This window comes from Sphaerisporangium sp. NPDC051017 (genome assembly GCF_040683095.1).
In the GTDB taxonomy this organism is placed as follows: domain Bacteria; phylum Actinomycetota; class Actinomycetes; order Streptosporangiales; family Streptosporangiaceae; genus Sphaerisporangium.
In genome coordinates this window covers 1-57,220 of record NZ_JBFBCI010000020.1, presented here as the reverse complement: position 1 = coordinate 57,220, position 57,220 = coordinate 1, and the positions used below count along the sequence as shown (strand labels likewise).

Sequence of the window (57,220 nt, the reverse complement as noted above, 5' to 3'; positions counted from 1 at the left end):
TGGGGTTCCTGCCACAGCGTCGCCTGGGACGCCGGCGCTCCGCCCGGCGGCGGCGACCGGGAGCTGACCAACCAGTACACCCGGCAGAGCTATCCCATCGGGATCGTGGTCAACCGCGAGGGCAGGCGCTTCGTGGACGAGGGCGCCGACTTCCGCAACTACACCTACGCCCGGTACGGCGCGGAGATCCTGCGCCAGCCCGGCGGCGTGGCCTTCCAGATCTTCGACGCGGCCACTAGGCCGCTGCTGCGCACCGAGGAGTACGACAGCCGGCCCATCACCGGCGCGGAGGCGGCGAGCCTGCCGGAGCTGGCGCGGGCGCTCGGGGTGGACCCCGAGGGCCTGGTGACCACCGTGAGCGAGTTCAACGCGGCCATCGACACCGTTCGCCCGTTCGATCCGGCGGTCAAGGACGGCCGCGCCTCCCGCACCGACCCGCCGAAGTCCAACTGGGCGGTGGCGCTGGAGACCCCGCCCTACTACGGGTACGCGGTCTCGTGCGGCATCACCTTCACCTTCGGCGGGCTGCGCATCGACGACTCCGGCCGCGCTCTGGACAGGGCCGGAGGCCCGGTGCCCGGCCTGTACGCGGCGGGCGAGTTGGTCGGCGGCCTGTTCTCCGGCAACTACCCCGGCGGCACCGGTCTGACCGCGGGCGCGGTCTTCGGCCGCGCGGCCGGCGCCACGGCCGCGAAGGAGGCATGAGCGACTACGAGGTCTACGCCATCCGGTACGCCCGCCGCGAGGCTTCACCGGGGGCCTTCCGACGTGATGGCGGCTTTCGCCGTGACATGTGGTCGCGCCGCCTCCAGCCAATCAGCCGGAACCCGCCGCGAACAGCCCCATTCGCGTTACCGGATCGGCCCCCGCGTCCCGCTACCTACCGTCGTCGGCGCGACCCCGCCCGCTGCGGCAGGAAGGGGCGGCACCGGGTGGACCTCAGCCGCTCTGGCAGACCGAGCAGTGGGTGAGGCCCTTCGCCTTCGCGTCGGCCTCCGACAGCGTTTCCAGGCCGTCGGACTCGAAGCCCTTGACCAAGGCGCAGGCGGAGCTGTGGTAGCGGCGGGTGCCGGGGATCACCTTGACGGTGCGGGAGCGGACCGCGCCGGCGGGAGATCCGCTCTTCTCCCCGTCCGGCTTCTTGTCCGGCTTCTCGGCGTCGCCGGTCCGGGCGGCGGGGTCCTTGTCGGCCGCGCCACCATCCGATGCCTTGGCACCGCCCGCCTCGCCTGCGGAAGCTCCGGCGCCGGACGCCTTCGGCTCACCGCTCTTCTTGCCGTCGCCGGACCGCCCGGTGGCGGACTCGGCGTCCGCGGGCTTCCCGGCGGATTCCCCGGTCTCGCCGGGCGCCGGACGGGTCGCGCTCTTCGCCCCGCTATCGCCGCCGCCGACCGGACCGCCGGGCTTGCGCGATGTGCCGGACGGGGACGCGGCGACCACGACCACCGGGTCGTCGTCCTCGTCGTCCTGCGCGGGCTTCTTGGGCGCCTCGTCGCGCACGGGCGGCTTCGGGGAATCGGACGAACGCTTGGACTCACCCGCAGGGCGAGACGCCGAGGTGGACGGTTCCGGGCGCTTGAACGCCTCGAACGGCGTGGACGCCTCCGGGACCTCGGGCGCCTTGAAAGAGATCAGTGGCGGCTCGGCCGGCTTGGACGCGGCGGTGGCCGAGCCACCGGGACGGGCGGACGCGGCGGCGTCCTTGCCGGAGCCAGAGCCGGTGCTGGTGCCGGTGCGCAGGGGGGAGGCCGGGAGGGGCTGCACGGGGCGGGTCTCGTCGGAGCGGTAGCCGCTGGATCCGGGCTTCGCCGTGGTGTCCGGCCTGTCGGCACCCGCGGACCGGTCCTCGGGCCGCGGCTTGTCCGTAGGGGCGGACCGATCATCGGGGCGCGGTGTGTCCGTGCCCGCCGGCCCGTCCTGGGACCGCGGCTTCTCCGCCGGAGCATCGGCCGGAGACGGGCGGTCGGCGCGCGGGGAGGCACCCGGAGACGCCGGCCTGCCGGTGGTGGACGGGCTCGCGCCGGCGGGGCGAGGCTCGGCCGCGGACCGGGAGCCGGTGACGGAGGTCCGGGAGTCGGCGGCCCGGGAATCAGTCGCGGAGGACCGGGAGTCGGAGGCGGTGGTCCGGGAGTCGGAGGCGGAGGACGCGCGGCCGGCGGCCACTTCGGGGTGCGGCGTCCGCTCGGGCGTGGTGCCGAGCGTCTGGCCGGGTAGGACCGGCGGGGCTTGGCCGAGGGCCGGTTGGGGGCTCTGGCCGGGCACGGAGCGCGGGATCGGGCCGGTGGTGCGCGGAGCCTGGCCGAGCGCCGGATGGGCCGCGGTCTCGGCGGAGCCGGATGCGGAGGTGGGCTTGACGCCCTCGGGGAAGCAGGTGGTGCAGGCGGAGAAGCCCTCGTCCCGGGCCTCTTCATAGGTGAGTTCGTCGGTCTCGCGCCCGGCGAGCTGGCGGCAGCCGGGCAGGTGGAACCGCTTGCGTCCGGGGACGACCAGGACGATCGCGTCGGGGGCGAGCCCGCCTCCCGCGCCCGCGACGGCCGGGACGCCCGCCGGCACGGTCGCGGGGAACGTACGCGACGAGGGCGACGCTGACCCCGGGTGGGCCACGTGCGTGGCCGCCGGGTGCGTCAGGTGCGGCGCCGCCATCGGGCGCGCGACGGGGGTAGCGGCCCCTCGCGGCGGGGCCATGGGGGAGGCCACCGCCCCGGGATGGGCCATCATGCCACCGGCGACTCCGGCTCCGACCGGGGACATCGGCGGGGTAGCCGCCGGTACGCCACCGGAGGGGAAGAGCTCATGGCGTCGCAGCAGGGCCCCGATCATCAGGAAGACCGCGGACAGCACGCTGACCACGATCGACCACATGACCAGGACCGCTGTTCCGGTCACAACGCCCGCGACCAGGAGGCCGAAGGCGAGGACGACCAGAATGGCGCTGAGGTAGATCAAAGGTGCTCCCAGTCACGGGCCGGCGAACGCTGACCCGCTACTTTAACGGCGATCGTTGTGAGGGCCGTCCACGCCCTGGAAGGCGCCGGAGTGCTGTGCGGGCTCGGGGCCGAACGGGTTGTTCTGGCCGCCGGGGATCTGCGGCTGGCCGCCAGGGGCGACGGCGTGGGACATCGGGGGGGACATCGGGGGGGACATGGCGGGGGCGCCGCCCACCTGCGCGCCGACGATGGGGAACGCGCCGCTGGCCTCGGCCGAGACGTTGAGCTCGGCGAGCTGGTTCTCCAGGTAGAGCTTCAGCCTGCTGCGGTACTCGCGCTCGAAGCTGCGCAGCTCGTCGACCTTGCGCTCGAGCTCGTCGCGGGTCTGCACCAGCGAGCCCATGGCCTGGCGGTGGCGCTCCTGGGCGTCGCGCTCCAGCGTCTCGGCGCGGGCGCGCGCGTCGCCGATGATCTGCTCGGCCTGGCGGCGGGCCTTGCCGAGGATCTCGTCGGCCTCGCGGCGGGCGCGGGTGACGGTCTCGTCCGCCTCGCGGCGGGCGTCGGCGATGGCCTGGTCGGCGGTCTGCTGCGCGAGGGCGAGCACGCGGGCCGCGGTGTCCATGTTGTCCTCGGCGGGGGGCATCCCCATGCCGACGGGCACCGGCTCGGGCCTGATCGGCTCGGGCGCCTTCATGGGCTCCGGCTGCGGCGGCATCATCATCTCGGGCTTCGGCTCGGCCACGGGGGCCGGCGCCATGCTCATGCCCATGCCCCCCGGCACCTTGCCCCGCAGGCACTCGGTGAGCTTCGCGCGAAGCTCCTCGTTCTCCTGGATGAGGCGGTCGAGCTCGGCCTCGACCTCGTCGAGGAAGGCGTCGACTTCCTCCTCGTCGTACCCGGGCCTGAGCCGGGTCGTACTGAACTGCTTGTTCCGCACATCAGCGGGCGTCAGCGGCATTTCGGTCTCCTTGGCGCGCTCGGAGTCTGTCCGGAGGACGGTACCCGATCAAAGCGCGGACACGATTTGGATCATGACCAAGACCACAATGAACAGCACTGTGAAGCTTAGGTCAAAGGCCACCGTACCCAACCGGAGGGGCGGAATGAAACGGCGGAGGAACTTGAGAGGCGGATCGGTGGCCGTGTAGATGGCCTCCGCGAGCACCAGGACGACACCGCGCGGGTGCCAGGAACGGGCGAACGCCTGAACCGTCTCGAAGATCATTCTGCCGATGAGCAGCACGAGATAGATCGACAGGACCGCGACCACGATCTCTTTAACGACTCCCACGGTCGCGCCCTGCCTCCGTTCCGCACTGCCCGCCTCGGTCGGGGTGGGCCTCTTGGGCCAAGCCGGTCGTGCTGGCCGCGTACGGCCGTGAACTGTCCATGGTGGAACTCTAGCTCTGGTTGAAGAACCCGCGTTCCGCGATTCGGGCCTTGTCCTCGGCGGTCACCTCGACATTGGCTGGGGACAACAGGAACACCTTGTTGGTAACACGTTCAATGCTTCCATGTAGGCCAAAGACCAGACCTGCCGCGAAATCAACAAGCCGCTTCGCGTCGCTGTCGACCATTTCGGTCAAGTTCATGATGACGGGAGTGCCCTCGCGGAAGTGCTCGCCGATCGTGCGCGCCTCGTTGTACGTACGCGGGTGAAGGGTGGTGATCCGCGCCAGATCGGTCGTACGCCTCTCGGCGACCGCGGCCCCCGCCCTGGGTGCCGGGACCGGCGCCTCGACCTCCTCCGGGCCGTCTTGGGGCGTTCCAAGGCCGCGCTCGTCGCCCCGCCGCCGGTCGACGTAGTCGTCGGGATAATCGTCGTCCTCGGCGTAGTTACCATAATCCGGGTAGCGGTCGTCCTCCACGAGACCGAGGTAGACCGCCATCTTGCGCATCGCGCCGGCCATCGCTACGTCGTCCTCCTGCTCATGGTCGCCGTACCCAGCAACCTAAGGCACCGCTGTCGACCTCTGCTCGGATAGATGGACATCAAGGTCCACTCGGGGGGACATTACCTGACGAAGGGCTTCCGGCGACCGAGCAACGCCGTACCGACACGCACGTGTGTCGCTCCGTGTGCGATCGCCTCCGCCAGGTCGGCGCTCATGCCGGCCGAAATGACCGCGGCGCCCGGATGGTCGCCTCTCAGGGCGGACGAAAGCTCCCGCAGCCGCGCGAAGGCGGGGCCCGGCTCGGCGCCGAGCGGGGCGACGGCCATGACCCCACCGAGGACGAGCCCGGGCGCCTCCGCGATCGCCTCCGCCAGCGCCGGAAGGCCCGCCGAGACGACCCCTCCCCTGGCCGGGTCGTCGTCGAGCGCGACCTGGACCAGGCAGACCACCTCGCGCCCGGCCCTGACGGCCTCCCGGGAGAGCGCCTCGGCCAGGCGCGGCCGGTCCACCGAGTGGACCACGTCGGCGTAGGAGACCACGGACCTGGCCTTGTTGGTCTGAAGCTGGCCGACGAAGTGCCAGGTCAGCGGCAGCCCGGAGCATTCGGCCGCCTTGGGCGCGGCCTCCTGGTCGCGGTTCTCGCCGACGTCGCGCACGCCGAGCTCGGTGAGAATGGTCACATCGGAGGCGGGGTAGGTCTTGGTGACCGCCACGAGCGTGATCTCGCGGCGAGCGCGGCCGGCCGCCTCGCAGGCGGCGGTGATCCGGCGCTCGACCTCGGCGAGGCCCGCCGCGATCTCGTCGCGTCGCGTCTTCAGGGTGTCGTTCACGTGGGGGTCCGCGTCACTTCGGGCCTTCGGCGGCGTACAGGTGGTCGGGATCAGCGTACGGGCCCGGCACGCGGCGCTCCCAGGCGCCCTCGGACGGCCCCGCGACCGCCGCCCGCGCGGCCGGCACGCGCCGGCGCCCCCGTACGGGGCGGGCGCGTGCCGCCGTTCACTTGAGGAAGTCGGGAACGTCCAGCTCTTCCTCCTGCTCCTCGAAGACCACCGGACGGCGCCGGCCGGGCTCGGAGACGCGGGAGGTGATGGGCGTGGGCAACTCGGGCGCCGGCCTCGGGATCGACACCGGCCCCTGCTGCTCGGCCTGCGGCTGCGCCTCGGCCACGGTCTCCCGGACGAACGGGGTCACCAGAGAGGGCGCGGGCTCGGGGGCCGGAGCGGGCTCGGGCACGGGCGCGACCGGCACCGGGGCGGGCTGGTGCTGCTGGTGCGCCGGGTGGGCGACCGGCGCGGGCTGGACGTGCGACGTGGGCGCGGGGTGCGCGGCCGGCAGGGGACGGATCGGCGCGGGACGCTCGGCCCGGGGCTGCTCGGCCCGCTGCGCCGGCGGAGGCGGTGTGGCGGCGCGCCCGGCCGGGGCCGGGGCGGGCGACACGGGCGCGGCCGGGCGCGAGGGCGTCTGGGTGCGGGCCATGGGCTGGGCGGCCGGCTTCTCCGGGACCGGTTCGTCGAACCCGGCGGCGATCACCGTCACGCGGACCTCGTCGCCGAGCGCGTCGTCGATCACCGTGCCGAAGATGATGTTGGCGTCCATCGCCGCGGCGTTGGACACGAGCTGGGCCGCCTCGTTGATCTCGAACAGGCCGAGGTCGGACCCGCCGGCGATCGAGAGCAGCACGCCGTGCGCGCCGTCGATGCTGGCCTCCAGCAGGGGGCTGGAGACGGCCATCTCGGCCGCGGCCACCGACCGGTCGTCGCCGCGGGCGTGGCCGATGCCCATGAGCGCCGAACCGGCGCCGGACATGACCGACTTCACGTCCGCGAAGTCCAGGTTGATCAGGCCGGGGGTGGTGATCAGGTCGGTGATGCCCTGGACACCGGACAGCAGGACCTGGTCGGCCGCCTTGAACGCGTCCAGCACGCTGACCTGGCGGTCGGAGATCGACAGCAGGCGGTCGTTAGGGATGACGATCAGGGTGTCGACCTCGTCGCGCAGGGTCTCGATGCCGGCCTCGGCCTGCATCGCCCGGCGCCGTCCCTCGAAGCTGAAGGGACGGGTCACCACGCCGATGGTGAGGGCCCCGAGGGAGCGGGCGATGTTCGCCACCACGGGCGCGCCGCCGGTGCCGGTGCCGCCGCCCTCGCCCGCCGTGACGAAGACCATGTCGGCCCCCTTGAGGACCTCCTCGATCTCCTCACGGTGGTCCTCGGCGGCCTTGCGGCCGACCTCGGGGTTGGCCCCCGCGCCGAGGCCGCGGGTGAGCTCGCGCCCCACGTCCAGCTTGACGTCGGCGTCACTCATCAGCAGCGCCTGGGCGTCGGTGTTGATGGCGATGAACTCGACGCCCTTGAGACCCTCCTCGATCATCCGGTTCACGGCGTTCACTCCGCCGCCGCCGATGCCGACGACCTTGATGACCGCGAGGTAGTTCTGCGGTGCTGCCACGACGAGGGGCCTTTCCGCTCGTTTACTTGCATTACGTGAGGCCCGAATCGGTGCCGGACCTTCTTGTTAACTCTCACCCTCAAGTTGAGATTTAGAGTTATGTCAACCTGAGGAATGATACGGACAGTAGGGTTGCCCGTCCCCCAGGGTCAACTCACCGCGCCGCAAGCTCGCCCGGCGTGTTGCCGCCTGTCCCTTTCGCTCCTGCCGGTCCCCACCCGGCGGCAGGACATTTCACTTCACCGTCACGACGTCCGGAGAACTCACGTCATAACGGTCGGCGGGGCGTCGCAGCAGCGTGAGCGCGATGCGCGCCTTGTCGCGGGTGCGCTCCGCCCCACCCCACATGATCGTACGGCCGTCGGACAACCGGAGCGAAACATCGTCGGCGGATGTCGCGCGGACCGTCTGGACCATGCGCCCCAGATCGCCCGGAAGACCGGCGACGATCTTGAGCCCCGCCATGGTGGCCGGGTCGTCCGCGGCGAAGCGGTCGACGCTCAGCGTGGGCAGCCCGAGCGGTGCGATCCGCCCGGTCTCGATGACCACCCCGTGCCGGTCGACCACCGCCGACGCGCCGCCCTGGAGGACGACCGCCACCGGCCTGCGCTCGGCCACCCGGACCACCAGCGTGTCCGGCCAGTTGCGCTCGACGCTCACCGATTCGACCCACCGCAGCGCGGCGATCCGGCCCCGGACCGCGTCCAGGTCGACCGTGGCCATCGGCAGGCGGTCGGGCACCGCGGCGGCCCGGCGAACCTCCTCGTCGGAGACCGCCGTGTTGCCGGAGACCGCGATGTGGCGCACACCGAGGACGGGCGAGAAGAACACCAGCCACGCCGCCGCCCCCACCACCCCGCACGCGAGCAGGACGGCGAAGGCCGTGCGCCAGGCCCGGCGGCTCACCGCGCGGCGAGCTCTGCGACGATGTGGGGGCCGAGCTCGGTGACGTCGCCGGCGCCCATGGTGAGCACGACGTCGCCCGGGCGCGCGCGGTCGGCGACCAGCCCTGGCACCGCGGCGCGGTCGGGCGCGTAGACCACCCGCTCGGCCGGCAGCCGCACCTTGCCCGCCACCAGCGCGCCGGACACCCCCGGCTCCGGATCCTCGCGGGCGCCGTATACGTCCAGGACGACGGCCTCGTCGGCCAACCCGAGCGCCGCGCCGAACTCGTCGGCGAAGAAGCGCGTGCGCGAGTAGAGGTGCGGCTGGAACACCGCGATGACCCGCCCGGAGGGCCCGGAGAACGACGCGACGACGTCGCGCGCGGCGCGAAGGTCGGCGGCGAGCTCGGTCGGGTGGTGGGCGTAGCTGTCGAAGACCGCGACCCCGGCCGCCTCGCCCTTGGCCTCGAAGCGGCGCTTGGCGCCGGTGAACGCGGCGAGCCCCTCGCGGAACTCGTCGAACGGCACGCCGAGCTCCTCGGCCACGGCCAGGGCGGCCGTGGCGTTCAGGGCGTTGTGGCGGCCAGGCACCGACAGCCTGACCTCGCCCTTGCCCTCGACGCGGAATGCGACGCCGAAACCGTCGGGGACGATGCCCTCGACGCGCAGGTCTGCGCCCTCGGACTCGCCGTAGGTGCGCACCCGAAGGCCCCGGGCGCGGGCGTGCGGCACGAGCGCCGCGGCCCCCGGGTCGTCGGCGCAGAGCACCAGGGTGGAGTCGATGCGCTCGACGAAGCGTGCGAAGCCGTCGTACACGGCCTGCGGGTCACCGTAATTGTCCAGATGGTCGGGCTCGACGTTGGTCACCACCGCGACCTCCGGCGCCAGCATCAGGAACGAGCCGTCGCTCTCGTCGGCCTCGGCCACGAACACGTCCCCCGCGCCCTCGTCGGCGCCGAGGCCGGTGGTCACGAGCTGGCCGCCCACGCAGTACGACGGGTCGCGGCCGCACTTCTGCAGGGCGACGGTGAGCATCGAGGTGGTGGTGGTCTTGCCGTGGGTGCCGGCGACCGCGATGCCGGTGCGCCCGACCATCACCGCCGCCAGGGCCGCGGCCCTCGGGATGACCCGCAGCCCCTGGCGCAGCGCCTCGCCGAGCTCGGGGTTGGAGTCGCGGATCGCGGTGGACACCACGACGGTGTCGACGTTCTTGATGTAGGACGCGGCGTGGCCGACGTGGACGGTGGCGCCGAGGTCGCGCAGCTCGGTGATCATCGCGGAGCTGCGCGCGTCGCTGCCGGAGACCTTCACGCCCCGCTTGAGCAGGATGCGCGCGATGCCCGACATGCCCGCGCCGCCGATGCCGATGAAGTGGACGCGGCCCAGCTCCTCGGCGGCGACCGGAGGAACCGGCTTGATCAGGCTCATCGGCGGCCTCCCGCGGCCGCGACGGCGAGGACCTTCTGGGCGAGCACGGTGTCGGCGTCCTTACGGCCCATGCGGGACGCCGCGGCCGACATGGCGACGACCCGCTCGGGGTCGCGCAGGATGGGCAGCACGTTGCGGATGATCCACTCGGTGGTCAGGTCGGCGTTGTCGACCATGATGCCTCCCCCGGCCTCGACGATCGGCGCGGCGTTGAGCTTCTGCTCGCCGTTGCCGTGCGGCAGCGGGACGAACGCGGCGGGCAGGCCCACGGCCGTCAGCTCGGCGCAGGTCATCGCGCCGCTGCGGCACAGCACGAAGTCGGCGGCGGCGTAGGCGAGGTCCATGCGGTCGATGTAGGGCAGCACGACGTACTGCGGGTCGCCGGGCGGGGGCTGCTCGATGATCTCGTTCTTGGGGCCCACCACGTGGACGACCTGGACGCCCGCCTGGCGCAAGGCCGGGGCGGCGGCGAGGGCGGCCTCGTTGAGCGCCTGGGCGCCCTGCGAGCCGCCGAACACCAGCAGGGTCGGCCGGTCGCTCTCGAGCCCGAAGTAGGACCGCGCCTTGTCGCCCATGGACAGCCGGTCGAGCGCGACGATGTCGCGGCGCAGCGGGATGCCGACGTACTCGGCGTGCGGCAGCGAGGCGTCGGGATGGCCCGTGAAGACGTGGTCGGTGAGCCGGGCGCCGAGCCGGTTGGCGAGCCCGGGGCGCGGGTTGGCCTCGTGCACGACGATCGGCACGCCGCGACGCCGGGCGCCAAGATAGGCGGGCGTGGCGACGTACCCCCCGAAACCGACCAGGACGTCGGCCTGGACGCGGTCCAGGATGCCGGCGGCGGCGTTGATCGCCCCGGCCAGCCTTCCCGGCACCGTCAGCAGCTGCGGCGTGATGGCGCGCGGCAGCGGGACCGCGGGCACCAGCGCCAGCTCGTACCCCCGCGCGGGGACCAGCCTCGTCTCCAGCCCGCGCTCGGTGCCGAGGCAGGTGACCCCGATGGAGGGGTCGTACCTGCGCAACGCGTCGGCGAGCGCCAGAGCGGGTTCGATGTGTCCGGCGGTACCGCCGCCCGCGAGGACCACCCTCATGTCGGTCCTTTCACTCCACGTGCCTCGATGTCGGCCGGAGACGCCCCGGACGGCGTCCCCCCGCCGCCGGGCGACCCAGGCCAAGCCAGCTTAGAGCCCGCGCCGCCGGGCCGGGGCCACGCGCCGCGAGTGCGGCAGCCGCGCCCGGTTCTCGTTTGGCGAACGACAACAACATGCCAAGCGCGGCAAGCGTGGGCAACAGTGCCGAACCACCGTACGACACCAGGGGCAGCGGAATGCCCGTGATGGGCAAAGCGCCGATCACCGCGCCGATGTTGACGATCGCCTGCCCGGCGATCCAGGCGACGGCGGCGGAGGCCGCCAAGCGGATGAACGGGTCCTTCACCCGGGAGGCCACGCGCAGGCCCGCGTACCCGAGCAGCCCGAACAGGGCCACCACGACCAGCGTGCCCATGAGGCCGAGCTCCTCGCCGATGATGGAGAAGATGAAGTCGCTCTCGGCGTGCGGCACCCACATCCACTTCTGGCGGCCGCTGCCGAGGCCGAGGCCGAACCAGCCGCCCGACCCCAGGGCGATCTGCCCCTGGGCGGCCTGGTAGCCCGAGGTCTGGGCGTTGCCCCAGACGTCCAGCCAGCCCTTGATGCGCGCGGACCGGTAACCCTCTACACTGATCATGATCACGGTGGCCAGCGTGGCGACGGTCATGATGCCGCCGAACAGCCGCAGCGGCGCGCCCACCACCCACAGCAGCGCCAGGAAGACCAGCATGAGCACCAGCGTGGTGCCGAGGTCGCTTCCCATGAGGACCAGCACGGCGAGGATCGCGGTGCCGGGCATGAGCGGGATCAGTAGCTGGCGCCACTCGATCAGCCCGCCCTTGGCCTTGCGGGCCAGCAGGTCGGCGCCCCACAGCACCAGGCCGAGCTTGGCGGGCTCGGAGGGCTGGAGGGTCAGCCCGCCGATGTAGATCCACCGCTGGCCGCCCAGCTCGGACTCGCCGATGAAGATCACCATGATGAGCCCGATGATCGAGATCGCCATGAGAGGGTAGGCGGCGAGGCGGAAGAACCGGTGGGGCAGCCGCGAGCAGACCCACATCACCGGCAGGCCGATCGCGACCGACAGCGACTGCTTGAGGAACCAGTAGAACGGGTTGCCGGTCTTCTGCAGCGCCTCGACGCTGGAGGCCGACAGCACCATCATCAGGCCGAGCGCCAGCAGCAGCCCGGTGCAGGCGAGCACCAGATAGTAGGACGTCAGGGGGCGGTTCAGCAGCTCCCCCAGCGCCGCCAACCGGCCGTGCGCCCGCGCGACCCGCGCGCGCGGACCCGCCGCCGCGGTGGTCCCGGCGGTGGTCTCGGAGGTCGTCCCGGAGGCGGTTCCCGTCGTCTCGGTGGTCACGAGCCGGCCATGCGGCGTACGGCCCGCGCGAACGCCTCCCCACGGGCGCCGTAGTCGGCGAACATGTCCAGGGACGCCCCGGCGGGCGCCAGCAGCACGGTGTCCCCGGGGGAGGCCAGCCGGGCGGCCTCGGTCACGACACGGTCCATGACCCCAGTGTCTTGCCCCTCGACCTCGGCGACCGGAACATTCGCCGCGTGTCGCGCCAGAGCCTCGCGAATTATCCCTCGGTCGGTTCCGAGGAGGACGGCCCCGCGCAGACGTCCCGCCGCGCGCCGCACCAGGTCGTCGACGTCTGCGCCCTTCAGCAGGCCGCCCGCGACCCAGACGATCGAGGGGTAGGCGGCCAGGGACGCGGCTGCGGCGTGCGGGTTGGTGGCCTTGGAGTCGTCCACGTAGTCGACCTCGGCCACGCGCGCGACGTGCGCGACGCGGTGCGGGTCCGGAACATGGTCGAGCAGGCCCTGGCGAACGGCTCCGGCCGGCACCCCGTGGGCGCGGGCCAGGGCCGCCGCGGCCAGGGCGTTGGCGACGTTGTGCGGGGCGAACGGGCGCACGTCCGCCAGCGTCGCGAGCTCCTCGGCCGTGCCGGCGGGGTCGCCGACGAAGGCGCGGTCCACCAGCAGGTCCTCCACGACGCCGAGACACCCGCGCGGGGGGACGTCGAGGGTGAACCCGACGGCCCCTTCGTACGGCGCCGCCAGGCGGGCCGTCAGCGGGTCGTCGGCGTTGTAGACGACCACCCCGGCGCGCTCGAATACGCGGCCCTTGGCGCGGGCGTACTCCTCCATCGACCCGTGCCAGTCGAGGTGGTCCTCGGCGACGTTCAGGACGGCCGCGGCGGCGGGGGCCAGGGTCGAGGACCAGTGGAGCTGGAAGCTGGACAGCTCGACGGCCAGCACGTCGTGGGGCTTCTCGACGGCCTCGACGATGGGCGTGCCGACGTTGCCCACGGCCACGGCGTCGTGCCCGGCCGCGACCAGCATCGCGGTGAGCATGCGCACGGCGGTGGTCTTGCCGTTGGTGCCGGTCAGGGCCAGCCACGGGGCGGCGCCCGGGGGCCGCCGCCGCCAGGCCAGCTCGACCTCGCCGATCACCTCGACGCCCCTGGCCGCCGCCTCCACCAGGAGCGGGTGGTCGGGGCGCCAGCCCGGGGAGGTCACGACCAGCGACGTCTCCGGTGGCAGCCCGCCGCCGAACCGCACCTCCACGCCGAGGGGGGCCAGTTCGGCCGCCGCGGCGCGCTGCCGCTCTCCGTCCCGTCCCTCGGCCACGACGACCCTGTGACCGTCCCGGGCGAGACGCCGCGCCGCGGCGACCCCGGACACGCCCAGGCCGGCGACGAGAACGTTCCCGACGTCCATGGCCATCAGCTCCCCTCCGTCCCCCCGGCTCGCGCGAACGACGTCAGCGCGGCGAACGCGGCGAACGCGGCGAACGCGGCGAACGCGGCGAACACCGTCATGCCTTCGGCATCCATTCGACGTAGAAGAGGCCGAGGCCGGCGGCGGCGCAGAGGACGGCGATCAGCCAGAAGCGGACGACGATGGTGGTCTCGGCCCAGCCCGCCAGCTCGAAGTGGTGCTGGAGGGGGGCCATGCGGAAGACGCGTTTGCCGGTCATCTTGAAGAAGCCCACCTGGATGATCACCGAGGCGGTGATGATGCAGCACAGGCCTGCGAGGATGAACAGCAGGATCTGCGTGCGCGTGGTGATCGCCAGCCCGGCGAGGACGCCGCCGAGCGCGAGCGAGCCGGTGTCGCCCATGAAGATCTTCGCCGGCGGGGCGTTCCACCACAGGAAGCCGACCAGCGCGCCGAGGACGGCCGCGGCGACGACCGCCAGGTCCAGCGGGTCGCGGACCCAGTAGCAGTTCGGGCCGAGCTGGTTGAGGCAGCTGTTGCGCAGCTGCCAGTTGCCGATCAGCACGTACGCGGCCAGCACCACCCCGGTCGCGCCGCTGGCGAGGCCGTCGAGGCCGTCGGTGAGGTTCACCGCGTTCGAGAAGCCCACGATCATGATGAGGACCCAGATCGTGAACAGCACGATGCCGATCGACGGCCCGAAGTCGCGCAGGAAGGACACGCGGGTCTCGGCGGGGGTGATCGAGTACGCGTTGGGGAACCGGACGACCAGCACGGCGAAGACCGCGCCGACGATGAGCTGGCCGAGGGCCTTGGCGCCGCTGCGCAGGCCGAGGCTGCGCTGCTTGTAGATCTTGATGAAGTCGTCGAGGAAGCCGACCGTCGCCAGGCCCGTCATGAGGAAGAGCACGAGCACCGCGGACGCCGTCGGCGGCGTCAAGGTGGCGAGGTGGGAGCAGGCGAAGCCGATCAGCGCGGCGATCACGAAGACGGTGCCGCCCATGGTGGGGGTGCCGCGCTTCTCCTGGTGGCCGGACGGGCCCTCCTCGCGGATGTTCTGGCCGTAGCCCCTGCGGCTGAAGAGCCTGATCGCCAGGGGGGTGCCGAGCATGGACAGGATCAGCGCCACGCCCGCGGCGACGAGAATCTCCCTCATCGGGCCTCACCCCCCGCGGCCTCGTCCTTGGGGGCCTCGGAGGCCCGTAGCAGCGTCTCGGCGACCCGCTCAAGGCCGACGGCGCGCGGCCCCTTGACCAGGACGACGTCCCCGGGCCGAAGCAGTGCGGAGAGCTCGGCTGCGGCCTCGGCCGGGCCGGGGACGTGAACGGCGGGCGCCCCCTTGGCGCCCGCCAGCACGGGCCAGGGATGCTCCCCCACCACCCACAGCCCGGTGAGCCCGGCCCCGGCGGCGACGCGGCCGACCTCCTCGTTGAGCGCGTCGGCGTCCTCGCCGAGCTCGCGCAGGGAGGCGACCACGGCGAATCGGCGGCGGTTCTCGCCGAGCCTGCCGAGGGCGTCGAAGGCGGCGCGCATGGACTCGGGGTTGGCGTTGTAGGCGTCGTTGATCACGGTCACGCCGTCGGGGCGCTCGGTGACCTCCATGCGCCAGCGGCTGCGCGGCTCGGCGCCCGAGAGGTGCTCGGCGATGGTGGCCACGGGCAGGCCGAGCTCGTAGGCCGCCGCGGCGGCGGCCAGGGCGTTCTCGACCGCGTGGGCGCCGTACAGGCGCAGGCGGACGGCGGCGCCGCCGGAGGGGGTGACGAGTGTGAAGCCCGCCCTGCCGCGCTCGTCCAGGGTCTCGTCCACGGCCCGGACCTCGGCCTCGGCCGAGCGGCCGAACCAGCGGACCCGCGCCTCGGTGCGCCCGGCCATGGCGGCGACGTTGGGGTCGTCGGCGTTGAGCACGGCGACGCCGCCGCGGGGCAGCGCCTCGACGAGCTCTCCCTTGGCCTTGGCGATCTGCTCGCGCCCGCCGAACACGCCGAGGTGGGCGCTGCCGACGTTCAGCACGACGCCGATCTTCGGCGGGGCGACGCCGGCCAGGTAGGCGATGTGGCCCATCTCGCGGGCGCTCAGCTCCAGCACGAGGAAGCGGGTGTCCTCGTCGGCGCGCAGGACGGTGAGCGGGTGGCCGATCTCGTTGTTGTAGGACCCGATGGGGGCGACCGTGGGGCCGATCAGCGCGGTGAGCCCGCCCAGAAGGTCCTTGGTGGTGGTCTTACCCGCCGACCCGGTGACCCCGATGACGGTCACGCGCGGCAGCTCGGCGACCACCCCGGCCGCGAGCCGCGCCAGCGCGGCGACGACGTCGGCGACGATCACCGAGGGCGCGTCCACGGGCCTGCTCGCCAGCACGGCCACCGCGCCGGACCGGTGGGCCTGGGCGGCGTAGTCGTGCCCGTCCGCCCTCGTGCCCTTGACTGCGGCGAACAGCGAGCCGGGCCCGGCGCCGCGCGAGTCGATCACAACCGGCCCGCGGACCACGGCGCGGGGATCGGCCATGCCCGTGAGGGCACCCGAGGTCATCTCGGCGATCCTTGCCAGCGGCAACGGGATCATTCGTTATCCCTACTCTCCATACAAGCTTGTTCGTGCCTACGCGGGGGGCCGGCGTCGCGCCCCGGCCGGCGGGCCCGGGACGCCTCGCGCCTCAGCCTCGCACAACACCGCCGGTCACGTTCGCTCACGTCTGCCGATCGCCTCCGCGACCACTTGCCTGTCGTCGAACGGCAGCACCTCGCCGGCGACGTACTGACCCTGCTCGTGGCCCTTGCCCGCCACGACCACCACGTCGCCCGGCCGCGCGCGGCCGATGGCGAGGTCGATCGCGCGGGCGCGGTCCGGCTCCATGATCACATGAGCGCGGTCCCGCTCGGGCACGGTCAGGACGCCTTGCAGCATCTCGCCGAGAATGCGCAGCGGATCCTCCGAGCGAGGGTTGTCGCTCGTCAGGATCGCCACGTCGGCCAGCCGGGCCGCGGCCTCGCCCATCATCGGGCGTTTGCCGCGGTCGCGGTCGCCGCCGCAGCCGAGGACGATGATCAGGCTGCCCGAGGTGACCTCGCGCAGCGCCCCGAGCACCGACTCGACGGCGCCCGGCTTGTGCGAGTAGTCGACGATCGCCTGGAAGCCCTGCGCGCCCGGCACGCGCTCCATGCGGCCGGGGACCCCGGTGACCGTCCCGGCGCCGTGCACGGCCACCTGGAGGGGCACTCCGGCCTCCACGAGGGTGACCAGCGCGCCGAGGGTGTTGGCGACGTTGAACGGGCCCGGCAGGGCCACCGACACGTCGGCCTCGACGCCGCCCGGGCCGATCACGCGGAAGGTGCTGCCGTCGGCGCCCAGGCGGACGTCGCGGGCCACCCAGTCGGCCTCGGGGGCGCCCTGGGCCGAGAACGTCGTGACCGGGATCTTGGACAGCCCCACCAGCTCGCGGCCGTGCGGGTCGTCGATGTTGACGACTCCGGCGCGCGCCAGCTCGGGCGTGAACAGCCGGACCTTGGTCATGAAGTAGTCGTCGAGGTCACGGTGGAAGTCCAGGTGGTCCTGGGAGAGGTTCGTGAACAGCGCGACGTCGTAGTGCGCGCCGTCGACCCGCCCGAGGGCCAGGGCGTGGCTGGACACCTCCATGGCCGCCGCGGTGACGCCCTGCTCGCGCATGAGCGCGAACAGGCCCTGCAGGTCGCTGGCCTCGGGGGTCGTCAGCGTGGGCGTGAAGCACAGGTCGCCGACGTGGATCTCGACGCCGCCGACCAGGCCGGTGCGGTGCCCGGCGGCCCGGAGCCCGCCCTCCAGCAGGAAGGTGGTGGTGGACTTGCCGCTGGTGCCGGTCACACCGAGCAGCAGCAGCTTCTCGGAGGGGCGCTCGTACACCCACGCGGCGACCCTGCCGAGCACCGCCCGCGGGTCGGGGACCACGAGCACGGGCAGGCCGGACGCGACGGCGTCGCGCTCCCCCGCCGGGTCGGTGAGGACGGCGGCGCCTCCGGCCTCGGCGGCGGCGCGGGCGAAGGCGGCGCCGTGCACGCTGGCGCCGGGCATCGCGACGTACAGGTCGCCCTGCCGCACCTGGCGGGAGTCGATGGTGATGCCGGTGACGGCGGCGAGCGGCGCTCGGGGGCCTGCCGCGGGCGCGCCGAGCATGGCCGCCAGCCCGGAGAGGGGGCGGACCTGGCCGGCCGCGGGTCGCATGGACGGGGGACGCACGGGCGTGAGCGTACCTTCCCCGTCACCCGTCGGTGCTCAAGCGCACCGACGGGGCGGTCGTACCGGTAGGCGGGATCTTGCGGGTCTTCAACGCGAACGTCATGACTTCCTTGAACACGGGCGCGGCGATTTCCCCGCCGAAGTGGCCGTTCTTGGGCGCCTGTACGACGGCCAGGGCCACCAGACGCGGCGCGTCGGCGGGAGTGAACCCCACAAAGGTAGCGGTATAACCGCAATACCCTCGGCAGTTCTCGTCGTATCGCATCGCGGTGCCGGTTTTACCCGCCACGCGGTATCCCTTGATGGCCGCCAGCGACCCGGTGCTGCCGTCGGCGTTCACGGCGGCCTCCAGCATGCGCGAGATGTCCGTGGCCGTGCGCGCGCTGATGACGCGGGTCCGCTTGCCGGGAGGCGCCGGCACGAGCCGGCCGTGGCCGTCGACGGTGCCCGCGACGATCTGCGGGGTGATCCGCACCCCGCCGTTGGCGATCGTCTGGTAGACGCTGGCCATCTGCAGGGCCGTCACCGACACGCCCTGGCCGAAGGCGATCGTGCAGCGCTGGCTGCCCGACCACGTCTCGCGCTTGGGCAGCAGCCCGGCCTCCTCGCCGTAGAACCCGCCGCCGGTCCTGGCGCCGAAGCCGAAGCTCTTCAGCATGTTGTACAGCGCCTGGTCGCCGACCTTCTCGGCGGCCATCAGGGTGCCCACGTTGCTGGACTCGGCCATGATGCCGGTGAACGTCAGATGCTCGGGGCCGTGCGGGTGGGCGTCGCTGAGCAGGCGGTCGGCGCACTGGTACTTGTCCTTGACCTCGAACACCGTCTCGGGCCGCACCGCGCCGGCCTCCAGGGCGGCGGCGGCCGTGATGACCTTGTTGGTGCTGCCCGGCTCGAAGATCTCCGACACCGCGCGGTTGCCGAGGTCGGCGGGCGGGAGGGACTCCCACTTGTTCAGGTTCACCTCGGGGGCGTTGGCCATGGCGACCACCTGGCCCGTGGGCACGTCCATGACGATGACGCTGCCGCTGCGGGCCCCGGACTCCTTGACCTGCCGGGCGATGGCCTGCTGCGCGGCCCACTGGACGTCGCGGTCGATGGTCAGCCGCACGCCTTTCCCGGCGACCGGCTCCTCCCGCGTGGTGCGGGTCATGGGGATGCGCTGGCCGGCGGCGCCCTTCTCGATGGTCTGGCTGCCGTCCTTGCCGCCGAGCAGCTTGTCGTAGGTCTGCTCGATGCCGGCCAGGCCGCCGCCCTCGTCGCCGACGAAGCCCACCACGCCGCCGGCCAGGTCGTTCCCGGGGTAGAGCCGCTGGTACTGCGGCTTCGCGAACAGCCCGGGGATCTTCTTGCCGCCGATCTTCAGTTCCAGGACGGTCTTGGCGACGCCGATCGACACGTCGCGGGCGAGCAGCGCGTACTGCGTCTTGGCCAGGGCGAGCTTGGCGGCGATGTCCTCCTTGGGGACGCCGAGGTAGGGCGCGAGGAGGGCGGCGACCTGCTCGCGCTGCCCGGCCGGCACCATGCTCGGGTCCGCCACGATCTCGCGGGCCTCGACGGTGACGGCGAGCTCGTCGCCGTTGATGTCGGTGATCGACCCGCGGCGGGCGGGCAGCGGCTCCTCGCGCACTCTGTTCGAGGCGGCCTTGGCCTGGAACACCTTGGAGTCGAGCCCCTGGAGCTGGAGGAGCCGCCCGGCGAACAGCGACAGCACGACCGCTATGCCCATCAGGCCGACGTTGATGCGCCGGACCGGGTTGCCGAGGCGCAGCGGCGCGACGGGGCGCGGCGCCCACGAACGCCAGGGCGCAGGTCTCGGCGGACCGTACGAGCCCTCGCCGAGACCTCTGGCCGGGCCCCCGGGACCGCGAGCGCCTGGCGGGACGCGCCTCGGCGCGTCGCCGCCGGGTCCCCTGCGGCGCGGTTCGCCGTCCGGCCCGCGGCGGCGGGGGTCGCCGTCCTGGCCGTGCGGAGGCTCGCCCGGGGGGCGGCGCGGGCCCTGGCCCTTGCCGACCACGCGGCGCGGCGCGGGGACGGTGGTCTCGGCGCGCCTGTCGCCCGGGACGTCCGGCCGCGCTGGACGCCCGCCCTCACCGGGCCGTCCCTGGCGCCCGTCGCCCGGCCGTTCCTTACGGGTGGCGTCCTCCCCGGGACGGCCGGAGGCCCCGGAACGTCCCTGACCGCCCGGGCGTCCGTCGCCGTCGGGCCGCCCTGGACGTCCGTCGCCCTCGGGACGCCCCGAGTCGTCGGGGCGTCCGGGACCGCCCGGCGAGCCGCGCCGCGGGCCGCCGGGACCGCCCCGGCCGCTCCCGGAACCACCACGACCGCCGCGTCCGGCTCCGGACCCGCCGGGACCTCCGCGGCCGGGCCCCGGGGGACGGCCGCCGCCTTCTCTCACTGACCCGCGACCCCCGCCTGCGACGGCGCGCCCTGACCGTCGGTGACGGTCAGGGTCTCGGGCGCGGAATTGTCCGGCTTGAGGCCAAGCTCACGGGCCTTGCGGGCGATCTCACCGGACTGCGAGCCGCTCAGGAGCTGCTTCTTCTTGTCCTGCGCCTGCTGGTGCAGCTCGCGGGTGCTGTCGCGCAGGTCGCTCACGCGGAAGGAGTCCTGTGCGAGGACGGTGTTGAGCAGCAGCAGCGACACCAGGCCGCCGCACAGCAGCCCGACGATGAGCAACACGAACGGAGCGCGCGGCGCGTGGCGCGCGGGACGGCGCGCGGGTGCCTGCGCGGTACCCGCGGCCGGCGCGGGACCGGTGGCGGGGCGCGGGCGCGCCGGAGCGGGCCGGCGCGGGACGCGGGCGGGACGCGGCGGCGCGGCCACACCCCGGGCGGCGCGCTGCGCGCGCACGGGCCTGTCGCCGACCGCGGTCGCCGTGGTGCCGCCGCCGGTGTACTCCTCGTTGTCCATGCTCATTCCGGCTCCCGGATTCTCTCTGCGGCCCGCAATCTGGCCGAGGCCGCGCGGGGGTTGCGCGCGGTCTCGGCCTCGTCTGGAACCTCCGCCCCTCTGGTGACCGGGCGGAATCTCGGCTGGTGGGCCGGCAGGGGGACGGGCAGCCCCGGAGGGCTGGTGTCCTTGGCCCGCTCGGCGATGATGTGCTTGCTCAGGCGGTCCTCGAGCGAGTGGTACGACAGCACGACCACCCGGCCTCCGACCACCAGCGCGTCGAGGGCCTGCGGGAGCGCCCGCTCGAAGGCGGTCAGCTCCCCGTTCACCTCGATGCGCAGTGCCTGGAACGTTCTTTTCGCGGGGTTGCCGCCGGTGCGGCGGGTCGCGGCGGGGATCGCCTCGCGGACGATCTCGGCCAGCCGCTTGGTGGAGGCGATGGGCTCGGCGGCGCGCTCCCTGGCGATGAACCGCGCGACGCGGGACGCGAAGCGCTCCTCGCCGTAGTCCCGCAGGATGCGGGTCAGCTCCCCCTCGGAGTAGGTGTTCACCACGATGTGCGCCGTGAGCTCCTGATCGGTGTCCATGCGCATGTCGAGCGGGGCGTCGTAGGAGTACGCGAACCCGCGCCCGGCCTCGTCGAGTTGCGGGGAGGAGACGCCGAGGTCGAACAGCACCCCGTTCACCCGCGGGCGGCCCTCGCGCGCGAGCACCTCGGCGAGCTCGTCGGAGACGGCCCGTACCAGCGTGGTGCGGGCGGCGTAGGGCGCGAGGCGCTCGGTGGACCGCTCGATGGCGACCGGATCGCGGTCGATGCCGATCAGGTGCAGGCCCGGGTGCGCGGCGAGAAGGGCCTCGGCGTGCCCGCCCAGGCCCAGGTTGGCGTCGACCAGCACGGCGCCGGGCGCGTCCAGCGCCGGAGCCAGCAGTTCGAGCACGCGGCGGAGCATCACCGGTACGTGTCCGCCCGGCTCGCCGTGATTCTCGAGATGCATGATCAAACCCCCTCTGCCGCCATGGGCGTGTCCGAGATCCCCGTGGACGTGCCCCTGCTCGCGGATGTGCGGCCTTGTGCCGTCGTCTCGCCGATGGACTCACCCACCCCGGTGACGGCTCGTCCGGCCAGGTCCCCATCCGCGTCCCCTGTCGACGCGCCGCCACCTGACACCGGGGAAGGTGCATCAGCTGACGGCCGCGCCGTGGCGCCCGGGACCGGCCCGGCGCCTCGGGAGCGGGTGGAGACCTCGCCGAACGACGTCTTTCACCGACGAGTCGACCTTTGTCAAAGGACCCCTGGCAGCACCTCCTCCGACAGCTCGGAGAACGCCTGCTCTTGGGCGGCCAGGTAGGTCTCCCAGGCCGCGGCGTCCCAGATCTCCAGCCGGGTGTTGGCGCCGATGACGGTGCAGTCCCGGTGAAGGCCCGCGTACTCGCGCAGGCTCTGGGGAATGGTGATCCGCCCCTGTTTGTCGGGCGTCTCGTCGGAAGCACCGGCGAAGAAGACGCGACTGTAATCGCGGACGGCCTTGGCTGTCACGGGCGCGGTGCGCAGCGCCTCGGTGATGCGCTGGAACTCCTCCACGGGAAACACGTAGAGGCACCGCTCCTGGCCCTTGGTGATCACAAGACCCTCCGCCAGCTCCTCACGGTACTTCGCCGGCAGGAACAGTCGTCCTTTCTCATCCAGACGCGGGTGATGAGTGCCGAGGAACACCGGCCCCACCTCCCGTGCCACATGGAACGACTGACGCCATGGCCCCAGCCCTTCCACTGCGCACCACCATACTCCACTTCTCCCCACCGTCAACTGATCGAAACAAGTTCCAGACGTCGATTCGCCGACGTTTTCCCAGGTCAGCGAGGGTGGAGCGAAGTGGAGCGCCCTGAGCCCGCGCCCGCGCGCACGGCGTGTCGGAATCGTCCCCTTGACACCGCTCCGGAACGGCCGGCGCCGTCGCTGTCAGGGATCCGGGCGCGGGCCGGTCACGGGTGGGGGAAAGTGGGGGGCCGGGCGGCCTCCGCCCTCGCGATTGTCACGGGATCAGCACGCCGGCGGGACGGCAACGCGACCCTTGGCCAGAACACTTGGGGCAGTTCACCCGGGAGTCCGGGAAGAGTCCGGGAATATGGCGGAAAGTCGCCCGGGAACCCGCAGCATCATAGTGTCGGTACACAGAATGAAGAAGGATTCGCAAAGCCCCCGCAATACCATCCCGCGTGGGCTGCCGCACCCTCATGGAGGCCCGGTGGGAATAACCCACGATGTCGGACAGGAGCTGGGAGGTCTGGTCGCGGCCGCGCACCGGATCGGCGAGGCGATCGAGTCGGTGATCGAGGGCAAGCGCGACGTCGTCCGCCTCACCCTCACCGTACTGCTGGCGGAGGGGCACCTGCTGATCGAGGACGTGCCCGGCGTGGGAAAGACGATGCTGGCCAAGGCCCTCGCCCGGTCGATCGACTGCCCGGTGCGCCGCGTCCAGTTCACCCCCGACCTGCTTCCCAGCGACATCACGGGCGTGAGCGCCTTCAACCAGCAGACCCGGGAGTTCGAGTTCAAGCCCGGACCCGTCTTCGCCAACATCGTCGTCGGCGACGAGATCAACCGCGCGTCCCCCAAAACGCAGTCGGCCCTCCTGGAGTGCATGGAGGAGCACCAGGTCACCGTCGACGGCACGACCTACCGCCTCGACACCCCGTTCATGGTCATCGCGACGCAGAACCCGATCGAGATGGAGGGCACCTATCCCCTCCCCGAGGCGCAGCGCGACCGCTTCACGGCGCGGATCGCCATGGGCTACCCCGAGCCCGCCGCCGAACTGGAGATGCTGGACGTCCACGGCGCGTCCTCCCCGCTCGACAAGCTGGAGCCCGTGGCCACGACCGCCGAGGTGCGGGCGCTGATCGACGCGGTGCGGGCCGTGTACGTCTCCCAGCCCATCAAGAAGTACGCCATCGACATGGTGGCCGCCACCCGCCAGTCCCCCGACCTGCGGCTCGGCGCCTCCCCGCGCGCCACGCTCCACCTGGTACGCGCGGCCCGGGCGCACGCCGCCCTGTCGGGCCGCGACTACGTCATCCCCGACGACCTGCAGGATCTCGCCGTCCCCGTGCTCGCCCACCGCCTCCTGCCGAGCCTGGAGGCCCAGGGCCAGCGCCGGCGTCCCGAGCAGGTCATGGCCGACCTCGTACGCCGCCTCCCCGTGCCCGAGAGCCGGGAAAGGGGGGTCGACGGCGCGGGGTCGCCGCGGTGATCGCCGGCCTCAGGGCGCTCACCTCGCGCGGCCGCTCGTTCCTCGCCTCCGGCGTGGCGGCGCTGCTGTGCGCCGTCGCGCTCGGGGAGCACGACCTGCTGCGGGTGAGCATCCTCATCATCGCCCTGCCCCTGCTCGCGGCGATGGTGGTGGCGCGCACCCGCTACCGGCTGAGCTGCGCGAGAAGGCTGTACCCGGCGAGGGTCGCTGTGGGCACCGACAGCACCGTGACGCTGCGGCTGGAGAACGTCACCCGGCTGCCCACCGGGTTGCTGCTGATCGAGGACACCGTCCCCTACGCGGTCGGCACCCGCCCCCGGTTCGTGCTGGACCGCGTGGAGTCGCACGGCATCCGGGAGATCGACTACAAGGTGCGCTCGGACCTGCGGGGCCGGTTCCCGATCGGGCCGCTGTCGGTGCGCATCACCGACCCGTTCGGCCTGGTCGAGCTCACCCGCGCGTTCGCGGCCACCGACACCCTGATGGTGGTGCCGGAGGTCGTGCCGCTCCCCCAGGTGCGCCTGTCGGGCGAGTGGACCGGCGGCGGCGACAGCCGTACGGCGAGCGTGGCCGCGGCCGGGGACGACGACGTCGGGCCGCGCGAGTACCGCCGGGGCGACGACCTGCGGCGGGTCCACTGGCGCTCCACGGCGCGCTACGGCGAGCTGATGGTGCGCCGTGAGGAGCAGCAGTGGCAGAGCAGGGGCGCCCTGCTGCTGGACACCCGCAGGCACGCCCACCGCGGTGAGGGCCCGAGGTCGTCGTTCGAGGTCGCGGTCTCGGCGGCGGCGTCGATCGGGGTGCACCTCGCCCGCGACGGACTCGGCCTTCGGCTGGTCACCGACCAGGGCGCCCAGCTCCTCGGCGACGCCGGCGCGGGCCAGGGCCTGCTGGACGCGCTCGCCGTCGTGCGCCAGAGCACCGCGCGCTCGCTGGAGTCGGGCGTCGCGGCGCTGCGCCAGGGCGGCGGCGACGGGCTCATCGTCGCCGTGCTCGGGGAGCTGGACGCCGAGGAGGCGCGCGCGCTGGCCCGGCTGCGGCACGGCGGCGTCACCGGCGTCGCCGTGATGCTGGACGTGCGCACCTGGCAGCAGACCCCGGCCCACCACACCGGCGAGGACGACGCGCAGAAACCGGCGCGGAACGTGCTCATCGGCTCGGGATGGCGGGTCGTGCGGCTGCCCGCGGGCACCTCCCTGGCCGCCGTCTGGCAGGAGGCCGCCCAGAACAGCCGGTTCGCCGGGGCGGACGGCAGGATCACGTCAGGAGACGCGGCATGAGACTCCCGATCATGGCGGGCCTGGCCACGGCCGCGGTGGCGCTCACCCTCTACCCGCTGTTCCGCGAGGGCGCGTGGTTCTGGACGGGGATGGGGGCGGTCCTCGTGGTCACCGTCGTCTCCGTCCTCACGACGCGCCCCGGGGTACCGCGCCGGCTCGGCCCGCCGTTCCAACTGCTCGCGCTGAGCCTGTACCTCGGCGTGGTGTTCGCCTCCGCGCAGGCCTGGGCGTGGGTGGTCCCGACCACCGACTCGCTCGTCACGCTGGCGGCACTGGCCGGCGAGGGCTTCGCCGACATCCAGCGGTACGCCGCACCGGTGCCGTCCAACCCTGGCATCACCCTGCTCACCGCGGGCGGAGTCGGCCTGATCGCCGTGCTGGTGGACCTGCTGGCCGTCCGCCTGCGCCGCGCCGCGCTGGCGGGGCTGCCGCTGCTGGCCCTGTTCACCGTGCCGGCGGCGGTGATGACCGACCCCCTCGGGTGGCCGGCGTTCATCCTGGGCGCCTTCGGGTACGTCGGGCTGCTGGCGGCCGACGGGCGCGAACGTCTCAGCACCTGGGGGCGCGCGGTCCTCGTGCGCCGGACGCGCGGCGTGGGCGCGGCGGGCGTCTCCGCGCCCGGCAGGAGCACGCCGATCTCGCTGTCGGGCAAGCGCATCGGCGTCGCGGCGATCGCCCTGGCCGTCGGGCTGCCCGCGCTGGTCCCCACCCTCGCCCCCAACCCCCTGTTCGGGTTCGGTGTGGGCTCGGGCAACGGCGGGGGCGGCAACACGATCACGATCCCCGACCCGATCGCGAGCCTGCGCGGCCAGCTCACGCGCAACGGCAACGACACCGTCCTGACCTACACCAACAGCGACAACGTCCCCCGCTACCTGCGCATGTACTCGCTGGACACCTTCGACGGCGACCGGTGGACGATGTCGCAGCCGAAGGGCCGCCCGCAGAACAGCGTGGCGGACGGCCCGCTGCCGCCGCCGCCCGGCCTGTCCTCCGATGTCCCGGTGAAGGAGGTCACCACGCGACTGCGGGTCAGCGACGCGGTGGAGAACCTCAGCTTCCTCCCGCTGCCCTACCCGGCGAACACGGTGCGGGTGGACGGCGACTGGCGCGCGGACGAGACCACGCTCATGGTCTTCTCCACGCACGACACCGCGGGCGGCCAGGCCTACGAGGTCGGGCAGCGCGAGCCCGCGCCGACCCCCGAACTGCTGGGCAGGGTGCCCCCCAATGCCGTGGCGGAGGTGGGAGAGCGCTACCTGGCGCTGCCCCCCGACCTGCCGCCGCAGGTCCGGTTCATGGGCCTGCGGCTCGTCTCGGACACCGACACCCCCTACGAGGCGGCGGTCAAGCTCCAGAACTGGTTCACCTCGTCGGGCCAGTTCACCTACAGCCTGCAGACGCAGGGCAACGGCAGCCAGGCGCTGCTGGACTTCCTGACCAACAAGACGGGCTACTGCGAGCAGTTCGCCGCCGCCATGGCGGTGATGGCGCGCACGCTCGGCATCCCCGCCCGGGTGGCGATCGGCTACACCGGCGGCACGTTCCTGGACGGGGCCTGGCGGGTCCGCACGCACGACCTGCACGCCTGGCCCGAGCTGTACTTCCACGGCGTGGGGTGGCTGCGCTTCGAACCCACGCCGTCGGGCGGCCTCGGCCAGGCCACGGCGCAGGTGCCGGACTACTCGCGCCCGCCCGTGGAGGCCCCCGGCACGCAGGGCCCGAGCGCGGGGCCGACGCCGGACCCCACCTCGACCGACGCGTCCGACCCTCTCAACCCCTCCAGGCGGGGCCTGCGCGACCCCGACGCGAACATCCTGGACACCCCGGCCGTCGTCGACACCGGGTTGCCCGTCGCGGCCAAGACAGGCAGCGGCCTGCTGATCCTGCTGCTCATCGTGCTGATCCCCGCCGGCTGGCGCCTCGTGGCGCGCCACCGGCGCGGCCGCCTCTGGGCCGGCGCGCCGCTGCCCGTCGGCGCGCCGCTGCCCGCCGGCGCGCCTCCCGTCGCGGACGCGCGCGCGGGCCAGTCGGAGACGGTCCGCCTCGGGCGGGCGGTGCGCGGCACGTGGCGCGAGCTGATCGACACGCTGCACGACCTCGGGCTCGGCCACGAGCTCAGCGAGACGCCGCGCGCGCTGGCGCGGCGGCTGGTCGAACGGCACGAGCTGGACGCCGAGGCCGCGGCGGCGGTCACCAGGATCGCCTCGGCCGAGGAACGGCTACGGTACGCGCGCACGCCGGGCGAGATCCCGTCCCTCAGGGGCGACCTGCGGGTCGTGCGCCGGGCGCTGCGGGCCGTGGTGCCCAGGGGGAGGCGGCTGCGGGCCACGCTGCTGCCGGCCTCGACGCTGCTGAGGCTGCGGCGGGCGGGCGGGAGCATGCTCGACGGGTTCGACCGGCTGGAGAACATCCGGCTGTGGCCGCGCCGCGACCGGCCCGAGGGCCCCGCGGAGCCGGCCGAAGAGCACCGCGTGCTCACCGGGTCGCGCCGCTGAGGCCGGCGTCCCGGGCGTGACGAGGCCCGGACCGTGATCTCTCGAGGTCACGGTCCGGGGCTTTTCACACGCGGCCGCAGGGTATGGCGGGCCGCGCGCGTGAGGTCCTGCCGAGAGGTCGTGCCGCCGGGGCCGTCCGTTGTCCCGGGACGTGCGTCAGGGGGCGTACCAGAGGCGGACGTGAGGGCGTGGTCCCCGATGGTGCCGGTGAGGCCGCCGTCTCGCCCGCCGCGTGGAGATCAGCGCTCGTCGCTCCTGCGGCGCCAGCGTTCCTCCATGCGCTCCATGAACCCGGGGCGGGCCGCGCGGCGCCGGTCGGGCTGGCCTGGGGCTCCCTGCTGCCGTGCGTCACCGCCGAACCCGTTCATGCGTTTCCAGCTCGAAAGACCCCAAAGACACGCGGCGAGCATCACCACGAAGCCGCCCACACCGAGGGGGATGATCGGTGCCACGACGCCGACCATCAACAGCACGACACCCAGGACGAAGCCGATGGAGGCTTTCACGAGGCGGCGTTTGTAGTGGTTGCGTGGATCACTGATCCGAACGGTGTTGGCCCACTTCGGGTCCTCGCTGTAGAGGGCCTGCTCGATCTGGTCGAGCAGGCGCTGCTCGTGCTCAGACAGCGGCACGGCGCCTCCCAAGGACGGCCCCTTGACGGGGAAGACGGCAACGGGCACCACAGGGTGTCCGGACCTCGCGGTCGGTTATCCCCAGAATACGAGGCTGTAGACGTAGGCGAAAGAAAACGTCCAACGTAGACCAAACCGGAGGTGACGTCATAGATCCATTCCATCGAACGGAGGGCGTACGAGAGAGGCGGGGCGGACGGCCTCCGGGCCGAACCTGCGGACCGCCTTGTCCATGGCCATTTCGGCCTCCCGCCAGCCTGTTTCGCGTTCTCCGAGGCCGAGCTGGCGTGTCGCCGCGGCCGCCGGGCGGAGATTCTCGACCCGGACGCCGACCAGACGGAGCCGCACGCGCTCCAGTCCGGCCGCCGCGTACAACTCGCAAGCAGTGGCATATATCTCTTTCGCCACATCTGTCGGCTCACGGAGCGTGCGCGATCGTGTGATCGTCGTGAAGTCGGCGCGGCGCAGCTTGACACTCACCGTGCGCCCGATGTGACCGCCCGCACGCAACCGCGCGGCGACCCGCTCCGACAGCCGCAGCAGCTCACGGCGGATCATCTCCGGATCGTCCACGTCGTGAGAGAAGGTCTCTTCGGCGCCGATGCTCTTGTCGGGGACGTGCGGGGTGACGCGGCGCTCGTCGCGGCCCCAGGCGAGGGCGGCGAGGTGCTCGCCCACGGCCCCGAACTCGCGCCGCAGCGTCGCCGTGGGCACGTGCGCGAGGTCACCGACCGTCCGGATGCCGAGCCGCACCAGAGCCTGCTCCGTACGCTCCCCCACGCCCCACAGGGCCGCGACGGGCAGCGGGTGGAGGAACTCCACCACACCGTCGGCGGGGACGACCAGGAGGCCGTCGGGCTTGCAGTGGCGGGAGGCGAGCTTGGCCACGAACTTGCTGCTCGCCACGCCGACCGAGCAGGTGATGCCGTGGCGCTCGGCGACCTGCGCGCGGATCATCGCGGCGATCTCGGCGGGCCGCCCCAGCCGGCGCAGCGCGCCGCTCACGTCCAGGAACGCCTCGTCCGAGGCGATCGGCTCGACCTCGGGCGTGATCGCGTGGAAGATCTCCATCACGCTCCGGGAGACCTCGGAGTACTTGCCGTGACTCGGCGGGATGATCACGGCCTGGGGGCAGAGACGGCGGGCGCGCGTCATGGGCATCGCCGAGTGGACGCCGAACCGCCGGGCCTCGTAGGTGGCGCTGAGCACGACCCCCCGGGCGCCCGCCGCGCCGACGATCACCGGGGTGCCCCTGAGCTCGGGACGCTCCAGCAGCTCGACGCTGGCGAAGAACGCGTCCATGTCGACGTGCAGGATCGGGCACCCGGTGTCGTCGGCCGGCGGCGCCGTCGCCGGGTCGCGGGCCGGCGTGTGCCCCCGCCCCGGCTCGGGCCGCAGAACCTGCTTGCGCGACACAGGTCGATTCTAACCGAACAGGCGTTCTACCAGCGAGCCCGGCACGCCGGGCGGCGGGTCACCGGTGGCCGAAGAGGTGGAGCTGAGTGGCGATGTCACGCAGGACGGGATGCGCCGCGGCGGCCTGCTCCAGCGCGACCAGCGCCCGCGCCGCCCCCGGCTCCCCGTCCAGCAGGCGGCCCGGCACCAGGTCGGCGAAGACGCGCACGCCCCTGGCCTCGCCCGGCGTGAACCCGGCCGCCGACAGCAGTCCGGCGAGCGCCTCGCCGCTGAACCGGCGCGGAGTCGGGTCGTGCTCGCCCCAGCGGCCCGAGGGGTCCGCCAGGGCCTGGCGGGCCTCGTCGAAGTGGCCGGTGAGCGAGCGGTGGATCGCCGTCGCCACCGGGTTGGCCGCCAGCACGCTGATCACGCCGCCCGGCCGCAGCAGGCCCGCGACGGCCGCCAGCGCGCCCGCGGGGTCCTCGACGTACTCCAGCACGCTGTGGCACAGCACCAGGTCGGCGCTTCCCGCCGGCAGCAGCTCGCGAAGGTCGGCGGCGTCGCCCTGGATGCCCGTGACGGTCACGCCCGCCTCGGCGGCCCGCCGCTCCAGGGCCGCCAGCGAGTCGGGGCTGGGATCGACCACCGTGACGGCGTGGCCGAGACCGGCCAGCGGGACGGCGAAGCCTCCGGTGCCGCCGCCGGCGTCGATGATGTCGAGCCGCTCGCGCCCGGCCGCGCCCGCCCGCTCGGCCAGGGCGGCCCGCAGCGCGTCCCAGACCACGGCGGTGCGCACCGCCGGAGTGGTGGCCGTCTGGCGTGTGGCGCCTTCGGTGCGCACGTTCAGCTCGCCTCCTCGCGAGGATGTCGGAGACGCCGGTCGGCTCCAGCCGCCGGGACGTCGGTCGGGCCCAGCCTACGCGGTCCGGGCGCCCGTGCCGGGCCGTCCCGCGTCCCCGCCGCCCTCCAGGGCGTGGCGCCCCCCGGCGCGGAGGGCCCGGGACGCCCTACAGGGCGAGGGAGGGCTTGAGCTGCTTGAACCGGGCCAGCAGGCCGTTGACGAACTGCGGCGACTCGTCGGTCGACAGCTCGGAGGCGAGGTGCACCCACTCGCTGATGACCACGGCCTCCGGTACGTCCGGCACCCACAGCAGCTCGTAGGTGCCGGCGCGCAGGAGGTTGCGGTCGACGGCGGGCATGCGGTCGAGGGTCCAGCCCTCGGAGTAGGTCGAGATCAGCTCGTCGATGCGGGGCCGGTGCCGGTCGACGCCCTCGACCAGGGCCGAGGTGTACTCGTTGACCGGCGGCTCGGCCCGCTCGACCCGTTCGGCGAGGACCTTGGCGGCGGGCTCGTCCCGCAGCTCGGCCTCGAACAGGATGTCCAGTGCGCGTCTGCGCGCCTTTCCCCGAGCGGACACCTCAGGCCCGGCCGAGGTACTCGCCGGTGCGCGTGTCGACCTTGACCTTCTCGCCCGTGGTGATGAACAGGGGGACCTTGATCTCGGCGCCGGTCTCCAGGGTGGCGGGCTTGGTGCCGCCGGTGGAGCGGTCGCCCTGCAGGCCCGGCTCGGTCTGGGCGATCGTCAGCTCGACGGCCGCGGGAAGGTCGATGTAGAGGACGTTGCCCTCGTTGATCGCCACGGTGGCGAGGGTGTTCTCCAGGAGGTAGTTGGCGGCGTCGCCGACCGTCGCCCGCGGCACGTTGAGCATGTCGTAGGTCTCGGTGTCCATGAAGACGAACTCGTCGCCGTCGAGGTAGGAGAACTGCATCTCGCGCTTGTCGACGTTGGCCACCTCGACCTTCACGCCGGCGTTGAAGGTCTTGTCGACGACCTTGCCCGAGAGCACGTTCTTCAGCTTGGTGCGGACGAAGGCGCCGCCCTTACCGGGCTTGACGTGCTGGAACTCCACCACGCTCCACAGCTCGCCACCATCGAGCTTGAGCACCAGTCCGGTCTTGAGGTCGTTGGTCGTCGCCACTCGTAATCTCCTGCGTCGTCATGGTCACGCTGAGCTCGGCCACGATCCTGCCCTTTACAGGACCAGCAGCTCCTTGGTCGTGCGGGTGAGGAGTTCCGGGCCGCCGGCACGCGTGACGAGGGTGTCCTCGATCCGGACGCCGCCCCTGCCCTGCAGATAGACCCCGGGCTCGACGGTGATCGGAACTCGATCCTCAAGTCTACCGGCACCAGCGGAACGCAGGAACGGGTCCTCGTGGATCTCCAGGCCGACTCCGTGCCCCAGGCCGTGGCCGAAGTGCTCGCCGTGCCCGGCGTCCTCGATGAGCGTGCGCGCGGCGGCGTCGACCTCGCCGGTGCCGGCCCCGGGGGCGAGCGCGTGCCGCCCGGCCCGCTGGGCGGCCAGGACCAGATCGTACAGCTCGCGCTGCCAGCCGCTCGGGGCGCCGACGGCGACGGTGCGGGTCATGTCGGCGTGGTAGCCGTCGTACAGCGCGCCGAAGTCCATCGTGACCAGGTCGCCGCGCTCGATGGGACGCTCGCCCGGCGAGTGGTGCGGGACCGCTCCGTTCGGCCCGCTCGCCACGATGGTGTCGAAGGCGGGCCCGTCCGCGCCGAGCTCGGCCATGCGCGTGTCCAGGGCGCGGGCGACCTGCCGTTCGGTCATGCCGGGCGCGATCGTGGCCGCGACGTCGGCGAACGCCCGGTCGGTCAGCTCGCAGGCCGTGCGCAGCGACGCGATCTCCGACTCGTCCTTGACCACCCGCAGCAGCTCGACGAGCCGTCCGAGCAGGGGCAGGCCGCCGCCGAGGCGCTGGTACTCGGCGACGGACATGTCGTGCGCCTCGATGCCGGGCCGGTCGGCGAGCTCCACCAGCGCGGCGGTCACGTCCCGACTCTCGAGGACCTCGACGCCGTCGCACACGCGGCGCGCCGTCTCGGTTTGACGCGCTCTCCGGCATGAATGCCGGAGATTCAGCCTATGCCGCACGTGCGGCACTTCTGCGGCTTCCTGCTTCACCGACCTGCGCCACCGAAGCGGTCTTACCGGGTCTCCACAGGCTTTCGAACCCGAAGGCTCCGTTCCCACCCGTCCGGCGGTACCTGACACGAGCAGGCTAACAGACGCCGATCCGCCTTGACGACGGATCGGCTGACGCCCCGAGGCCGTCGTCCCCGGGGCGTCAGCCGTTCGCCAGTTCCTTGACCTTCTCGACCAGCTTCAGGCGCTCGGCGTGGCTCGGGGCGATCGGGGCGACGTTGAGCGTGGTGACACCCGACTCCTTCAGCGCCGCGATGCGGTCCCGGACGAACCCCTCCGGGCCCACCAGGGACATCTTCTCCAGGAGCTCCCGCGGGACGTGCGCGGCGGCCTCGTCCTTCTTGCCCTCCAGGTACAGGTCCTGGATGAGCTCGGCCTCCTTCTCGTACCCGTAGCGCCGGGCCAGGTCGTTGTAGAAGTTCTTGCCCTTGGCGCCCATGCCGCCGATGTACAGCGCGGCCATCGAACGGCCGAGATCCAGCAGGTCCCCGGTGTCGTCGCCGATGGCGAGGAAGGCCTGGGCGATGATGTCCAGCTCGCCGAGCTCGGCGTCCCGCTTGGCCCTGCCCGCCGCCAGCGAGGGGCCCCAGACGTCGGCGGCCTTCTCGGGCACGTAGAAGATCGGCTCCCAGCCTTCGGCCAGCTCGGCGGTCATCTCGACGTTCTTCGGGCCGATGGCGGCGATCACGATGGGGATGCGCGGGCGGACGGGGTGGTTGATCAACTTGAGCGGCTTGCCGAGGCCGGTGCCGCTGCCGGGGGGAAGCGGCAGGGTGTAGTGCGCGCCCTCGTAGGTCAGCCGCTCGCGCCGCCACACCTTGCGGCAGATCTCGATCACCTCGCGGGTGCGGCCGAGCGGCGCGGTGTACGGCACGCCATGGAAGCCCTCGATGACCTGCGGGCCCGAGGCGCCGAGGCCGAGCACGAAACGGCCGTCGGAGACGTAGTCCATGCCGGCGGCGGTCATGGCGAGCAGGGAAGGGGTGCGGGAGTAGATCGGCAGGATGCCCGAGGCGATCTGCAGCCGCTCGGTGCGGGCGGCGATGTAGCCCATCTGACTCACGGCGTCGAAGGTGTACGCCTCGGCGACGAAGATGATGTCCAGCCCGGCGCTCTCGTAGTCGCCCAGCTCGGCCACGGTCTCCTTGAAGCCTCCGGCGTAGTTGAGTGCCATGCCGACGCGCATGCTCGCCCCTTTCACAAGAAAACCGAATGATGTTCTGGTCAGGACAGCGTATCGAGTCGCCCCGTCCCTTCCAACCCGCCCCGTGGCGGCGCCAGGGCCAGGAGCCTGCGGAGGTCCTCGGGGGTGTCGATGTCGGCGGGGTCGCCCGCGTCGTCGCAGGGGACGAGCGTGATCAGGTCCAGGTGGGCGCGCAGGAAGGGGCGGGCGCCGGCGTCCCCGGTGGCCAGCCGCCGTACCTCGGCGAAGTGCTCCGCGCCGATCATCACGGGGTTGCGCCGCGCGCCGCCGTAGGTGGCCACCGCCACCGCCGCACCCGCCGCCCGCGCCTCGGCCAGCCGGCGCACGGCCTCGGCGCGGACGAGCGGCTGGTCGGCCAGCGCCACCACGACGGCCCCGGCCGACGGGGGCACCGCGTCCAGTCCCGCGCGCAGCGACGACCCCATGCCGGTCGCCCAGTCCGGGTTGCGGACGACGATCACACCCTGGTCATCGAGGCCGCCGATCCGGCCGGCCGCCGCGCCGAGGACCACGATCACCGGACGGCAGCCGCCGTCGCGCAGCAGGCGCGCCCCGCGGTCGGCCAGCCGCTCCCCCTGGAACTCCAGCAGCGCCTTGGGCGTGCCCAGCCGGGTGCCCGCCCCGGCCGCGAGCAGCAGCCCGGCGCACGGCGCGCCCGCGCTCACCCGGCGTCCCGCCCGGCGGGAGCCTCGCCGTGGATACGGCCGGTCGTGTCGGTGAGCGCGCGGCCCGAGCCGCCCCAGCGGAGCCGGATCAGCTCGGCGGCGATCGAGACGGCGGTCTCCTCGGGGGTGCGCGCGCCGAGGTCGAGGCCGATCGGGGAGCGCAGCCGGGCCCGTTCGTCCTCGGTCAGGCCCGCCTCGCGCAGGCGCGCCATGCGGTCGTCGTGGGTGCGCCGCGACCCCATCGCGCCGACGTACCCGGCGCGGGTGCGCAGGGCGACCTCCAGCAGCGGCACGTCGAACTTGGGGTCGTGGGTGAGCACGCAGATGACCGTGCGCTCGTCCACGTACGTGGCCGACAGGTAGTCGTGCGGCCACTTGACGATCACCTCGTCGGCCTCGGGGAAGCGCTTGGCCGTCGCGAACACCGGCCGGGCGTCGCACACGACGACGTGGTAGCCGAGGAACTTGCCGATCCTGGCGACGGCGGCGGCGAAGTCGATGGCCCCGAAGACCAGCATGCGCGGCGGCGGGGCGAAGGAGTGGACGAACACCGCGAGGTCGTCCAGCCGCCGCTCGCCCTGCGGCCCGTACCTGCGCACGCCGGTCAGGCCCTGGGCGAGCATGCCGCGCGCGTCGTCGTCCACGGCGGCGTCGAGCCTGGCCGGGCCGAGCGACCCGGACGCGCGGCCCGGCCACACCACCCTGCGCGCCCCGGCGCGCCCGGGCCCGGACACGATCGTCGCCACCGCGACCGCCTCCCGGCGGCGGACGGACGCGGCGATCTCGCCGAGCTCGGGGAAGTCCTTCGCCGACACCGGCTCGACGAGGACGTCGATGATCCCGCCGCAGGTCAGGCCGACGGAGAAGGCGTCGTCGTCGCTCACGCCGTAGCGGCGCAGCACGGGCCTGCCGTCGGCCACGACCTCCTGGGCGAGTTCGTACACCGCGCCCTCGACGCAGCCGCCGGACACGCTGCCGACCGCCTCCTCGCCGAGGACGGCCATGGACGCGCCGGGCGGCCTCGGCGCGCTGCGGAAGGTCTCCACCACGGTGGCCAGGCCGAACCGCTCGCCGGCCTCCCACCACCGCACGATCTGCGTCAGCACGTCACGCATGGGACAGCCTTTCCGCGAGCTCCTCGAAGGCGGCCAGGCTGTGCCCGGCGACGAACGCCCCGATGTGCGGCAGGGCGGCGCGCATGCCGCCGGTCAGCGGCTGGTAGCCCTCTTGGCCCTTGTGCGGGTTCACCCACACCACGCGGTGGGCGAGCCGCGACAGCCTGGCCATCTGCAGCCCGAGCAGGGACGGGTCGCCGCGCTCCCAGCCGTCGGAGGCGATCACGACGATGGCCCCCCTGGCGCCCGAGCCCCGGTCCAGGAACCGCTTCAGCTCGTCGCCGAGCCGGGTGCCGCCGCTCCAGTCGGGGATGGCGGCCGACACCTCGCGCATGGCCGTGGCCGGGTCGCGGTGGCGCAGCTCGGCGGTGACGCGCGTGAGGCGGGTGCCGACGCTGAAGACCTCGGTGGCGCGCGGCTCGCGGCGCACCAGGGCGTGGGCGAGGCGCAGCAGCGTGTCGGCGTACGGGGCCATGGACCCGCTGACGTCGACCAGCAGCACCACGCGGCGTGGCCGCACCCGGCGGGACCTGCGGCTGAGGCGGGCGACCTCGCCGCCCCTGCGCAGGGTCTCACGCATGGTGCGCCGGGGGTCGAGCCTGCCCCGGTGGGACGGCGTGAGGCGGCGCGTGCGGCGCGGCTCCCGGGGCGCGCGCAACAGCGCGAGCATGCGGTGGATCTCGGCGAGCTCGGCGGCGGTCATGCGGGCGACGTCGCGGTGGCGGAGCACCTCGACCGCGCTGGCGGTGGCGGCCGGCGCCTCGTCCCCGCCGGCGTCGCCGTCGCCGTTCGCGTCCGAGGCGAGGGTGTGGCGCACGACGGTGATCGTGGGCGGGGCGGGACGGCCGGGGCGGGCGCGCTCGCCGCCGAAGTAGGCGGCGAAGCAGCGGTCGTAGCGGGGCAGGTCGTCGGGGCCCGCGCACATGGTGAGACGGCCGGCCCAGTAGACGGCCCGGCGGTCGGTGACGTCCAGGTGCGCGGCGGCGCGGAGCATGTTCTGGGTGCGCTCGTGGTCGGCAGGGACCCCGGCGGCGCGCAACGTGCGCGCGAAGCCGGTCAGCGTGGCCACCAGCCCGTCGCGGCCGTCCCCGTCGCCCGAGGCGGTGAGGGCGTCGCGGCGCGGCGGTTCAGCCACGGCGCAGCAGCCCGTTCGCCAGCACGGCCTGCTGGTCCTCGCGGTACTTCAGCAGTGCGCCGAGGGTGGAGGCGGCGAGGCCGGGGTCCAGGTCACGGGCGCCGAGCGTGAGCAGGGCCTCGGCCCAGTCGAGGGTCTCGGCGATGCCGGGCGGCTTGACCAGTCCCGCCGCGCGCAGGCGCCCGGCGGCGGCCGCCACCTGGGAGGCGAGCGCCTCGGTGCAGGCGGGCAGCCGCCGCCGCAGGATGGCGACCTCCCGCTCGAAGGAGGGGTGCTCCAGCCAGTGGTAGAGGCAGCGCCGCTTGAGGGCGTCGTGGACGTCGCGGGTGCGGTTGGAGGTGACGACGACCACGGGCGGCGTTACGGCGCGCACGGTGCCGAGCTCGGGGATGGAGATGGTGAAGTCGGACAGCACCTCCAGCAGGAACGCCTCGAACTCGTCGTCGGCCCTGTCGATCTCGTCCACGAGCAGCACGCTGGGCTGGGTCTCCAGCGCCCTGAGCAGGGGCCGGGCGAGCAGGAACCGGCGGTCGTACAGCTCGCCCTCCAGGCGGCCGGCCTCGGCGGCGCCGGTGGCCCCCGTGGCCTCGGCGGCCTTGAGGTGGAGCAGTTGCCGGGCGAAGTCCCAGTCGTACAGGGCCTGCGCGGCGTCCAGGCCCTCGTAGCACTGCAGGCGGATCAGCGGGGCGCCGAGGACGGCCGCGAGGGTCTTGGCCAGCTCGGTCTTGCCGACCCCGGCCTCGCCTTCGAGGAACAGCGGCCTGCCCATCTTCAGCGCGAGGAAGCACGCCGTGGCGAGCCCCTCGCCGGCCAGGTAGGCGTGCGCGTCGAGAAGCTCGGCGAGCGCGCCCGGAGTGGGGATGTCGGCCGCTCGTAGTGCCCTGTTCACCACCTCATCAGATTACGCGTCACCTGGCGCCCCGGCGCTCTCGCGCATATCCTATTTACTTGGTAGGAAATTGGTTCAATGACATCGCGAAGAAGGACGCCCGATGAGCCTGAGGTTCCACTGGTTCCTGCCCACCTCCGGGGACAGCCGGTCGATCTTCGGCGGCGGCCACGGCCTCCAGCGCGGCCACGGCAAGGCCGCCGCGACCGCCTTCCGCCCGCCGTCGATCGACTACCTCGGGCAGATCGCCCGGTCGGCCGAACAGCTCGGCTTCGAGGCCGTGCTGACCCCGACCGGCACCTGGTGCGAGGACGCCTGGCTGGTCACCGCCGCGCTCACCCAGCAGACCAGGACCCTGAAGTTCCTCGTCGCGTTCCGTCCCGGCTTCGTCTCCCCCACGCTCGCCGCGCAGATGGCCGCGACCTACCAGCGCATCTCCGGCGGCCGGCTGCTGCTCAACGTCGTCACCGGCGGGGAGACGGCCGAGCAGCGCCGGTTCGGCGACCACCTGTCCAAGGACGAGCGGTACGCCCGCACCGACGAGTTCCTGTCCGTCGTGCGCGGCGCGTGGAGCGGCACGCCGTACGACCTCACCGGCGTCCACTACCAGGTGGAGGGCGCGACCGTGGCCGAGGTGCCCTCACCCGTCCCCGAGCTGTACTTCGGGGGGTCGTCCGCGGCGGCGGGACGGGTCGCGGCCAAGCACGTCCAGACCTACCTCACCTGGGGAGAGCCGCCCGCGCAGGTCGCCGAGAAGATCGCCTGGGTGCGGGGACTGGCCGCCGAGGAGGGGCGGACGCTGCGGTTCGGCATCCGGCTGCACGTCATCACCCGGGACACCTCCGAGGAGGCGTGGGCCGAGGCGGGCCGCCTGCTCGCGGCGCTGGACCCCGAGGACGTCCGCACCGCGCAGCAGACGCTGGCGCGCAGCGACTCCGTGGGCCAGAAGCGCATGCTGGCCCTGCACGAGGGCTTCCGGCGCGACGGCGGCGGCGTCCACGACCTGGAGATCCACCCCGGGCTGTGGGCGGGCATCGGGCTGGTGCGCGGCGGCGCGGGCACGGCGCTGGTCGGCAGCCACTCCGAGGTGGCCGACCTCATCGAGGAGTACGCCACCCACGGCCTGACCGAGTTCGTCCTGTCCGGCTACCCCCACCTGGAGGAGGCCTACTGGTTCGGCGAGAGCGTCCTGCCCGAGCTGCGCCGCCGCGGGGTTCTGGGCCGCGGGGTTCTGGACGGAGGGGCCCCGGCGGTCCGCCTCTCCGCCTGAAGCGGTCCCTTCACACGCGTCGCCCGCCGCCCCCGGGGATCGTTCCCCGGGGGCGGTGGCGTGTCGCCGGCCGTCCGGGGGCGCGTCGAGGGGGGCCCAATCTTCTCCGTTGCCGGTACCGGACACGCGTTCCCGCCCGCGGAGCCGACGGAATGTGCCTGAATCACTTCGGTGAGTCATCCACGGGCCCTCGGGCACCGAATGGGACCTGAACGCGAATCTCACGTTCTGTAAGCACGATCTTGACTCGGGTCACCGGCGAAGGGAAGCTGTCATCGTGACTCTCACCTGTGAAGCCTCATGGCGATCGTGAAGCGCCTGACGCTCGCCGAGGTGCGGCTGCGCCACGGCAGAACGTGGGAGATCCTGGACTTTTACGGCGGATGGGTCGCCTACCGGCGAAACCTTTGGTCGACCACCGCCACCCGGTTCGGCGTGTCCAACGTGCTGGGCGCCGACGACCTGGACGAGCTGGCCCGCCAGCTCGACGAGCAGGCCACCGCCGAGTCCCGCCGCAAAAGCCGCTACCCCCCACTCCCCCTCGACGACGCATAGCTTGTTCGCGCCCCGAACACGCCGAGCGGGAGGCGCGGCCATACACACGGCTAGCTCCGGTCGGGGGCCTCGCCGTATTTGTGGATCAGTGCGCGCAGTTCCGCCACCGCTTTGTGCGAGCGGTCCTTCTCGGTGCCCTGGATGCCCATGGCGCCCACGCTGGAGCCGTCGGCCAGGTCCAGCTTGGGCCAGGGCTCGCCGTCCGGCAGCGTCACGCCGAGCACCTCGGGCCACTCGTAGCGGTGGACGCGAATGGCGTTCACGACCGTGACGCCACGCTCGTCGGCCTCGACCCGCAGGCGCCCGAGCAGGTGCAGGATGAACGCGACCAGGCACGCGAACAGCACCAGGCCGATCTTGTCGGGCAGCTTGAACGGCGGTGGCAGCACCACCGCGAGCACGACCGAGCCTGCCACCATGACCGTGGCGGCGGCGTACGCCATGACGCGGGCGCGGCGAGGCCGCCAGATCACCGGCAGCGACGGCGGCGGCAGGTCGGGCTCAGGCACGGCGGGCACGGCGGGTGGATCGGCAGGGCAAGGTCTCATCCTTTCAGGTCGCGCAGGACCAGCGCGGTCTCGAGCGCCGCGACCGTGGCCTCGTACCCCTTGTCCTCGTGACTGCCGGGCAGACCGGCCCGGTCGATGGCTTGATCAAGGTTGTCACATGTCAGGACCCCGTTGCCCACCGGAGTCGACTCGTCCAGCGACACCCTGGTCAGTCCGGATGTGACCGAATCGCACACGTACTGGAAGTGCGCCGTCTCGCCCCGGACGACCACGCCGAGCGCCACCACGGCGTCGTGCCGCCGGGCCATGGCCTGGGCCACGACCGGCACCTCCAGGGAGCCCGCCACCCGGACGGTGACCCGGGACGCCCCGCAGTCGTCCGCCGCCCGCTCGGCACGGGCCACGAGCTGGTCGGTGATCCGCTCGTGCCAGCGGGCGGCGACGATGCCGACCGTGAGGCCCTCGGCGCGCACGGCCTCGGCCGCGGGCCTTCCTTCGCCGCTCATCGGACTCCTTCGATGTGGTGGCCGAGCCTGTCGCGTTTGGCCGTGAGGTATTTGATGTTGTACTCGTTGGCGGACACCGGCATGGGCTCGCGCCCGACGACCTTGATGCCGTATCCGTCCAGGCCACGCACCTTGGCCGGGTTGTTCGTCAGCACCCGCGCCGACTTGACCCCGAGGTCGGCGAGCATCTGGCCCGCGTTGGAGAACTCCCGCGCGTCCACCGGGAGCCCCAGCTCCAGGTTGGCGTCCACGGTATCGCTGCCGTTGTCCTGCAGGCTGTACGCCTTGAGCTTGGCCAGCAGGCCGATGCCGCGTCCCTCGTGCCCGCGCAGGTAGACGATCACGCCCCTGCCCTCGGCGGCGACCGCGCGCATGGCGTGGTCGAGCTGCACGCCGCAGTCGCAGCGCAGCGAGCCGAGCACGTCCCCGGTCAGGCACTCGGAGTGCGCGCGGACCAGCACGTTCTCGCCGTCGCCGAGGTCGCCGTAGACCAGGGCGATGTGCTCGCCGCCGTCGATGCCGCTGGCGTAGCCGTACGCACGCCAGATGCCGTACTTGTTAGGGATGTCGGTGGCGGCCACCCGGGAGACGACCTTCTCGGTGCGCCGCCGGTGCTCCACGAGCTGCTCGATGGAGACCAGCGCCAAGCCGTGCTCGTCGGCGAACCGGCGCAGCTCGGGCAGGCGTGACATCGTGCCGTCGTCGTTGACGACCTCGGCGAGCACGCCCGCCGGGGTGAGCCCGGCCAGCCGGGCCAGGTCGATCGACGCCTCGGTGTGGCCCCGGCGGGCGAGCACCCCGCCCGCGTGGTAGCGCAGGGGGAAGATGTGGCCGGGCCGCACCAGCTCGAACGACTCGGTGGCCGAGTCGGCGAGCGTGCGGATGGTCTTGGCCCGGTCGGCGGCCGAGATGCCGGTGGTCACGCCGTCGCGGGCGTCCACGCTGATCGTGTACGCCGTGCGCAGGCGCTCGCGGTTGTTCTGGACCATCAGGGGCAGGCCCAGGCGGTCCAGGTCCTCGCCCAGCATGGGGACGCAGATCACGCCGCTGGTGTAGCGGATGGTGAAGGCCAGCAGCTCCGGGGTCGCCTTGGAGGCGGCGAAGATGATGTCGCCCTCGTTCTCGCGGTTCTCGTCGTCCACCACGATGACCGGTCTGCCGTCGCGGATGTCGTCGATCGCGCGCTCGATCGGGTCGAGCTTGATGTCGTCCATGCCGTGGTTCTCGCTGCCGTTCGTGCCGTGGTTCATGGTGTTGTGGGTAATGATGTTGCGGTTCATGCCGTGGCCACCTCCAGGCTGCGGCCGGCGTACTGCCGCCGCCACTCGCGGACCCCGAGCAGGACCATGACGAAGAAGACGCCGTACACCACGGCGGACACGTACAGCCCGGACCAGTAGGCCAGGGGCACGCCGACCAGGTCGACGGCCACCCAGATCCACCAGAAGTCGATCAGCGCCCTGCCCTGGGCGTAGGTCGCGATGGCGCTGCCGACGAAGATGTAGGCGTCCGGCCAGGGCGCCCAGGACCAGCCGGTGGCCATGAAGAACCAGGCGACCAGGCCGGTGGCCGCGACCATGACGGCGATCAGCGTGAGGCGCTCGCGCAGGGTTCCGGGCCGTACGGCCAGCGCCTCTCCGCCCCGGGTTCCGCGCACCCATTTGACCCAGCCGTAGACGGCGAGCGCGGCGAACATCGCCTGCTTCAGCGCGTTGCCGGTGATGTGGGCCTGCAGGGACGCGGCCAGCAGCAGGATGGATGACGCGAACTGCACCGGCCAGGTCCAGATGGTGCGCCTGATCGCCAGCCACACGGTCGCGAGCGCGCCGATGTTGCCGACCAGGTCGATCCACAGGACGTGCTGGCCGAACACCTCGAAACCCGCCTGGGTCCAGCCGCTCATGCCCGCCCCTCGGCGTGCGCGCCGACGAGCTTCTCGACGTACTTGGCGATCACGTCGACCTCGAGGTTGACCGGGTCGCCGGGCCGCTTGAAACCGAGGGTGGTGAGCTCCAGCGTGGTCGGGATCAGGCTGACCGAGAACTCGCCGTCCCGGACGTCCACGACGGTCAGGCTGACGCCGTCGACCGCGATGGACCCCTTCTCGACCACGTAGCGGGCGAGCCCCGGCGGCAGGGACACGCGCACGACCTCCCAGTGCTCGGCCGGCTCCCGCGCGATGATCGTGCCGGTGCCGTCGACGTGGCCCTGGACGATGTGGCCGCCGAGCCGCTGGTCCGCGCGGACGGCACGCTCCAGGTTCACGCGCGTCCCCGGGGTGAGGGCACCGAGCGAGCTGCGGTCGAGCGTCTCCTTCATCACGTCGGCGGTGAAGGCGTCCTCTGTGGCGTCCACGACGGTCAGGCAGACGCCGTTGACGGCGATCGACTCGCCATGCCGGGCACCGTCGGCGACGACCTTCCCCCGGATCGTGAGGCGCGCCGCGTCGGGCAGCGCCTCCACGCCGGTGAGCTCGCCGAGCTCCTCAACGATTCCAGTGAACATCAACGCTCCTTGTGCGTGCGGCCGGGAGCAGCCGGAGCTCGGGCCGATCAGATCCTGCGAGAGGAAGCAACCCGGAAGGGGCGTGGCGTCTTCCGCCGCGTCCGCCGCGAGGGGCGCGCGGACGCGAGGGGATCAGGAGAGGAGAGAGGGAACGGCGCCCGAGAACGGCGCGTGGGCCCACGCGCGTGGTGACGTCCGGTCGGCGCATCCCGTCCCCTTCCTCGCCAGCGGCTACGACTGCCACTGCGGGCCCCGGGGTGAACGGGTGCGGCGCGCGAGCACACCACACAGATGCCCGGCGGCACCGAGCCGCCGGACGCGCGCGCTTCCTCCCATCCGGACTTTAACCGTCGGTCCCGGAATTCCACCGGGTCCACCGGCCGATGGACTCGGCCGGGTCGCGGACTGTCACCGCCGGTTCGGAATTTCACCGACCCCGGAGCACGCTGCTCTGCTCTCAGTGTGCCATACCACGCAAAGAGGGCGTAACCCTCGACACCCCTAGATAACCAAGCGATTGCTTGCTGGGGTCACCACAGCTCGGAGGGGTCCCACCGGATGACCGGATCTTCACCAGATGGACCGATTTGACGGATGTCGGCGGATAATCCGCTGATATCGTCATATCCACGTCTTGCTTGTGTCACAAAATCGTGACACTTGAAATTGCGTGTAATGTGCAGTGTGTCCTAGCCAATCGACGCAGGTCAAGGGGCTGGCGGACACAACCTGATTGACATTGCACAACGAACGGCGAAATCGTGTAAAGGATGCGTCCGGGACATTGACCGGCAGGTAATAAATTGCCAAGGTTCCCTCAAGTCACGATTTACCGCGATCGATCTCTGGTGGCACCCGCACAATGACACTCCCCTCACAGGCCGCGACCGAGCCCGGATCCGACCCCGTCGGCGATGCCTCGGCCCAGGCCGCAGAGACGGGCGGCTCCGCCCTCGTGGGCCGCTCGCCGGCCCAGCTCATGTGGCGGCGATTCCGCCGGGACCGCACCGGCGTCGTATCCGCCTGTATCGTGGCGTTCTTCTTCCTGGTGGCGCTCCTGGCCCCGTTGATCGCGTGGCTGTACGGCAAGGACGCGTACACGACCTACGGGCAGAACGTCCCCGGACTGCTCAACGAGTACGGCTACCCGATCGCCCCCAACGGCGGCGTGAGCGGGGAGTTCTGGTTCGGCCTGGAGCCCGGGCTCGGCCGCGACGTGTTCATGCAGCTCGTGTACGGCATCCGCACGTCGCTGTCCATCGCGATCATCGTCGCGATCGTCACGACGTTCATCGGCGTGGTCATGGGCATCTGGTCGGGGTACGCCGGCGGCAAGACCGACTACGTCATCGGCCGGATCATCGACACGCTGCTGGCCTTCCCCTCGCAGCTGTTCCTCATCGTGTTCCTGCCCGTCGTCGAGGCCGCGTTCGTCTCCCCCGACGAGGAGACGCCCGTGTGGCTGCGCTACGTCTCCATCTGCGTGGTGCTGACCGTCCTCGGATGGGCGACGATCTCGCGGCTGCTGCGCTCCCAGGTGCTCTCGCTGCGCGAACGCGAGTTCATCGAGGCCGCCAAGGTCACCGGCGCCTCCCCCGCACGGATCATCTTCAAGGAGCTGCTGCCCAACCTCTGGACGCCCATCATCATCCAGTCCACCCTCGCGCTGCCGCTGTACGTCGGCGCGGAGGCGGGCCTGGGCTTCCTCGGCGTCGGCATGACCGAGCCCACCCCGGACTGGGGCCGCATGTTCCTGGTGGGCTCCAACGTCTACCACCAGGACATCACCTACCTCGTCTTCCCCGGCGTCTCCATGGTGATCTTCGTCGTCGCGTTCAACCTGCTCGGAGACTCCCTCAGGGACGCCTTCGACCCCAAGACCCGGCGATGAGCCGCACCACTCTCCTCTCCGCCGACCTGCCTCGCAGGGGCGGCTTGTAATGATCAGGAAGGGCGATATGACAGTCTCACGCAGGAGGGCCACCGCGGCGGCGGCGATCCTCACGGCCGGGGCCCTCGCACTGGCCGGGTGCGCCAAGGGCGGAGGCGGCGGGCCCGCCGCGACGGGAAGCAGCGGCGGCGCGGCCACGCCGACCAAGCCGCTGGAGAACAAGGCCGTCAGCTCGATCACCGTGGGCACCGCGGCCGACTCGACCGGCCCCGCGACCCCCGTCCCGGGCGCGAAGCCCGGCGGCACGGTGAACATGATCGACCGTGACGACTTCTCCCACCTCGACCCGGCCCGCGTGTACCTCAACTACAACGCCACCGCGTCCTCGCTGTTCACCCGCCAGCTCACCGGCTACCGCAGGGGCGCCGACGGCATCAAGCTGGTCGGCGACCTCGCCACCGACACCGGCACCACCACCGACGGCGGCAAGACGTGGACGTTCACGCTCAAGGACGGCCTGAAGTGGCAGGACGGCACCCCGATCACCTCGGCCGACATCAAGTACAGCGTTGAGCGCCTCTACGCGCCGTTCATCACCGAGGGGCCGACCTACCTGCAGCAGTGGCTGGTCAAGGGTGACTACCGCAAGGCGTACGAGGGCCCGTACAACGGCAAGTCGCTGGACGCGGTCGAGACGCCCGACGACAAGACCGTGGTCTTCCACCTGCAGGACCCGCACCCGGACCTGAACTTCACCCTGGCCATGACCGGCTACGGAGCCGTGCCGAAGGCGCAGGACACCAAGGAGAAGTACGACAAGAAGCCCTTCTCCTCCGGGCCGTACCAGATCGTCAGCCATGTGACCGACAAGTCCTTGGACTTGGAGCGCAACCCGAACTGGGACCCGAAGACGGACCCGATCCGCAACGCCTACCCCGAGAAGTGGCACATGGAGTTCGGCGTGCAGGCGCAGAACTCCACCGAGCGCTTCCTCGCCGACTCCGGCGCGGACAAGACGGCGATGACGTTCCACAACGCCGTCGCCGCCGAGCGCGTGCAGGAGGTCCTGGGCAACGCCGAGGCGATGAAGCGGTCCATCCAGGGCCTGACGCCGTTCACCACGTTCTACAACCTCAACACCAAGCGGCTGACGGACGTGAAGGTCCGCCAGGCGATCACCAAGGCCTGGCCGGCCAAGCAGCTCCAGCTCATCTCCGGCGGCGAGGTCAACACCGGCAAGATCGCCACCACCGTCATGAGCCCGACCGTTCTCGGCTACGAGCCGTTCGACCTGTACGGCGTGCTGGCCAAGCCGAACGGCGACCCCGAGGCCGCCAAGGCGCTGCTGAAGGAGGCCGGGCAGCCGAACCCCACGGTCGTCTACGCCTACAACCAGACGCCGACGCAGGAGAAGATCACCGTCGCGATCAAGGACGCGCTGACCAAGGCGGGCTTCAACGTCGTGGCCAAGCCGCTCAACCCGGCGACCTTCTACGACGCCATCGGCCCGGTGGACAACAAGTACGACATCTACTGGGGCGGCTGGGCCGCCGACTGGCCGACCGGCTCGACCGCGATCCAACCGCTCTTCGACGGCAGGCTGATCGCCGACAACGCCTCGAACTACAGCCACCTCAATGTCCCGGAGATCAACGACGCGATCGACGCCGCGAACAAGATCACCGACGCGGCCGAGGCGGGCAAGGCGTGGGCGGCCGTCGACAAGAAGATCATGGAGCAGGCGGCCATCGTCCCCGAGTACTACCAGACCTACTTCGGTCTGTACGGCTCGGGCCTGGGCGGGGTGGAGTTCGACCCCATCCAGGGTGAGCAGTCCCCGCTCAACGTCTACGTCAAGTAGCCTCCACCGCCGCCGCCCGGGCGACCCGTCCGGGCGGCGGCGCGGGCCCTCACATTCCGCCGGCAAGAAAAGAAGCACGAGGTCATGTTCCGGTTCATCGTACGCCGACTCATCGGCGCCGCCGTGATCATGCTGATCATCAGTGCCGTCACGTTCTTCCTCTTCTACGCGATCCCCCGCGACCCCGCGCGCGCGTTCTGCGGGAAGATCTGCTCCCCCACGAACCTGGAACTGATCCGGCACAATCTCGGCATGGACGACCCGCTGTTCGTGCAGTACTGGCACTGGCTGACGGGCATCTTCACCGGACGCGACCTCGTCCAGTTCGGCGCGTGCGCCGCCCCCTGCCTCGGCTACTCCTTCGCCACGCAGGAGCCCGTCTTCGCCGCGATCCTCGACCGCTTCCCGGTGACCGTCTCGGTGACCATCGGCGCGGCGGTGGTGATCCTCTCGTTCGGCATCATCACCGGCATGATCGCCGCCTGGCAGCAGGGCAAGCCGCTCGACAAGATCGCGAGCACGTCGTCGGTGATCGGCGCGTCCCTGCAGATCTACTTCGTCGGGCCGCTGGTGGTGTTCTTCGTCGTGGACAGCATGGGGTTGCTCCCCCGCCCGTCCTACATCCCCTTCACCGAGAATCCGGCCGGGTGGTTCGTCCACCTGCTGATCCCATGGGTCGTGCTGTCGATCATCTTCACCGCCAACTACACGCGCATGACGCGGTCGGTGATGGTCGAGCAGCTCGCCGAGGACTACGTGCGCACCGCCCGGGCCAAGGGCATGTCGGGCCGCACCGTCTTCCTGCGGTTCGCCTGGCGCGGAGCCATGATCCCCATCGTGACCATCTTCGGCGTCGACCTCGCCACCCTCCTCGGCGGGACGATCATCACCGAGCAGACGTTCACTCTGCACGGCATCGGCGAACTCGCCGTGCGCGCCGTGCAGAACACCGACCTGCCGATGCTGCTCGGCGTCACCCTCGTGGGGGCCTTCGCGATCGTCATCCTCAACATCGTCGTGGACCTCCTCTACGCCGTCATCGACCCCCGCGTCAGGCTCGGCTGACCGGCATGCGCGCACACCGTACGACCCGAAGGAGCAGCGAGTGACCACCGTGACCTGGGACCGCGAGCCGGCGACACCGCGTGGTCCCGGGACGTTCCTGTCGGTCCGCGACCTGTCGGTCGAGTTCTCCACCGAGGACGGCGTCGTCCACGCGGTGGACTCGCTGTCGTTCGACCTCCAGAAGGGCACGACGCTCGGCATCGTCGGCGAGTCCGGGTCGGGCAAGTCGGTGTCGAACCTGGCGATCCTCGGCCTGCACGACCCGGCGTACACCAAGCTGGGCGGGGAGATCTGGCTGGAGGACCAGGACCTGCTGCGCGCCGGCCGCTCCACGATGGAGAGGCTGCGCGGCAACCGCATCGCGATGATCTTCCAGGACCCGCTGACCTCGCTGTCGCCGTACCACACCGTCGGACGGCAGATCTCCGAGGTCTACCGCAAGCACAAGGGCGCGAGCCGGGCCGAGGCGCGGGCGCGGGCCGTCGAGATGCTGGAGCGCGTGGGCATCCCCCACGCCAGGACACGGGTGGACGACTACCCGCACCAGTTCTCCGGCGGCATGCGCCAGCGCGTCATGATCGCCATGGCGCTGGTCTGCGACCCTGACCTGCTCATCGCCGACGAGCCGACGACGGCGCTGGACGTCACCGTCCAGGCGCAGATCCTCGACCTGCTGAAGGACCTGCAGCAGCAGTTCGGCACGTCGATCATCCTCATCACCCACGACCTCGGCGTCGTGGCCACCACCGCGCACAACGTGCTGGTGATGTACGCCGGCCGGGCCGTCGAGCAGGGCACCACGCACGAGGTGCTGCGCGAGCCCCGCCACCCCTACACCTGGGGACTGCTCGGCTCGATGCCGAAGCTCACCTCCAACGTGGACCTCCCGCTCCTGCCCGTGCGCGGCACCCCGCCTAGCCTGCTCAACCCGCCGCCCGGCTGCCCCTTCCACCCCCGGTGCGACCACCGCCGGCTGGTGGGAGGCGACGCCTGCGCCACCGAGCGGCCCGAGCTGTCCCCCGCCGAGGGCCACCGCGACGCCTGCTACCTGACGCTCGCCCAGAAGCGGGAAACCTTCGACGGCAAGATCAAGGAACGACTGTGACCGAGACCCTGCTGGAGCTGTCCGGCCTGACCAAGCACTTCCCCGTCCTCGGCGGGCTGGTCTTCAAGCGCCAGATCGGGCGCGTGCACGCGGTGGACGGCATCGACCTGACCGTCGGCGCGGGCGAGACGCTCGGCCTCGTGGGCGAGTCCGGCTGCGGCAAGTCCACCACCGGGCGGCTGGTGGCACGGCTGCTGGAGCCGACCGCCGGCAGCATCCTGTACAAGGGCAGGGACATCGCGCACGCGAGCCGCCGCGAGCTCAAGCCCATCCGGCCCGAGATCCAGATGATCTTCCAGGACCCGTACTCGTCGCTGAACCCCCGGCACACCGTCGGCGCGATCATCAGCGGCCCCATGGAGGTCAACGGCATCGAGCCGCCGGGCGGGCGGCAGAAGCGCGTCCGCGAACTGCTGGAGATCGTCGGGCTCAACCCCGAGCACTACAACCGGTTCCCGCACGAGTTCTCCGGCGGCCAGCGCCAGCGCATCGGCGTCGCCCGCGCGCTCGCCCTGGAGCCCAAGCTCATCGTCGCCGACGAACCGGTGTCCGCGCTGGACGTCTCGATCCAGGCGCAGGTGATCAACCTGCTGCAGCAGCTCCAGCGGGACCTCGGCATCGCGTTCCTGTTCATCGCGCACGACCTCGCGGTGGTGCGGCACTTCTCGCAGCGCGTCGCCGTGATGTACCTCGGCAAGATCGTCGAGGTGGGCGACCGGGCGTCGATCTACGAACGCCCGCGCCACCCGTACACCCACGCCCTGCTGTCCGCCGTCCCCGAGGTCGAGTTTCCCGCGGACGGCCCCGAACCGGCCGGGCGCATCCGCCTCACCGGCGACGTCCCCTCCCCCATCGACCCCCCGTCCGGCTGCCGCTTCCGCACCCGCTGCTGGAAGGCCCAGGACAAGTGCGCCACCGAGGAGCCCCCGCTCGTCCGCCTGGAGGGCAACCACGAGGGCCACCTCACCGCCTGCCACTTCCCCGAGGCCCCCACCCCCCACGGCAAGGACATCGTCCTCGACCCCGCCCTGGCCTGAGTCCCCGGCCGCCCTGACCTGACCCACCGCGCGCGGATGATCGTGACGGCATAGGTTCGCCCTAGAAGGTCCAGCCCGATCGACGGCGGGGAGGCCGCAATGACAGCACCCCAGCTCCAGGGAAAGAAGGCCGTGGTCACCGGAGGGTCCCGGGGCATCGGCAGGGCGATCGTCGAGCGGCTCGCCCGCGACGGCGCCGAGGTCGTGTTCAGCTACGCGAGCAACGCGCAGGCGGCGGCCGAGGTGGAGAAGGCCGTGAAGTCCGCGGGCGGCGGCGCGCACGCCGTCCGGATCGACCTCGCCGACCCGGGTGCCGCCGAGCGCCTGATGGAACTCGCCGAGGAACGCCTCGGGCCGGTGGACATCATCGTGAACAACGCCGCGATGAGCTTCACCCCGACCCCGATCGCCGACCTGGACGAGGACCTCTACGACCGCGCCATGACGGTCAACGCCAGGTCCGTCTTCCTCACCACCCGTTACGCCGCCCGACACATGCCCGACGGCGGGCGGATCATCAACATCTCGACGCTGAACACCATCCGCCCGGCCCCCGGCATCGCCCCGTACGCCGCCAGCAAGGGCGCCCTGGAACAGCTGACGGCCGTCGCCGCAGTGGAACTGGGCCCGCGCGGCATCACCGTGAACACCGTCTCCCCCGGCGCCACCGACACCGACCTCCTCCGCAGCACCAACCCCGAGGAAGCCCTGACGACCGTCGCGGCCATCACCCCCCTACGCCGCCTCGGCCACCCGTCCGACGTGGCGGATGTGGTCGCCTTCCTGGCCGGCCCCGACGCCCGCTGGCTAACCGGCCAAAACCTCCACGCCACCGGCGGCCTAGCCTGATCCCCGCCTCGGTACCGTGGAACCGTCAGGGGCTCTCGACCAGCACTTTCTGCCTGACCAGGGGCCCATAGCAATGGCCGAAAGTATCGGCCCGCCTCCTCAACTCCTTCAAGAACATCATCTCGAAACTCTCGTCCACGATCTCGGAGCCCATCGCGAGAATCCGCTCGAACGCCTGCATCAGTTTCCGCAGGATCGGCAGGTCTCCTGCCTCCAGGGCGGGAATGAAAAGAGCCTCCCAAATTTCGAGAAAGTACATGTAAGGGTTGTCCTGCGGCACAGGAACAGGCGACCCACCGGGCTCGACCCCTTCGAGTGCGTTGATGGCCGCGCGAGCCTCCGGGACCTCCTGCCACAGGATGTCCCGGACACCCCGTGAGAAGTCGTAGGCGGGATCCGGCTTCCAGTTCCTGGCGATGTCCATCAGTGTCGGGGGACGCTTACTCCACTTCCAGACCATGCCCGTGACCCTATATCACCGGGATCATGGTGCCCCAGAGGATCAGAACACTCATCCTGGAAACGCTGGCCTTGAGTAACGCGATCAGCTTTCCCATGGTGTCCGGAGTGATCAGCTGGACCCCATGCATCCTCGGCGGGACAAGTTTCGCCGGGCCGTCGCACGGATTTCATCCCAATGGTCATCACACATGGACAGCACCGTCTCCGTCGGCGTGTTCGGATGTCCGGCGACGGTTTGCCGGATCGCGTCATGCTCATCCGTCGAAAGGCGCTCCAGAACATCCGCCGGCGCCTTGTTCTTTGAAGCGACCATGGAGCGGACACGCCAGTCGGCATCAGATGCCAGAAGCCGCAGAACCTCGATGGGCACCGTCTTGTTGTGCGCTACCCAGAACCGCGCCTCCGGGTGATCATTGATCAACTCCAGCCAGACCTCCAAGGGGGCGGACTCTCGGGCCGCGCGATTATATTCCGCCGGATCATCGCTGAACCGTAGAGAAAGAAATTCCTGCGCCGAGGTTATCATCGACCACTCACGATCCCTTGAGATCCTTCCATGGAATGAACTTCCCCTTCTCGGATTTCCACTTACGAGCGAAGAAGTTCCCCCATTTGTCCGCGTCCGCGACCCACTCCAGCCCCTTGGACGTCTGCCTGTAGACCTTCCATACGGAACCGCCGTCTCCCTTGACGTCCGTACTCCACCAGAGGACCTCGCCCTTGGCGTTGGGGGCCTGCTGATAGTAGTTCTCGCCGAAGGGCCCTCCGCGCCTCACCTTGGTGGACTTCGCCGCCGTGATCGTCCAGGGCTTCGGGCACCCCGCGTTCCCGTGCTGTCTCGATCTTCTTGGCTTGGGTGTTCAGCTCGGCCAAGGCTGGCGTTCTGCCGCGCTGATGGCAAGAACGACACGGCCGCGCGATCGGGCAAGCTGGTGAAGAAGCACAACGCGCTGGCGACCTGGATGCCGGCCCGTCAAGAGGACTACGTGCGGTTCACCCGAGATGAACGGTGCCCTTCGACAACAACGCGGCCGAGCGCGAGATCAGGACGATCAAGCTGAGGCAGAAGGTCTCCGGCTGCCTGCGCACGCTGGCCGGCCCCGAGCAGTTCTGCGCGGTCCGCCGCTATCTCGCCACTGTCCGCAAACACGGCGTCGGCTTCTTCCACGCCCTCGTTGAACTCGCCGAGGGTCGCCCCTGGCTGCCCGCCATCCCAGGGCTCACATTCCTCGAGAGTTTTCGTGCCTCCGCCGGCAATTCGGCGCTGCCTGCCGCCACGTAATCTCACACTTAGCGATCTTGGTGGCCTAACCAGTTACCCTGCAGGCAGCAAGTCGGGCTAGAATTTCAATCCGCCACAGACAACTCAATCGCCTTGACATGAGGCAATTGCGAAGGCATACGGTCAGTCACCCACGCATATTCAAGCGCCGACAGCTTTCCATCTGTCAGCCACAAAATGAGCTCCCCGACCGGCTCCCCATCCTCTGACCTGACGATCGCACGCACTGGAGCGATTTCTCCCAGAATCGGCGCCACCGGCAGATTATCGCCTACCTTGATGTAGATACTGGGCGATCTACCGCTCGAAGACCACGTCCCCGTCACACATGCGCCCTGCAGTTGATGCCGCAGTTCGCGCACCCCCGGAAACTCGACCGACAGCAGGTACCCCAAGACATCGTGCTCTAGTTCCGTCAGTCGCCGTTCCACGGCAGCCACTACCCCCTAAGTAAAGAGATCAGTTATTTGAATTATCTGTGCATGCCCGGACGGAAAGCAGTACCAATTCTCGGCACCCCTCTGACCATTGCACCTCGAATAGTTACCCTAACCCCGGCTACAATCCTGGTAACCTCAAACACGCCAGAATCCGGCAAATCGTCTATGTCTGCAAGACTATCAACGATCTTGCGCATCAAGCCCGAGCGACCGTATTTTTCGGCCAGGTCCTCGAAGCCATGCTTGGCCGGATCTATTACATGTTCAAGCTTTTCTTCTGTATTCGCGGCTTCAAATGTCTTCTGCAGCGCATCCGCACAAGGAATTGCATTATGTACGAGAACGTCGATCCCACGTACCGCTACATGGTAGGTGTGGAAGTTGCCGACAGTTAGATTATGGACCTCCTGACCGGTTCGTCGGTAGTGTCGGACGCTGATCACTTCGATCGTTCGGCCACTCGAGGTGCGAAGATACATGCCAGGCCGCAAGGCCGAAGCGTTCACCCAGTGCCCCTGGTCACTCACCCAGAAGGGGTGACTGTCGGTTGAAGTGATCACACCGGTCGCGCTGCCAATACGGCCGTCCGTGTCGACTGTCACCTCGACAAGATCCTTGGTGCCCTTGCTGCCGATTAGAGCGACTACTGGCTTTGGGGTCGCCTCACCAGACTGCGGATCCGCACTAGGACCTTGTCGCCCACCTCGACATCTTCGATCGCCTTTCCCGATCCATCGGCCATGACAACTTTCGTGCCGGGAATAAAGCTGCTGCATGCCGCCTTTGCAACCCGACCCAAAAACTGCTGTGCTGCTTTCAGCTCACCCTTCGCATTCATCCATCCCTTGAGAGCTTTTATCGCCTCGTCAGCGTGCTTCCAGATGTCCTTGGCGAGCTTGACTCCCTTCTTCCACTTCCAGGGCAACGCGTACTTTGCGCCAAGTTTCGCGACTAGTCCGCCGGCGAGAGAGCCAAGGATGTTGAGGGCAGTTTCACCGCACGCACCAAGATCTCCCTTGGTTAAGCAGTTAAGGCCCGCAGTGATGCCCAGCTCGTCGGCGGCAATTCTCCCAAGTGCCATGAGCGCATCGAGGAGTTGTTTCTGCCAGTCATCAAGATGGCTTAGGGCAACTGCCTCTTTATACTGGGCACATGCCAGACTGTTGGGTTTGGTACATGCGCCTGGGTCGCCGTAGGCGGGCTCAGGACGAAGACCGGTCGGGTCTGAAAAGCCGATCGGATTTCCGGCGGCGTAGCCATACGGATTGGCCTTCTGCGGCTTGGTCAAGTCTAGCAGCGGATCGATGGAGACGAATTTGCCAATGGTGGGATCATAGTAGCGCGCAGAGAGGTAATCTAAGCCGGTCGATTCGTCTTCAACTTTGCCGAGGAACCCCCTGTCCGTGAATGGCAAATCATCGATGCCACGGCGTTTACCGTAGGGGAGGTAGCGTTCCCTGCCGACTTGTCCAGTTGTGTCATCGATGGCCAACTGCTGGCTGCCATGGAAACCTGATGCCAGCCAATTCAGGCTCGCGTCACCGACGCGTACGGCTACAGTGGAACCATCAGGGGCAGCGTAATACCGCTTACCGGTGAGCTTTCCCGCCTCCAGTTCGACGTCCATTGAACCGAGGTAGAGGGTGACCTTGCCGCTAGGATCACGGCGGATAAGGCGATTCCCCTCGGCGTCGTACACCATTCTGGTGTCCTGGCCGTCAACAGTAGCCTTGGTTAGCTGGCCAAGTTCATTCCAGTCGAAAGAGGCTGGCTTGCCTGCCATTGTGCGTTCAGTTAGCTGACCAGCATTATCGTAAGCATAGCTATCAGTGTCGCCGCCGGGTCGGTCGATTGAGGTCACAGCATTAGGACGGATGGCTGAGGCGCCTGGCTCCGGATAATGGTAGAAGGAGCTTTGGCCATTATCGCTTAGGACGGTCAGGTTGCCTGCTGGATCGTATTCGTACTGCTGCCTGTAGGGGTCGATACCCAGACCATCAGCCCCTGCGATGCCTACCGCGCAGGAGGACAAGGTAGTGGTCCAAGCAGCTGAGAGCCTGTGCAACCCATCATAGGAATAGCATTCCGACTGGCCCGGCGTGCCACCCGAGACGGCGGACGCGGCATCCAGGACCCTAGTGATCTGACCAGCAACGTCGTAGAAGTACTGGTCGTCTTGTGCGATCTGAGGGGTACTGGTATCGGACTTGCTAGTGGTGACGATCCGTGACAATCTCCCCGTGGAGGCATCCCAAGTCAGCACGCGTTTGACGCCGCCAGCAGCCCCGTAAGACCGCTCGGCCAGTTGAGCGGTGGGCGTGTACCGACTGTCCTTGACGTACGTGAAACCGCCGCCGTAGTCAGAGGTCAGCGCCTTAGACAGTCCAAGGTCACTATAGATGAATGTCAGATTCTCGGCGGGAAGCCCGCCAGCAGCCGGCATGCCGATTTCAGCTTGATCTCCGGCGACGTTGTATCTGGTGGTGAAGGTGTAATCGCCCGCCAGAAGGTCCTCGGAGGAGGGAATCTTGAGGGTAGAACCCGTTGGGCGTCCCATGGCGTCGTAGCCAGTTACCTGGTCGATATAGGCGTTTCCGCCGACGTATCTGGTTGAGGAGGTCAGCTTGCCTTTGGCTAGGGTGTCATAGGTCCAAGATGTCAGCTTGGTTCCAGTATCAACGTCTCCAGCCCATAGCGCGGTCTTACGGCCCAGATCGTCATAGCTGTAAGAGAGCTTTTGGCCGTTGCCGTCCCGGGTCCAGATAAGCCGTCCGGCCGAATCGTAGTGCTCCTCGCCGTTCCCGGCATCGGCATCGTGTGAGGTGATCCGCCGGCCGAGAAGGTCGTAAGCGAAACTACGGATGTTGCCGTTTACATCCACCAGCTTGGCAAGATGGCCGCCAACATCGTAGATGTAGAAAGTGTCCTTGTGAGTGGTGGCGTCAGACCACTCTTCAATCTTTACAACTTTATCATCGCTATCGGTCCAGTAGACGCTTTTCCCGCCTACAGGCGGTTGAACGTCATACCGGTCACCGAAGTGTGCAGTTCTGGTCCGGCGCAGTTCCGTCGCGCCGCTATAGTCGATCTGCGCGGTCGCCCGTTCTGCGCCGTCGTAGATGGTCTTGGACCATTGCGGCAGATCAGTGAACCGAGGATTCAGTAGTCCGCTACCCGCGCCACTTGCGTTATGCACAGGCTGAGAGATGACTGCGGGTAGCCCCCGCGCGTCGTAGGCGGTAGCGGTGACGATTCGCCCGCCAACTGGAGAGCTTGCCTGTTGCTCCCGACCTCGGCCGAACCCGTCGATGTACGCATACTGGGCGATCCAATCAGCCACGCCCCCCGAGATGGACTGCAGCTTGTTCAGCGTTGTCCTCAGCGGTGCGGTGGGTTGACCGAGATTGCCGTCATAAGGCACGTTGTAGGCGATGGTCGCCGCGGCGATACCACCACTCTTGGGCTGCAGCGGAGTCCAAAGTGCACTGGTACGGCCGAGGGAATCATAGTCGACCAAGGTGTCGTTGCCGTTGGCGTCACGTGTCTGGATCGGCTGACCATGGAGTGGTGACAACCAGGTAGTTGTCGTATGGCGGAGCGGATTGGTCGTCACCACACCGTTGACGGGCCATCCTGTCAACGGTGTGTAGTCGATCCTCGTGATCTTATTCGCTGCGTCGACAGTCAAGGTGATCCGCCCATAGCTGTCGAAGCCCGTGCCTGTGGTCGCATATTCAGAGTCGCTGCTGTAGACGCGGCTCTGGGTGGCGTTGCCGACCGTCGGAGTGTTGCTAGTAGGACTAGTGGCGCCGTCATAAAGGGTGATAGTGCGACCCAGGACTGTTCCGCTGGTACAGGCGTCGCCTGCTCGCCGCTCAACGCTGGCCGGGTAGTTGAGGAGCCATTTGGTGGTGTTGCGAGCGTAGGTGGTAGTGGTGCATGTGTTGTCGGTGGCGTCGCCGGTTTCGCCGTAGTCGTTGACCTTGGTAGGCAGGCCGTAGGTGTCGTAGCTGGTGCGCTGGTCGGTGTAGCGGAAGCCGGTGGTGACGGCTTCGCGGGTGACCTCGCGGGTGGTGTTGATCTGGAGCGGGTCGTAGATGCCGGGGCCGTTTCCGACGGAGACGGTGGTGTACTCGTACCGGGTCGAGCCGATCTCGACGTACCCGCCCAGGGTGGGACCGTCCGGAGGTGTGGTGGGGGGTGTGGTCGGTGTCGGGGTGACCGTGGGAGTCGGGGTGGGGCCGTCGGTACAGTCGCCGAGGTCCTTCCAGACGGAGAGCTTGCCGGGCTCCCAGCCATAGGAGGTTGCGTCCTGGGCTTCCCAGTG

General features: G+C 70.9%; 54 protein-coding genes and 1 riboswitch (1 of these 55 cut by a window edge). Of the genes, 14 read left to right on the top strand and 40 right to left on the bottom strand.

Going from position 1 to position 57,220, the window contains the following annotated elements:
* Nucleotides 1-705, top strand: the 3' portion of a protein-coding gene (locus tag AB0M95_RS18250; RefSeq protein WP_363765590.1) for an isocitrate/isopropylmalate family dehydrogenase. The gene continues 513 nt to the left of window position 1, outside the view; the window shows 705 of its 1,218 coding nt (coding positions 514-1,218); the start codon falls outside the window, past its left edge; the stop codon is at nt 703-705.
* A 234-nt stretch (nt 706-939) separates the two neighbouring features.
* On the opposite strand, the gene AB0M95_RS18245 is transcribed toward AB0M95_RS18250, so the two are convergent.
* From AB0M95_RS18245 to AB0M95_RS18175, 15 genes are all read right to left on the bottom strand, one after another.
* The gene (locus tag AB0M95_RS18245; protein WP_363765587.1) at nt 940-2,946 is read right to left on the bottom strand and encodes a hypothetical protein; all 2,007 of its coding nucleotides are present in this window, start codon (nt 2,944-2,946) and stop codon (nt 940-942) included.
* 42 nt (nt 2,947-2,988) lie between these two features.
* Entirely contained in the window at nt 2,989-3,885 is an 897-nt protein-coding gene (locus tag AB0M95_RS18240) for a DivIVA domain-containing protein (RefSeq protein WP_363765584.1), read from the bottom strand.
* 48 nt (nt 3,886-3,933) lie between these two features.
* Nucleotides 3,934-4,218: a YggT family protein gene (locus AB0M95_RS18235; protein ID WP_358513703.1), complete on the bottom strand. Its 285-nt coding sequence runs from the start codon at nt 4,216-4,218 to the stop codon at nt 3,934-3,936.
* Nucleotides 4,219-4,327: 109 nt separating this feature from the next.
* On the bottom strand, nt 4,328-4,837 hold the full coding sequence (gene sepF / locus AB0M95_RS18230; RefSeq protein ID WP_358513701.1) for a cell division protein SepF: 510 nt from the start codon (nt 4,835-4,837) through the stop codon (nt 4,328-4,330).
* 104 nt (nt 4,838-4,941) lie between these two features.
* Nucleotides 4,942-5,652, bottom strand: coding sequence for a YggS family pyridoxal phosphate-dependent enzyme (locus tag AB0M95_RS18225; RefSeq protein WP_363765581.1), 711 nt, complete (start codon nt 5,650-5,652; stop codon nt 4,942-4,944).
* Nucleotides 5,653-5,818: 166 nt separating this feature from the next.
* Nucleotides 5,819-7,270, bottom strand: coding sequence for a cell division protein FtsZ (gene ftsZ / locus AB0M95_RS18220; RefSeq protein WP_363765578.1), 1,452 nt, complete (start codon nt 7,268-7,270; stop codon nt 5,819-5,821).
* 234 nt (nt 7,271-7,504) lie between these two features.
* Nucleotides 7,505-8,176: an FtsQ-type POTRA domain-containing protein gene (locus AB0M95_RS18215; protein ID WP_363765576.1), complete on the bottom strand. Its 672-nt coding sequence runs from the start codon at nt 8,174-8,176 to the stop codon at nt 7,505-7,507.
* Complete coding sequence (gene murC / locus AB0M95_RS18210; protein WP_363765573.1) at nt 8,173-9,582, bottom strand: UDP-N-acetylmuramate--L-alanine ligase; 1,410 nt, start codon at nt 9,580-9,582, stop codon at nt 8,173-8,175. The genes AB0M95_RS18215 and murC overlap by 4 nt, the downstream gene beginning before the upstream one ends.
* Complete coding sequence (gene murG, locus AB0M95_RS18205; RefSeq protein WP_358513691.1) at nt 9,579-10,670, bottom strand: undecaprenyldiphospho-muramoylpentapeptide beta-N-acetylglucosaminyltransferase; 1,092 nt, start codon at nt 10,668-10,670, stop codon at nt 9,579-9,581. The genes murC and murG overlap by 4 nt, the downstream gene beginning before the upstream one ends.
* A gap of 10 nt (nt 10,671-10,680) precedes the next feature.
* Nucleotides 10,681-11,925: a putative lipid II flippase FtsW gene (gene ftsW, locus AB0M95_RS18200; protein ID WP_363765740.1), complete on the bottom strand. Its 1,245-nt coding sequence runs from the start codon at nt 11,923-11,925 to the stop codon at nt 10,681-10,683.
* Between the two features lie 104 nt (nt 11,926-12,029).
* Nucleotides 12,030-13,403, bottom strand: coding sequence for a UDP-N-acetylmuramoyl-L-alanine--D-glutamate ligase (gene murD / locus AB0M95_RS18195; protein WP_363765570.1), 1,374 nt, complete (start codon nt 13,401-13,403; stop codon nt 12,030-12,032).
* Between the two features lie 91 nt (nt 13,404-13,494).
* Nucleotides 13,495-14,553 carry a phospho-N-acetylmuramoyl-pentapeptide-transferase gene (mraY, locus tag AB0M95_RS18190; protein ID WP_363765565.1) on the bottom strand — a complete coding sequence of 353 codons (1,059 nt, stop codon included), beginning with the start codon at nt 14,551-14,553 and terminating at the stop codon, nt 13,495-13,497.
* Nucleotides 14,550-15,956, bottom strand: a complete 1,407-nt coding sequence (murF, locus tag AB0M95_RS18185) for a UDP-N-acetylmuramoyl-tripeptide--D-alanyl-D-alanine ligase (RefSeq protein WP_363765562.1) — start codon at nt 15,954-15,956, stop codon at nt 14,550-14,552. The genes mraY and murF overlap by 4 nt, the downstream gene beginning before the upstream one ends.
* A gap of 114 nt (nt 15,957-16,070) precedes the next feature.
* A complete protein-coding gene (locus tag AB0M95_RS18180; protein ID WP_363765737.1) occupies nt 16,071-17,588 on the bottom strand; it encodes a UDP-N-acetylmuramoyl-L-alanyl-D-glutamate--2,6-diaminopimelate ligase in 1,518 nt (505 codons plus the stop codon).
* Nucleotides 17,589-17,625: 37 nt separating this feature from the next.
* The gene (locus AB0M95_RS18175) at nt 17,626-19,329 is read right to left on the bottom strand and encodes a penicillin-binding protein 2 (RefSeq protein WP_363765559.1); all 1,704 of its coding nucleotides are present in this window, start codon (nt 19,327-19,329) and stop codon (nt 17,626-17,628) included.
* A 237-nt stretch (nt 19,330-19,566) separates the two neighbouring features.
* On the opposite strand from AB0M95_RS18175, the gene AB0M95_RS18170 reads away from it, so the two are divergent.
* Nucleotides 19,567-20,001, top strand: coding sequence for a hypothetical protein (locus AB0M95_RS18170; RefSeq protein ID WP_363765556.1), 435 nt, complete (start codon nt 19,567-19,569; stop codon nt 19,999-20,001).
* Here the strand turns inward: AB0M95_RS18170 and AB0M95_RS18165 are convergent.
* From AB0M95_RS18165 to mraZ, 3 genes are all read right to left on the bottom strand, one after another.
* Nucleotides 19,995-20,519 (bottom strand): hypothetical protein, encoded by a 525-nt coding sequence (locus AB0M95_RS18165; RefSeq protein WP_363765553.1) that lies wholly within the window; start codon nt 20,517-20,519, stop codon nt 19,995-19,997. The genes AB0M95_RS18170 and AB0M95_RS18165 overlap by 7 nt on opposite strands.
* Entirely contained in the window at nt 20,516-21,487 is a 972-nt protein-coding gene (gene rsmH / locus AB0M95_RS18160; RefSeq protein WP_363765550.1) for a 16S rRNA (cytosine(1402)-N(4))-methyltransferase RsmH, read from the bottom strand. The genes AB0M95_RS18165 and rsmH overlap by 4 nt, the downstream gene beginning before the upstream one ends.
* A gap of 287 nt (nt 21,488-21,774) precedes the next feature.
* Nucleotides 21,775-22,206, bottom strand: coding sequence for a division/cell wall cluster transcriptional repressor MraZ (gene mraZ / locus AB0M95_RS18155; RefSeq protein ID WP_363765547.1), 432 nt, complete (start codon nt 22,204-22,206; stop codon nt 21,775-21,777).
* Nucleotides 22,207-22,738: 532 nt separating this feature from the next.
* On the opposite strand from mraZ, the gene AB0M95_RS18150 reads away from it, so the two are divergent.
* The 3 genes from AB0M95_RS18150 to AB0M95_RS18140 are packed head-to-tail and all read left to right on the top strand — an operon-like array spanning nt 22,739 to nt 27,521.
* Nucleotides 22,739-23,743: a MoxR family ATPase gene (locus tag AB0M95_RS18150; protein WP_363765544.1), complete on the top strand. Its 1,005-nt coding sequence runs from the start codon at nt 22,739-22,741 to the stop codon at nt 23,741-23,743.
* Nucleotides 23,740-25,023 (top strand): DUF58 domain-containing protein, encoded by a 1,284-nt coding sequence (locus AB0M95_RS18145; RefSeq protein ID WP_363765541.1) that lies wholly within the window; start codon nt 23,740-23,742, stop codon nt 25,021-25,023. Before AB0M95_RS18150 ends, AB0M95_RS18145 begins: the two co-directional genes overlap by 4 nt.
* On the top strand, nt 25,020-27,521 hold the full coding sequence (locus AB0M95_RS18140; protein ID WP_363765538.1) for a DUF3488 and transglutaminase-like domain-containing protein: 2,502 nt from the start codon (nt 25,020-25,022) through the stop codon (nt 27,519-27,521). Before AB0M95_RS18145 ends, AB0M95_RS18140 begins: the two co-directional genes overlap by 4 nt.
* Before the next feature lie 239 nt (nt 27,522-27,760).
* Here AB0M95_RS18140 and AB0M95_RS18135 read toward each other — a convergent pair whose 3' ends face one another.
* The 11 genes from AB0M95_RS18135 to AB0M95_RS18085 form a co-directional block, all read right to left on the bottom strand.
* Nucleotides 27,761-28,153 (bottom strand): DUF3040 domain-containing protein, encoded by a 393-nt coding sequence (locus AB0M95_RS18135; RefSeq protein ID WP_363765535.1) that lies wholly within the window; start codon nt 28,151-28,153, stop codon nt 27,761-27,763.
* A 147-nt stretch (nt 28,154-28,300) separates the two neighbouring features.
* A complete protein-coding gene (locus AB0M95_RS18130) occupies nt 28,301-29,551 on the bottom strand; it encodes a DNA polymerase IV (RefSeq protein ID WP_363765734.1) in 1,251 nt (416 codons plus the stop codon).
* A 76-nt stretch (nt 29,552-29,627) separates the two neighbouring features.
* Nucleotides 29,628-30,389: a methyltransferase domain-containing protein gene (locus AB0M95_RS18125; protein ID WP_358513662.1), complete on the bottom strand. Its 762-nt coding sequence runs from the start codon at nt 30,387-30,389 to the stop codon at nt 29,628-29,630.
* Nucleotides 30,390-30,555: 166 nt separating this feature from the next.
* Nucleotides 30,556-30,966 carry a transcription antitermination factor NusB gene (nusB, locus tag AB0M95_RS18120; RefSeq protein WP_114026615.1) on the bottom strand — a complete coding sequence of 137 codons (411 nt, stop codon included), beginning with the start codon at nt 30,964-30,966 and terminating at the stop codon, nt 30,556-30,558.
* Nucleotide 30,967: 1 nt separating this feature from the next.
* The gene (efp, locus tag AB0M95_RS18115; protein WP_358513660.1) at nt 30,968-31,528 is read right to left on the bottom strand and encodes an elongation factor P; all 561 of its coding nucleotides are present in this window, start codon (nt 31,526-31,528) and stop codon (nt 30,968-30,970) included.
* A gap of 54 nt (nt 31,529-31,582) precedes the next feature.
* Nucleotides 31,583-32,395 (bottom strand): M24 family metallopeptidase, encoded by an 813-nt coding sequence (locus tag AB0M95_RS18110; RefSeq protein ID WP_363765530.1) that lies wholly within the window; start codon nt 32,393-32,395, stop codon nt 31,583-31,585.
* Nucleotides 32,396-32,690: 295 nt separating this feature from the next.
* Entirely contained in the window at nt 32,691-33,734 is a 1,044-nt protein-coding gene (locus AB0M95_RS18105; protein ID WP_363765527.1) for an LLM class F420-dependent oxidoreductase, read from the bottom strand.
* A gap of 38 nt (nt 33,735-33,772) precedes the next feature.
* Nucleotides 33,773-34,417, bottom strand: a complete 645-nt coding sequence (locus tag AB0M95_RS18100) for a nucleotidyltransferase family protein (protein WP_363765524.1) — start codon at nt 34,415-34,417, stop codon at nt 33,773-33,775.
* Nucleotides 34,414-35,532: an XdhC family protein gene (locus AB0M95_RS18095; protein WP_358513652.1), complete on the bottom strand. Its 1,119-nt coding sequence runs from the start codon at nt 35,530-35,532 to the stop codon at nt 34,414-34,416. Before AB0M95_RS18095 ends, AB0M95_RS18100 begins: the two co-directional genes overlap by 4 nt.
* Nucleotides 35,525-36,667, bottom strand: coding sequence for a VWA domain-containing protein (locus tag AB0M95_RS18090; protein WP_363765521.1), 1,143 nt, complete (start codon nt 36,665-36,667; stop codon nt 35,525-35,527). The genes AB0M95_RS18095 and AB0M95_RS18090 overlap by 8 nt, the downstream gene beginning before the upstream one ends.
* Nucleotides 36,660-37,559: a MoxR family ATPase gene (locus AB0M95_RS18085; protein WP_363765518.1), complete on the bottom strand. Its 900-nt coding sequence runs from the start codon at nt 37,557-37,559 to the stop codon at nt 36,660-36,662. Before AB0M95_RS18085 ends, AB0M95_RS18090 begins: the two co-directional genes overlap by 8 nt.
* Before the next feature lie 100 nt (nt 37,560-37,659).
* Here AB0M95_RS18085 and AB0M95_RS18080 point away from each other — a divergent pair, with 100 nt between their 5' ends.
* Both AB0M95_RS18080 and AB0M95_RS18075 read left to right on the top strand, forming a co-directional pair.
* Nucleotides 37,660-38,826 carry an LLM class flavin-dependent oxidoreductase gene (locus AB0M95_RS18080; protein WP_363765515.1) on the top strand — a complete coding sequence of 389 codons (1,167 nt, stop codon included), beginning with the start codon at nt 37,660-37,662 and terminating at the stop codon, nt 38,824-38,826.
* A gap of 300 nt (nt 38,827-39,126) precedes the next feature.
* On the top strand, nt 39,127-39,381 hold the full coding sequence (locus AB0M95_RS18075) for a hypothetical protein (protein WP_363765512.1): 255 nt from the start codon (nt 39,127-39,129) through the stop codon (nt 39,379-39,381).
* A gap of 50 nt (nt 39,382-39,431) precedes the next feature.
* On the opposite strand, the gene AB0M95_RS18070 is transcribed toward AB0M95_RS18075, so the two are convergent.
* From AB0M95_RS18070 to AB0M95_RS18050, 5 genes are all read right to left on the bottom strand, one after another.
* A complete protein-coding gene (locus AB0M95_RS18070) occupies nt 39,432-39,890 on the bottom strand; it encodes a PH domain-containing protein (RefSeq protein WP_363765509.1) in 459 nt (152 codons plus the stop codon).
* 35 nt (nt 39,891-39,925) lie between these two features.
* A complete protein-coding gene (gene ribH / locus AB0M95_RS18065) occupies nt 39,926-40,396 on the bottom strand; it encodes a 6,7-dimethyl-8-ribityllumazine synthase (RefSeq protein WP_358513640.1) in 471 nt (156 codons plus the stop codon).
* Nucleotides 40,393-41,610, bottom strand: coding sequence for a bifunctional 3,4-dihydroxy-2-butanone-4-phosphate synthase/GTP cyclohydrolase II (locus AB0M95_RS18060; RefSeq protein WP_363765731.1), 1,218 nt, complete (start codon nt 41,608-41,610; stop codon nt 40,393-40,395). Before AB0M95_RS18060 ends, ribH begins: the two co-directional genes overlap by 4 nt.
* A gap of 62 nt (nt 41,611-41,672) precedes the next feature.
* Nucleotides 41,673-42,299 (bottom strand): nicotinamide mononucleotide transporter family protein, encoded by a 627-nt coding sequence (locus AB0M95_RS18055; RefSeq protein WP_363765506.1) that lies wholly within the window; start codon nt 42,297-42,299, stop codon nt 41,673-41,675.
* Nucleotides 42,296-42,901: a riboflavin synthase gene (locus AB0M95_RS18050; protein WP_363765503.1), complete on the bottom strand. Its 606-nt coding sequence runs from the start codon at nt 42,899-42,901 to the stop codon at nt 42,296-42,298. The genes AB0M95_RS18055 and AB0M95_RS18050 overlap by 4 nt, the downstream gene beginning before the upstream one ends.
* A gap of 318 nt (nt 42,902-43,219) precedes the next feature.
* A riboswitch (FMN riboswitch) is annotated at nt 43,220-43,350 on the bottom strand.
* 413 nt (nt 43,351-43,763) lie between these two features.
* Between AB0M95_RS18050 and AB0M95_RS18045 the strand changes: the two genes are divergently transcribed.
* The 6 genes from AB0M95_RS18045 (at nt 43,764) to AB0M95_RS18020 (ending at nt 50,709) form a co-directional block, all read left to right on the top strand.
* Nucleotides 43,764-44,792 (top strand): ABC transporter permease, encoded by a 1,029-nt coding sequence (locus tag AB0M95_RS18045; RefSeq protein ID WP_363765500.1) that lies wholly within the window; start codon nt 43,764-43,766, stop codon nt 44,790-44,792.
* Between the two features lie 67 nt (nt 44,793-44,859).
* Complete coding sequence (locus tag AB0M95_RS18040; RefSeq protein WP_363765497.1) at nt 44,860-46,653, top strand: ABC transporter substrate-binding protein; 1,794 nt, start codon at nt 44,860-44,862, stop codon at nt 46,651-46,653.
* Nucleotides 46,654-46,737: 84 nt separating this feature from the next.
* Complete coding sequence (locus tag AB0M95_RS18035; RefSeq protein ID WP_363765494.1) at nt 46,738-47,718, top strand: ABC transporter permease; 981 nt, start codon at nt 46,738-46,740, stop codon at nt 47,716-47,718.
* 40 nt (nt 47,719-47,758) lie between these two features.
* Entirely contained in the window at nt 47,759-48,823 is a 1,065-nt protein-coding gene (locus AB0M95_RS18030) for an ABC transporter ATP-binding protein (protein ID WP_363765492.1), read from the top strand.
* Nucleotides 48,820-49,860, top strand: coding sequence for an oligopeptide/dipeptide ABC transporter ATP-binding protein (locus tag AB0M95_RS18025; protein ID WP_363765489.1), 1,041 nt, complete (start codon nt 48,820-48,822; stop codon nt 49,858-49,860). The genes AB0M95_RS18030 and AB0M95_RS18025 overlap by 4 nt, the downstream gene beginning before the upstream one ends.
* A gap of 99 nt (nt 49,861-49,959) precedes the next feature.
* Nucleotides 49,960-50,709 (top strand): glucose 1-dehydrogenase, encoded by a 750-nt coding sequence (locus AB0M95_RS18020; protein WP_363765486.1) that lies wholly within the window; start codon nt 49,960-49,962, stop codon nt 50,707-50,709.
* 25 nt (nt 50,710-50,734) lie between these two features.
* Here AB0M95_RS18020 and AB0M95_RS18015 read toward each other — a convergent pair whose 3' ends face one another.
* The 3 genes from AB0M95_RS18015 to AB0M95_RS18005 all read right to left on the bottom strand — a co-directional run bounded on the left by AB0M95_RS18015 (nt 50,735) and on the right by AB0M95_RS18005 (nt 51,947).
* The gene (locus AB0M95_RS18015) at nt 50,735-51,169 is read right to left on the bottom strand and encodes a hypothetical protein (RefSeq protein ID WP_363765483.1); all 435 of its coding nucleotides are present in this window, start codon (nt 51,167-51,169) and stop codon (nt 50,735-50,737) included.
* 111 nt (nt 51,170-51,280) lie between these two features.
* Nucleotides 51,281-51,697, bottom strand: a complete 417-nt coding sequence (locus tag AB0M95_RS18010; RefSeq protein ID WP_363765480.1) for a hypothetical protein — start codon at nt 51,695-51,697, stop codon at nt 51,281-51,283.
* 7 nt (nt 51,698-51,704) lie between these two features.
* On the bottom strand, nt 51,705-51,947 hold the full coding sequence (locus AB0M95_RS18005; RefSeq protein ID WP_363765478.1) for a hypothetical protein: 243 nt from the start codon (nt 51,945-51,947) through the stop codon (nt 51,705-51,707).
* Nucleotides 51,948-52,180: 233 nt separating this feature from the next.
* Here AB0M95_RS18005 and AB0M95_RS18000 point away from each other — a divergent pair, with 233 nt between their 5' ends.
* The gene (locus AB0M95_RS18000; protein ID WP_363765475.1) at nt 52,181-52,453 is read left to right on the top strand and encodes a transposase; all 273 of its coding nucleotides are present in this window, start codon (nt 52,181-52,183) and stop codon (nt 52,451-52,453) included.
* A 65-nt stretch (nt 52,454-52,518) separates the two neighbouring features.
* Here AB0M95_RS18000 and AB0M95_RS17995 read toward each other — a convergent pair whose 3' ends face one another.
* The 3 genes from AB0M95_RS17995 to AB0M95_RS17985 form a co-directional block, all read right to left on the bottom strand.
* Nucleotides 52,519-52,884, bottom strand: coding sequence for a hypothetical protein (locus tag AB0M95_RS17995; RefSeq protein ID WP_363765472.1), 366 nt, complete (start codon nt 52,882-52,884; stop codon nt 52,519-52,521).
* Nucleotides 52,885-52,925: 41 nt separating this feature from the next.
* Complete coding sequence (locus tag AB0M95_RS17990) at nt 52,926-53,624, bottom strand: polymorphic toxin-type HINT domain-containing protein (RefSeq protein WP_363765728.1); 699 nt, start codon at nt 53,622-53,624, stop codon at nt 52,926-52,928.
* Nucleotides 53,537-57,220, bottom strand: a 3,684-nt coding sequence (locus tag AB0M95_RS17985) for an RHS repeat-associated core domain-containing protein (protein ID WP_363765469.1), incomplete at its 5' end; no start/stop codon positions are given. The genes AB0M95_RS17990 and AB0M95_RS17985, both read right to left, overlap by 88 nt.

Coding starts and splice junctions, on each gene's coding strand:
- AB0M95_RS18240 (WP_363765584.1), bottom strand. CDS start 3,885: ATGCCGCTGACGCCCGCTGATGTGCGGAACAAGCAGTTCAGTACGACC.
- sepF (WP_358513701.1), bottom strand. CDS start 4,837: ATGGCCGGCGCGATGCGCAAGATGGCGGTCTACCTCGGTCTCGTGGAG.
- murC (WP_363765573.1), bottom strand. CDS start 9,582: ATGAGCCTGATCAAGCCGGTTCCTCCGGTCGCCGCCGAGGAGCTGGGC.
- murG (WP_358513691.1), bottom strand. CDS start 10,670: ATGAGGGTGGTCCTCGCGGGCGGCGGTACCGCCGGACACATCGAACCC.
- murD (WP_363765570.1), bottom strand. CDS start 13,403: ATGGCCATGGACGTCGGGAACGTTCTCGTCGCCGGCCTGGGCGTGTCC.
- mraY (WP_363765565.1), bottom strand. CDS start 14,553: ATGAGGGAGATTCTCGTCGCCGCGGGCGTGGCGCTGATCCTGTCCATG.
- murF (WP_363765562.1), bottom strand. CDS start 15,956: ATGATCCCGTTGCCGCTGGCAAGGATCGCCGAGATGACCTCGGGTGCC.
- AB0M95_RS18180 (WP_363765737.1), bottom strand. CDS start 17,588: ATGCGACCCGCGGCCGGCCAGGTCCGCCCCCTCTCCGGGCTGGCGGCC.
- AB0M95_RS18175 (WP_363765559.1), bottom strand. CDS start 19,329: ATGGGCATAGCGGTCGTGCTGTCGCTGTTCGCCGGGCGGCTCCTCCAG.
- AB0M95_RS18165 (WP_363765553.1), bottom strand. CDS start 20,519: ATGAGCATGGACAACGAGGAGTACACCGGCGGCGGCACCACGGCGACC.
- rsmH (WP_363765550.1), bottom strand. CDS start 21,487: ATGCATCTCGAGAATCACGGCGAGCCGGGCGGACACGTACCGGTGATG.
- AB0M95_RS18140 (WP_363765538.1), top strand. CDS start 25,020: ATGAGACTCCCGATCATGGCGGGCCTGGCCACGGCCGCGGTGGCGCTC.
- AB0M95_RS18105 (WP_363765527.1), bottom strand. CDS start 33,734: ATGCGCGTCGGCATGGCACTCAACTACGCCGGAGGCTTCAAGGAGACC.
- AB0M95_RS18095 (WP_358513652.1), bottom strand. CDS start 35,532: ATGCGTGACGTGCTGACGCAGATCGTGCGGTGGTGGGAGGCCGGCGAG.
- AB0M95_RS18080 (WP_363765515.1), top strand. CDS start 37,660: ATGAGCCTGAGGTTCCACTGGTTCCTGCCCACCTCCGGGGACAGCCGG.
- AB0M95_RS18075 (WP_363765512.1), top strand. CDS start 39,127: ATGGCGATCGTGAAGCGCCTGACGCTCGCCGAGGTGCGGCTGCGCCAC.
- ribH (WP_358513640.1), bottom strand. CDS start 40,396: ATGAGCGGCGAAGGAAGGCCCGCGGCCGAGGCCGTGCGCGCCGAGGGC.
- AB0M95_RS18060 (WP_363765731.1), bottom strand. CDS start 41,610: ATGGACGACATCAAGCTCGACCCGATCGAGCGCGCGATCGACGACATC.
- AB0M95_RS18055 (WP_363765506.1), bottom strand. CDS start 42,299: ATGAGCGGCTGGACCCAGGCGGGTTTCGAGGTGTTCGGCCAGCACGTC.
- AB0M95_RS18050 (WP_363765503.1), bottom strand. CDS start 42,901: ATGTTCACTGGAATCGTTGAGGAGCTCGGCGAGCTCACCGGCGTGGAG.
- AB0M95_RS18045 (WP_363765500.1), top strand. CDS start 43,764: ATGACACTCCCCTCACAGGCCGCGACCGAGCCCGGATCCGACCCCGTC.
- AB0M95_RS18040 (WP_363765497.1), top strand. CDS start 44,860: ATGACAGTCTCACGCAGGAGGGCCACCGCGGCGGCGGCGATCCTCACG.
- AB0M95_RS18035 (WP_363765494.1), top strand. CDS start 46,738: ATGTTCCGGTTCATCGTACGCCGACTCATCGGCGCCGCCGTGATCATG.
- AB0M95_RS18020 (WP_363765486.1), top strand. CDS start 49,960: ATGACAGCACCCCAGCTCCAGGGAAAGAAGGCCGTGGTCACCGGAGGG.
- AB0M95_RS18015 (WP_363765483.1), bottom strand. CDS start 51,169: ATGGTCTGGAAGTGGAGTAAGCGTCCCCCGACACTGATGGACATCGCC.
- AB0M95_RS18010 (WP_363765480.1), bottom strand. CDS start 51,697: ATGATAACCTCGGCGCAGGAATTTCTTTCTCTACGGTTCAGCGATGAT.